At 62.2% G+C, this 55,234-nt stretch carries 65 protein-coding genes and 3 pseudogenes (2 of these 68 only partly in view); 23 read left to right on the forward strand and 45 right to left on the reverse strand.

Annotated elements, in window-relative coordinates; translation table 11 throughout:
• A protein-coding gene (locus tag LXE91_RS42540; protein ID WP_070162852.1) for a DUF932 domain-containing protein crosses the window boundary here: on the reverse strand, positions 1-400 show its 5' portion. Its footprint begins 446 nt before the window's first position; the window shows 400 of its 846 coding nt (coding positions 1-400); the start codon lies at positions 398-400; its stop codon lies off the left edge, out of view.
• 196 nt (positions 401-596) lie between these two features.
• On the reverse strand, positions 597-2,582 hold the full coding sequence (locus LXE91_RS42545; protein ID WP_070162851.1) for a ParB/RepB/Spo0J family partition protein: 1,986 nt from the start codon (positions 2,580-2,582) through the stop codon (positions 597-599).
• Between the two features lie 177 nt (positions 2,583-2,759).
• Here LXE91_RS42545 and LXE91_RS42550 point away from each other — a divergent pair, with 177 nt between their 5' ends.
• The 4 genes from LXE91_RS42550 (at position 2,760) to LXE91_RS42570 (ending at position 5,346) form a co-directional block, all read left to right on the forward strand.
• Positions 2,760-3,173: an antirestriction protein gene (locus LXE91_RS42550; RefSeq protein ID WP_226292501.1), complete on the forward strand. Its 414-nt coding sequence runs from the start codon at positions 2,760-2,762 to the stop codon at positions 3,171-3,173.
• Between the two features lie 478 nt (positions 3,174-3,651).
• Complete coding sequence (locus LXE91_RS42555; protein WP_070162850.1) at positions 3,652-4,176, forward strand: hypothetical protein; 525 nt, start codon at positions 3,652-3,654, stop codon at positions 4,174-4,176.
• 32 nt (positions 4,177-4,208) lie between these two features.
• A complete protein-coding gene (locus LXE91_RS42560; RefSeq protein WP_222150517.1) occupies positions 4,209-4,541 on the forward strand; it encodes a hypothetical protein in 333 nt (110 codons plus the stop codon).
• A 346-nt stretch (positions 4,542-4,887) separates the two neighbouring features.
• On the forward strand, positions 4,888-5,346 hold the full coding sequence (locus LXE91_RS42570) for a hypothetical protein (RefSeq protein WP_070162849.1): 459 nt from the start codon (positions 4,888-4,890) through the stop codon (positions 5,344-5,346).
• A 124-nt stretch (positions 5,347-5,470) separates the two neighbouring features.
• On the opposite strand, the gene LXE91_RS42575 is transcribed toward LXE91_RS42570, so the two are convergent.
• The 3 genes from LXE91_RS42575 to LXE91_RS42585 all read right to left on the reverse strand — a co-directional run bounded on the left by LXE91_RS42575 (position 5,471) and on the right by LXE91_RS42585 (position 8,081).
• Positions 5,471-6,337: a GTPase gene (locus tag LXE91_RS42575; RefSeq protein WP_070162848.1), complete on the reverse strand. Its 867-nt coding sequence runs from the start codon at positions 6,335-6,337 to the stop codon at positions 5,471-5,473.
• 74 nt (positions 6,338-6,411) lie between these two features.
• Positions 6,412-7,503: a hypothetical protein gene (locus LXE91_RS42580; RefSeq protein WP_070162847.1), complete on the reverse strand. Its 1,092-nt coding sequence runs from the start codon at positions 7,501-7,503 to the stop codon at positions 6,412-6,414.
• Positions 7,504-7,598: 95 nt separating this feature from the next.
• A complete protein-coding gene (locus LXE91_RS42585; protein WP_226292502.1) occupies positions 7,599-8,081 on the reverse strand; it encodes a DUF6884 domain-containing protein in 483 nt (160 codons plus the stop codon).
• A gap of 224 nt (positions 8,082-8,305) precedes the next feature.
• On the opposite strand from LXE91_RS42585, the gene LXE91_RS42590 reads away from it, so the two are divergent.
• Together LXE91_RS42590 and LXE91_RS42595 are read left to right on the forward strand one after the other, a co-directional pair.
• Entirely contained in the window at positions 8,306-9,985 is a 1,680-nt protein-coding gene (locus LXE91_RS42590) for a DNA sulfur modification protein DndB (RefSeq protein WP_070162846.1), read from the forward strand.
• Positions 9,986-10,059: 74 nt separating this feature from the next.
• Positions 10,060-10,338: a hypothetical protein gene (locus LXE91_RS42595; protein WP_070162845.1), complete on the forward strand. Its 279-nt coding sequence runs from the start codon at positions 10,060-10,062 to the stop codon at positions 10,336-10,338.
• Between the two features lie 130 nt (positions 10,339-10,468).
• Here the strand turns inward: LXE91_RS42595 and LXE91_RS42600 are convergent, their stop codons facing one another.
• From LXE91_RS42600 to LXE91_RS42695, 20 genes are all read right to left on the reverse strand, one after another.
• On the reverse strand, positions 10,469-10,993 hold the full coding sequence (locus tag LXE91_RS42600) for a nucleoside 2-deoxyribosyltransferase (protein ID WP_070162844.1): 525 nt from the start codon (positions 10,991-10,993) through the stop codon (positions 10,469-10,471).
• Entirely contained in the window at positions 10,990-11,151 is a 162-nt protein-coding gene (locus LXE91_RS42605; protein WP_174990677.1) for a hypothetical protein, read from the reverse strand. Before LXE91_RS42605 ends, LXE91_RS42600 begins: the two co-directional genes overlap by 4 nt.
• A 91-nt stretch (positions 11,152-11,242) precedes the next feature.
• The gene (locus LXE91_RS42610) at positions 11,243-11,542 is read right to left on the reverse strand and encodes an H-NS histone family protein (protein ID WP_070162843.1); all 300 of its coding nucleotides are present in this window, start codon (positions 11,540-11,542) and stop codon (positions 11,243-11,245) included.
• 54 nt (positions 11,543-11,596) lie between these two features.
• Positions 11,597-11,803, reverse strand: a complete 207-nt coding sequence (locus LXE91_RS42615; RefSeq protein WP_070162842.1) for a hypothetical protein — start codon at positions 11,801-11,803, stop codon at positions 11,597-11,599.
• Between the two features lie 105 nt (positions 11,804-11,908).
• A complete protein-coding gene (locus LXE91_RS42620) occupies positions 11,909-12,226 on the reverse strand; it encodes a hypothetical protein (protein WP_069301965.1) in 318 nt (105 codons plus the stop codon).
• A gap of 397 nt (positions 12,227-12,623) precedes the next feature.
• Positions 12,624-12,806 (reverse strand): hypothetical protein, encoded by a 183-nt coding sequence (locus LXE91_RS42625; RefSeq protein ID WP_141716975.1) that lies wholly within the window; start codon positions 12,804-12,806, stop codon positions 12,624-12,626.
• 372 nt (positions 12,807-13,178) lie between these two features.
• Positions 13,179-13,565, reverse strand: a complete 387-nt coding sequence (locus LXE91_RS42630; RefSeq protein WP_069301963.1) for a hypothetical protein — start codon at positions 13,563-13,565, stop codon at positions 13,179-13,181.
• Between the two features lie 145 nt (positions 13,566-13,710).
• Positions 13,711-13,926, reverse strand: coding sequence for a transcriptional regulator (locus tag LXE91_RS42635; protein ID WP_226292008.1), 216 nt, complete (start codon positions 13,924-13,926; stop codon positions 13,711-13,713).
• 236 nt (positions 13,927-14,162) lie between these two features.
• Positions 14,163-14,753, reverse strand: coding sequence for a hypothetical protein (locus tag LXE91_RS42640; protein WP_141716974.1), 591 nt, complete (start codon positions 14,751-14,753; stop codon positions 14,163-14,165).
• Complete coding sequence (locus tag LXE91_RS42645) at positions 14,728-15,729, reverse strand: hypothetical protein (protein ID WP_069301961.1); 1,002 nt, start codon at positions 15,727-15,729, stop codon at positions 14,728-14,730. The genes LXE91_RS42640 and LXE91_RS42645 overlap by 26 nt, the downstream gene beginning before the upstream one ends.
• Positions 15,704-18,415: a type VI secretion system Vgr family protein gene (locus LXE91_RS42650; protein WP_069301960.1), complete on the reverse strand. Its 2,712-nt coding sequence runs from the start codon at positions 18,413-18,415 to the stop codon at positions 15,704-15,706. Before LXE91_RS42650 ends, LXE91_RS42645 begins: the two co-directional genes overlap by 26 nt.
• Before the next feature lie 94 nt (positions 18,416-18,509).
• Positions 18,510-18,683 carry a hypothetical protein gene (locus LXE91_RS42655; protein ID WP_174990676.1) on the reverse strand — a complete coding sequence of 58 codons (174 nt, stop codon included), beginning with the start codon at positions 18,681-18,683 and terminating at the stop codon, positions 18,510-18,512.
• A gap of 145 nt (positions 18,684-18,828) precedes the next feature.
• Positions 18,829-19,203 carry a hypothetical protein gene (locus LXE91_RS42660; protein ID WP_069301959.1) on the reverse strand — a complete coding sequence of 125 codons (375 nt, stop codon included), beginning with the start codon at positions 19,201-19,203 and terminating at the stop codon, positions 18,829-18,831.
• On the reverse strand, positions 19,200-19,940 hold the full coding sequence (locus LXE91_RS42665) for a hypothetical protein (RefSeq protein WP_069301958.1): 741 nt from the start codon (positions 19,938-19,940) through the stop codon (positions 19,200-19,202). The genes LXE91_RS42660 and LXE91_RS42665 overlap by 4 nt, the downstream gene beginning before the upstream one ends.
• A 14-nt stretch (positions 19,941-19,954) precedes the next feature.
• Positions 19,955-21,040: a hypothetical protein gene (locus tag LXE91_RS42670; protein ID WP_069301957.1), complete on the reverse strand. Its 1,086-nt coding sequence runs from the start codon at positions 21,038-21,040 to the stop codon at positions 19,955-19,957.
• A gap of 47 nt (positions 21,041-21,087) precedes the next feature.
• Complete coding sequence (locus LXE91_RS42675; RefSeq protein ID WP_174990675.1) at positions 21,088-21,261, reverse strand: hypothetical protein; 174 nt, start codon at positions 21,259-21,261, stop codon at positions 21,088-21,090.
• Positions 21,262-21,274: 13 nt separating this feature from the next.
• Positions 21,275-21,985 carry a helix-turn-helix domain-containing protein gene (locus LXE91_RS42680; protein WP_083264182.1) on the reverse strand — a complete coding sequence of 237 codons (711 nt, stop codon included), beginning with the start codon at positions 21,983-21,985 and terminating at the stop codon, positions 21,275-21,277.
• Positions 21,986-22,080: 95 nt separating this feature from the next.
• Complete coding sequence (locus tag LXE91_RS42685; RefSeq protein ID WP_141716973.1) at positions 22,081-22,407, reverse strand: hypothetical protein; 327 nt, start codon at positions 22,405-22,407, stop codon at positions 22,081-22,083.
• Between the two features lie 21 nt (positions 22,408-22,428).
• On the reverse strand, positions 22,429-22,860 hold the full coding sequence (locus LXE91_RS42690) for a TA system VapC family ribonuclease toxin (protein ID WP_069301955.1): 432 nt from the start codon (positions 22,858-22,860) through the stop codon (positions 22,429-22,431).
• Positions 22,860-23,087, reverse strand: a complete 228-nt coding sequence (locus LXE91_RS42695) for a CopG family transcriptional regulator (protein WP_069301954.1) — start codon at positions 23,085-23,087, stop codon at positions 22,860-22,862. The genes LXE91_RS42690 and LXE91_RS42695 overlap by 1 nt, the downstream gene beginning before the upstream one ends.
• A 358-nt stretch (positions 23,088-23,445) precedes the next feature.
• Between LXE91_RS42695 and LXE91_RS42700 the strand changes: the two genes are divergently transcribed.
• The 5 genes from LXE91_RS42700 to LXE91_RS42720 all read left to right on the forward strand — a co-directional run bounded on the left by LXE91_RS42700 (position 23,446) and on the right by LXE91_RS42720 (position 26,560).
• Positions 23,446-24,654, forward strand: coding sequence for a hypothetical protein (locus tag LXE91_RS42700; RefSeq protein ID WP_070162840.1), 1,209 nt, complete (start codon positions 23,446-23,448; stop codon positions 24,652-24,654).
• Between the two features lie 89 nt (positions 24,655-24,743).
• Positions 24,744-24,986 carry a hypothetical protein gene (locus LXE91_RS42705; RefSeq protein ID WP_069301913.1) on the forward strand — a complete coding sequence of 81 codons (243 nt, stop codon included), beginning with the start codon at positions 24,744-24,746 and terminating at the stop codon, positions 24,984-24,986.
• A 125-nt stretch (positions 24,987-25,111) separates the two neighbouring features.
• A complete protein-coding gene (locus LXE91_RS42710; RefSeq protein WP_141716963.1) occupies positions 25,112-25,516 on the forward strand; it encodes a hypothetical protein in 405 nt (134 codons plus the stop codon).
• Between the two features lie 40 nt (positions 25,517-25,556).
• The gene (locus LXE91_RS42715; protein ID WP_141716964.1) at positions 25,557-26,126 is read left to right on the forward strand and encodes a hypothetical protein; all 570 of its coding nucleotides are present in this window, start codon (positions 25,557-25,559) and stop codon (positions 26,124-26,126) included.
• Positions 26,123-26,560 (forward strand): hypothetical protein, encoded by a 438-nt coding sequence (locus LXE91_RS42720; RefSeq protein WP_069301916.1) that lies wholly within the window; start codon positions 26,123-26,125, stop codon positions 26,558-26,560. The genes LXE91_RS42715 and LXE91_RS42720 overlap by 4 nt, the downstream gene beginning before the upstream one ends.
• A gap of 46 nt (positions 26,561-26,606) precedes the next feature.
• Here LXE91_RS42720 and LXE91_RS42725 read toward each other — a convergent pair whose 3' ends face one another.
• The 18 genes from LXE91_RS42725 to LXE91_RS42810 form a co-directional block, all read right to left on the reverse strand.
• A complete protein-coding gene (locus LXE91_RS42725) occupies positions 26,607-26,747 on the reverse strand; it encodes a hypothetical protein (protein WP_174990674.1) in 141 nt (46 codons plus the stop codon).
• A 108-nt stretch (positions 26,748-26,855) separates the two neighbouring features.
• A complete protein-coding gene (locus LXE91_RS42730) occupies positions 26,856-27,776 on the reverse strand; it encodes a hypothetical protein (RefSeq protein ID WP_069301917.1) in 921 nt (306 codons plus the stop codon).
• The gene (locus LXE91_RS42735; RefSeq protein ID WP_069301918.1) at positions 27,773-28,054 is read right to left on the reverse strand and encodes a hypothetical protein; all 282 of its coding nucleotides are present in this window, start codon (positions 28,052-28,054) and stop codon (positions 27,773-27,775) included. The genes LXE91_RS42730 and LXE91_RS42735 overlap by 4 nt, the downstream gene beginning before the upstream one ends.
• Before the next feature lie 89 nt (positions 28,055-28,143).
• Entirely contained in the window at positions 28,144-28,500 is a 357-nt protein-coding gene (locus LXE91_RS42740) for a hypothetical protein (protein WP_141716965.1), read from the reverse strand.
• 14 nt (positions 28,501-28,514) lie between these two features.
• Positions 28,515-28,787, reverse strand: a complete 273-nt coding sequence (locus LXE91_RS42745) for a hypothetical protein (protein WP_069301920.1) — start codon at positions 28,785-28,787, stop codon at positions 28,515-28,517.
• Positions 28,788-28,895: 108 nt separating this feature from the next.
• Entirely contained in the window at positions 28,896-30,956 is a 2,061-nt protein-coding gene (locus tag LXE91_RS42750) for a phage integrase family protein (RefSeq protein WP_278068200.1), read from the reverse strand.
• A gap of 285 nt (positions 30,957-31,241) precedes the next feature.
• On the reverse strand, positions 31,242-31,895 hold the full coding sequence (locus tag LXE91_RS42755) for a hypothetical protein (protein ID WP_226292009.1): 654 nt from the start codon (positions 31,893-31,895) through the stop codon (positions 31,242-31,244).
• 62 nt (positions 31,896-31,957) lie between these two features.
• Positions 31,958-32,266, reverse strand: a complete 309-nt coding sequence (locus LXE91_RS42760) for a hypothetical protein (protein WP_069301923.1) — start codon at positions 32,264-32,266, stop codon at positions 31,958-31,960.
• Positions 32,267-32,282: 16 nt separating this feature from the next.
• Positions 32,283-32,573: a hypothetical protein gene (locus LXE91_RS42765; RefSeq protein ID WP_069301924.1), complete on the reverse strand. Its 291-nt coding sequence runs from the start codon at positions 32,571-32,573 to the stop codon at positions 32,283-32,285.
• 20 nt (positions 32,574-32,593) lie between these two features.
• Positions 32,594-33,493 (reverse strand): hypothetical protein, encoded by a 900-nt coding sequence (locus LXE91_RS42770; protein WP_069301925.1) that lies wholly within the window; start codon positions 33,491-33,493, stop codon positions 32,594-32,596.
• A complete protein-coding gene (locus LXE91_RS42775; RefSeq protein WP_226292010.1) occupies positions 33,490-34,098 on the reverse strand; it encodes a hypothetical protein in 609 nt (202 codons plus the stop codon). The genes LXE91_RS42770 and LXE91_RS42775 overlap by 4 nt, the downstream gene beginning before the upstream one ends.
• 34 nt (positions 34,099-34,132) lie before the next feature.
• Positions 34,133-34,444 (reverse strand): hypothetical protein, encoded by a 312-nt coding sequence (locus LXE91_RS42780; protein ID WP_069301926.1) that lies wholly within the window; start codon positions 34,442-34,444, stop codon positions 34,133-34,135.
• 343 nt (positions 34,445-34,787) lie between these two features.
• Positions 34,788-35,318: a hypothetical protein gene (locus LXE91_RS42785; protein WP_141716966.1), complete on the reverse strand. Its 531-nt coding sequence runs from the start codon at positions 35,316-35,318 to the stop codon at positions 34,788-34,790.
• 142 nt (positions 35,319-35,460) lie between these two features.
• On the reverse strand, positions 35,461-35,868 hold the full coding sequence (locus tag LXE91_RS42790; protein WP_009692912.1) for a type II toxin-antitoxin system VapC family toxin: 408 nt from the start codon (positions 35,866-35,868) through the stop codon (positions 35,461-35,463).
• Positions 35,865-36,107, reverse strand: a complete 243-nt coding sequence (locus LXE91_RS42795; protein WP_009692911.1) for an AbrB/MazE/SpoVT family DNA-binding domain-containing protein — start codon at positions 36,105-36,107, stop codon at positions 35,865-35,867. The genes LXE91_RS42790 and LXE91_RS42795 overlap by 4 nt, the downstream gene beginning before the upstream one ends.
• On the reverse strand, positions 36,094-36,342 hold the full coding sequence (locus LXE91_RS43880; RefSeq protein WP_252447792.1) for a hypothetical protein: 249 nt from the start codon (positions 36,340-36,342) through the stop codon (positions 36,094-36,096). The genes LXE91_RS42795 and LXE91_RS43880 overlap by 14 nt, the downstream gene beginning before the upstream one ends.
• 46 nt (positions 36,343-36,388) lie before the next feature.
• The gene (locus tag LXE91_RS42805; RefSeq protein ID WP_009692910.1) at positions 36,389-36,715 is read right to left on the reverse strand and encodes an ATP dependent DNA ligase; all 327 of its coding nucleotides are present in this window, start codon (positions 36,713-36,715) and stop codon (positions 36,389-36,391) included.
• A 25-nt stretch (positions 36,716-36,740) separates the two neighbouring features.
• A complete protein-coding gene (locus LXE91_RS42810) occupies positions 36,741-36,983 on the reverse strand; it encodes a hypothetical protein (RefSeq protein WP_226292011.1) in 243 nt (80 codons plus the stop codon).
• Positions 36,984-37,895: 912 nt separating this feature from the next.
• On the opposite strand from LXE91_RS42810, the gene parA reads away from it, so the two are divergent.
• The 7 genes and pseudogenes from parA to LXE91_RS42845 all read left to right on the forward strand — a co-directional run.
• Positions 37,896-38,582 (forward strand): ParA family partition ATPase, encoded by a 687-nt coding sequence (parA, locus tag LXE91_RS42815; RefSeq protein WP_009692909.1) that lies wholly within the window; start codon positions 37,896-37,898, stop codon positions 38,580-38,582.
• Entirely contained in the window at positions 38,579-39,622 is a 1,044-nt protein-coding gene (locus LXE91_RS42820; RefSeq protein WP_069301928.1) for a ParB/RepB/Spo0J family partition protein, read from the forward strand. Before parA ends, LXE91_RS42820 begins: the two co-directional genes overlap by 4 nt.
• Positions 39,623-40,534: 912 nt before the next feature.
• Entirely contained in the window at positions 40,535-41,509 is a 975-nt protein-coding gene (locus LXE91_RS42825) for a replication protein RepA (protein ID WP_069301929.1), read from the forward strand.
• Between the two features lie 351 nt (positions 41,510-41,860).
• Positions 41,861-44,857 (forward strand): Tn3 family transposase, encoded by a 2,997-nt coding sequence (locus LXE91_RS42830; RefSeq protein ID WP_011875589.1) that lies wholly within the window; start codon positions 41,861-41,863, stop codon positions 44,855-44,857.
• A complete protein-coding gene (tnpC, locus tag LXE91_RS42835; RefSeq protein WP_009693043.1) occupies positions 44,854-45,219 on the forward strand; it encodes a Tn3 family transposase post-transcriptional regulator TnpC in 366 nt (121 codons plus the stop codon). Before LXE91_RS42830 ends, tnpC begins: the two co-directional genes overlap by 4 nt.
• Before the next feature lie 358 nt (positions 45,220-45,577).
• The gene (locus tag LXE91_RS42840) at positions 45,578-45,946 is read left to right on the forward strand and encodes a hypothetical protein (protein WP_011875590.1); all 369 of its coding nucleotides are present in this window, start codon (positions 45,578-45,580) and stop codon (positions 45,944-45,946) included.
• Between the two features lie 91 nt (positions 45,947-46,037).
• Positions 46,038-46,934: pseudogene (locus LXE91_RS42845) on the forward strand (TolC family protein); the annotation flags it as partial.
• Positions 46,935-47,029: 95 nt separating this feature from the next.
• On the opposite strand, the gene istB reads toward LXE91_RS42845, so the two are convergent.
• Both istB and istA read right to left on the reverse strand, forming a co-directional pair.
• Positions 47,030-47,779 carry an IS21-like element helper ATPase IstB gene (gene istB, locus LXE91_RS42850; RefSeq protein WP_046543512.1) on the reverse strand — a complete coding sequence of 250 codons (750 nt, stop codon included), beginning with the start codon at positions 47,777-47,779 and terminating at the stop codon, positions 47,030-47,032.
• Between the two features lie 15 nt (positions 47,780-47,794).
• Positions 47,795-49,347 (reverse strand): annotated as a pseudogene (istA, locus tag LXE91_RS42855) (IS21 family transposase).
• A 300-nt stretch (positions 49,348-49,647) separates the two neighbouring features.
• On the opposite strand from istA, the pseudogene LXE91_RS42860 reads away from it, so the two are divergent.
• From LXE91_RS42860 to dsbD, 5 genes and pseudogenes are all read left to right on the forward strand, one after another.
• A pseudogene (locus LXE91_RS42860) lies at positions 49,648-50,055 on the forward strand (TolC family protein); the annotation flags it as partial.
• An 11-nt stretch (positions 50,056-50,066) separates the two neighbouring features.
• A complete protein-coding gene (locus LXE91_RS42865; protein ID WP_011875592.1) occupies positions 50,067-51,596 on the forward strand; it encodes an efflux RND transporter periplasmic adaptor subunit in 1,530 nt (509 codons plus the stop codon).
• Complete coding sequence (locus LXE91_RS42870; protein WP_021157489.1) at positions 51,593-54,799, forward strand: efflux RND transporter permease subunit; 3,207 nt, start codon at positions 51,593-51,595, stop codon at positions 54,797-54,799. The genes LXE91_RS42865 and LXE91_RS42870 overlap by 4 nt, the downstream gene beginning before the upstream one ends.
• On the forward strand, positions 54,796-55,146 hold the full coding sequence (locus LXE91_RS42875) for a copper-binding protein (protein ID WP_011875594.1): 351 nt from the start codon (positions 54,796-54,798) through the stop codon (positions 55,144-55,146). The genes LXE91_RS42870 and LXE91_RS42875 overlap by 4 nt, the downstream gene beginning before the upstream one ends.
• Before the next feature lie 73 nt (positions 55,147-55,219).
• Positions 55,220-55,234: the 5' portion of a protein-disulfide reductase DsbD gene (dsbD, locus tag LXE91_RS42880; protein ID WP_042973489.1), read on the forward strand. 1,857 nt of this gene lie beyond the right edge of the window; only the first 15 of its 1,872 coding nucleotides appear in the window; it begins with the start codon at positions 55,220-55,222; the stop codon falls past the right edge of the window.

Raw genomic sequence — 55,234 nt, forward strand, 5'->3', positions numbered from 1 at the left:
ACACCATGCCGTTTTTGCAGACGAAGCGGAACATCCCGGCGATCATCTGGTAGCTGCTCGAGCCGTCATGGCTGTTCAACATGATGATCTCGTCGGCTTCCGCACCGTTGATCTGCGTCGCATGGCGCAGACGAATCATGTGCTTCGTGTGCTCGCGCTTGCTGTCGTCGCGCACACGCGTCTGGCAAACAAAGAACGGCTCGAAACCCTCCTTGCGCAGGCCGTCGAGCACCTTGATAGTCGGGATGTACGTGTAGCGATTCGAGCGGCTTTCGTGCGCCTCGGTCGCGAGGATCGACGGGGCGACGCGCGCGATCTGATCATTCGACAGCGGCGTGTCTGCGCGCAGCGACGGGGAGTGGGCGGCGAACGTGCGCGAAAGGCGGGTAATTTGAGTCACGGCTTTTTCTCCGGATAAGGACCGCTGCGATATGCTGCGGCCATATCGATATAATAGGTCTTTAAGACCTATTAAGCAAGTGACATTTTTGTTTCAATGAGGAAGTCGCCCGATGTCTAATCGACAATGGGCGAGGGCGTATGAGTCAAAAGAGACGCCCCGTCAGGGCGCCACTGTTGCTTATCGGATCATGGCGTCAATGCGGAATGTCAGGATCAACCTCCGGGTCGGCTTCGTCTGCGTCCGGTTCATCGTCCTCCCATACCGTGTCCGTCTGCCGGTTCGCCAGCACCTCTGGCAACCAGCCACTTTCTGCAAGCCGCAGTTCGGCGGCCGCCGCCGCTTCGCCCTTCTTCATACCCACGAGCTGCGCCGCCGCGTCGGCCGATACCGCCTGTGTTACCACGTCGATGATGCGCTGCTTCGAAACGTGGTTCAGGTAACTCGCGCGGGTGGGCTTCCAGTACGCGGCCATGTCGAGGCCAAGGGTGTCGGCCAACGTGTTGACATCGTGCGGCCGGTCCCATCGACTCAGGCCGTTGACGGTCGAAGCCACACAGAAAGCGAACAGATTGGCAAGCATGTCCTCGGAGCACGACAGAAGCCACGGCAACAGATCGCGAACCTTGCAAGGCAGCACCGCGCGCCACTTCTGCCGCTCCCCGTCGATGAACAGCCACGCCGGACTGTCGGCCATGTCGTCGGCCGCGCGCAACAGGCGTTCATGGGTCGGCGTGAACTGCGCATCCAGTGCATCCATCGCGCCTGCCTCGTAATGCTCGGCGAACACGCGCGGCACCATCGCGAACATCTGATAGGCGAGGGCGACGGTCGGCCGCTTCATCAGTTCCACCTGGACGGCAGCGGTACGATGCGCCGTCAGACGTTCGCACAGCGTTTCACCATGCAGCGGTTTTGCCTTCTCAGGCGTGATTTGCTCGGTCCCGACGACACCCGACTCCTTTACTGCGGCCTTCTCGCTTGGCTTGACGAGTCCTCGCTCGATCTGCAGGGTGCCGGAATAGTCGATCCAGATGTAAGCGCCCGCGCGTGCTTTCTGCTCGTCCGTCCAAGCGTTGCGTCGCTCGGCAAGTTCGGCTAAAGCCGCTTCCGCCTCTTGCGCGACCTCTTCCAGTGCTTCGCCTTTCGCGTCGTCGTCCTCCGCTGCATCCGAGTCTTGGTGCGCAAAAAACGCTTGGCGAGCGTCATCACGGGCCTTCTCAAGCTTCCGAAACTCGGCCTTTTCCTTGCGGGTAAAGTCCCGCGTCTCCGGGCGCAACCGGCCATATCGTGCGAGTAGCGTCGAATCACGTTGGACAGCCGTTTCCACCCACGACCAGCCTTCCGCGCCGGTGTCCACGGCTACCGCCGTCAGCCTTTCTACTGCCAGTCGGCTGAGCAATTCCAGATCGTTGATGTATCCGCTATTCTTCGCATCGCTGAACAAATCCCGGCGCACGTATCCGCCTGCCGCCTCGTAAGCGTCCAGCCCGACAAAAGCAACAAGCGGGTTGTCGCGCGCGCATGTCTCCTCTTGCGTGATCACACTTCGGATTGCGTTGGGCCGCTTCTGCCAATCCTGTTTAGCGTCGAACCAAATCCGCTCTTGCTGTTCGTGACTGTCACTCAATGCGAGCGCGCACACCTGCTCGTACGACATCCCGTCATCGCGAAACACGTCGATCAGCTTTGGCGAGACACTCGCCAGCTTTAACGCTCGGCGCACGTCCCGCTCTGCCACGTTGAGACGGCCGGCGATGTCGGCGATGGAGCGCCCCTCTGCGGCCATTCGGCCGAACGCCACGCATTGGTCGGCAATATGCATGCCTTCACGCTCCGCGTTTTCGATCAGGGAGATCGCCAATGCTTCCCCTTCCGACACGATGCGAATCGGAATCAGGTCGCTGTCGCGTGCGCGTCCCTCACTTTTGAGCAGGTCCATCGCGGCGAGCCTGCGCTGTCCCGCGCACACGCCATGCTGGCCGGGTTCGCCATCGATCACGTGAGCGACAAGGTTTTGCAGCAGGCCCGAAACGGCGATGTCCTCCGCCATCTCGCGGATACGAGTGGGCGGCTTCTTACGTGCGTTGTGCGGCGACACGCGCAAGGTGCCGAGGGGTACGTACTGGAGCGGGGCAAGGCCGTCGATGGCAGGGGTCGCATTCGTTGCAATTTCAGACACGGGTTTTCTCCGGTTACGGACCTCAGCACCACGCCGAGGCCACAACCATATAATAAGGTCTTAAAGACCTAACAGCAACGAATTATTCAAATAAATTCATTGCCTATTAGGTCTTTATGTCCTAATATATCGATATGGCCGCAGCACATCGCAGCGGTCCTTAACCGGAGTAAAACCGTGGAAGAAAACGTCATTGAAATTCGTTCGGAGCTGGTCGTCGAGGAACAGCGTATGCACTTTTTGCCGCATTACTTCGGCGCGCGATACCTGCATGGCGAAGCGTTTGTGTACGATTGGGCGCGCCGTCTCTGCTCGACGTACAACGGCGGCATGTGGCATTTTTTCCGCCTCTCGAACGGCGCGTTCTATCTCGCCCCGGAGATCGCAGCGCCGGTGTCGGTACGCTGGAACCTGAACAGCTACGAGGGATCGATGGGTGCCGAGGCGTTCGGCATCGTCGTTACGTTGTACGCGCTGTGCCACATGGCCGAGACCTTCGGCGACGAGCGGTTCATCGATCACTACCATGCACTGCGAGCGTTCGCGGTTCAACATCCGGAACAGCGGGAGATCTTCCGGGCAATTGACTAATTGATACGGGGCGCTCGGTCATGCGACCGGGCGTCCATGCGGCGCGACGAAGAAGCGGACGATCCCCCCTTCTTGTAAGCTCGGGGGCGACGTCGCGAAGACGTTGCGCGCGCGCCTGCGCGCCCGAATCGAGGGCCACGGGGACCCACGCCATGCGTGGGGAGAGGCCCGGCCCGGAGCGAAGCGCAGGGACGATTCGGTGGGGCCTGCGCAGACCACTACGGGGTCGTCAAGCTTGGTCCGCGATCGCGAAGTGATCGCGGGGCAAGCGTGTTTCCTCCGCGGCACAAGCCGCGGGGGCTGGATCGGAAGGTCTCGTTGTGCAGGGCGCCGGTATGGACCCGACTGGGGTCGTCAAGTACGATCCGTGATCGCGACGCGATCTCGGATCGTACGTGTTCCCCCCGCGGCGTAAGCCGTGGGGGCTAAATTGAACAGTCCCAGCCCCGCCGCTGGGAGTTCAAAAAAGGAGAGGGGTGTGAACAAGGAATACATCGCGAAGGGGATCGAGGTTACGGGCGCCGCGCTTGGGTTGGTCGTCGCGTATCAAGCCGTTCGCTTCTGCCAAGGCGCGATTGGCGTGCCGATCGTCGACCAGGCCATCCAGTACATCGGCCGGCCCTTCGCTACCGCCTTCGAGCATCAACTGGGCGTCCGTCTGGTGTATTCGGACACCGGCTCGCAAGATCTCAGCGTAGCGGTACCGGCATGGATCCAAAGAGGGGCCTACTACGTGGTCGGAATTGCGACGTGGCTCCAGCTTTGCCTCCTTGTACAGTCGTCCGCTCGAGCCGCTGCACGCATCTATCAAGTCGGTTTCGATCAATATTGCGACGAAGTGCGAGCGGCGAGGGCGGCAGCGGAGCGCCAGGAGCGAATCCTGGCGGAGCGTGAGCGTCGACGCGAACTCCGGCGCAAGCAACAGGAGGCGCTGCAGCCCCGATCTGGCTTCAGCCTCGGCACCCTGGTTGCCGGCATCATCATCGGCTCGTTCTTTTTTTGACTCGAACACTACACCCGTCCACGGAGGGCAAAGTGAACTACGCGAAATCGTTCTTCAGTTGGAGACTGACCAACACTGAGTTGGCAGCGTTCGCGCTGGGCCTCGTGGTTGGCGCAGCGGGCGCAATCACCGGCTCTCTCTCATACTGGCACTCGCGCGACGTCGAATCGAGTAATCTCGCGCGAGCCGAGCTCGCGTCGGCAAGGATCCAGCAGGCTCAGTTCCTCGAGATGGTATGCCTCGAGGCTGCGTCGGTGCGGCCGGTCGGAGCGCCGGCGCCAGATCTTCCTACCGAGTGTTCTCCGGTCCTCGCAAAATTGCGTGCCGCGATAGACACCCAATCACCGAATCAACGAGGTAAATGATGAGTAGCTCTGTCCAAATGGAAATCCGACCGGAATGCCTGCAGCCGGCCATCCACTGGGCGTCACCAACCGGCTCTGAAGTTCAGGAGGTCGTTCGTCGGACCGGTATGAGCGCACGAGCTGCCACCCGATACCTCGGTCTTGCGGATCCGACCGGCCGCCAGATTCGGCGGTGGATTGCCAACCAGGCGGCCATTCCGTATTCGGCGTGGGCACTCCTTTGCGACGCTGCCGGATTAGGCCCGATCTGGCGTATTGATCCCGAGTCGCTGTGACATCACACCGTAGCCCGTGACACAGTCGTGCGCTATCCTGCCCACGTCTCCATCACGAGGTCGACAAACCCATGCTCATCCGCGAACAGGGTCGCCAGGTGAAGCTGTTGCGTGTTCAACGCTCCACGGAAACGGGGCGCAACCGTCAGCTGCTTATTGGGGCATTTCGCGCAGGAGATGAGGTTCCGAGAGCATTGCTTGAGCTGCTATCGGTCGAAGAGCACACATCGCTCAATCGGTGGCTTGCGGTCTATCACGCGAGTTCAGAGCTGGCTCGTGCCCGGCCCACGCTTGCAAGTGCATCGGCGCAGCTCGAGGGGATCGTCACCGCAATCGATACAGCGGCTGATACGCTGACGCCGGCGGCGGCCGACCAATTGTGGGCGCAATTGCAAGGCGTCGCGGCAGCGTTGCGACGCGGCGGCCATCCTCGGCTGCGGCGGGCGCCGACAGTTCACGCGCCGCAGCCCGGCCAGCGAGATCTCGTCGACGAGCTCGCCGTTGTCGACAGCGAATTCCGAACGCCGTAGCCGGACTCGTCGCGATCGCGATTCGGGTCGGTCGGACAGCGCACTGGATCGGTCCTTGCGACACGCAAACCCTGCAGCGGAGAGCTGCCTCGAGCTGCTGGAGGCCGAGCCGCGGGGAACCGTTCTACGTTCCGTCGCGCTTTGCAGAGCGGGCGGCGATGGCAGCCACCAGCGCGGCAAATGCGGCCATACCCACCGCTAACCCAATCTCCTTCAGCAACGTTGTCACTGCCCCTTTGGCCCCATGTTGCCTGGCACTCTCCGAAACGTGCTCTTCCCTGGTTCCCCGGACGAATCCGTACCTCGCATGTTCCGGTAACGCGAGGACCATTCGGTCGACCAGTTCGGTCAGTTGCCAGCGGCGTGTCGCGGAGGCGGCGCAGATCTCGGCGGTCGGAAGGTTGAAGAGGGCGCCAACGTCCGATCGCTTCTGCTCGATGTTCGCGAGCTGCTCGGCGCCTGGCCGGCGCTCGTCCCGGATCCAGGCGTCTGTCGGCTCCAGCTTGTCGCATTGATTGACCACCACCAGGAATTTCGTCGCGCTGCGCCCGATTTCCGGCTCCACGATCGTCTGATAGTAGGCTTTGTCGGCCGCCAGGGCGCGGTCGTCGGCTTTGACAACCCACAACACCAGGTCTAATTCCGGGAGGAGGTTGCGGTAGAGTGCTGCGTACTCCACGTCGCGTTCGGCGCTTTCGCCCAAGCCGGGCAGGTCGACCAGGAGCACGCCGGCAAGATCGCCCTGCATGTCGAGGAGGGCCTGCTGCGGTGCACGTGTGCATGCGGACACGTCGTTGACTTCAGCGACGTCGTGTCCGAACAGTGCGTTGAAGAGCGCGGACTTTCCCACCCCGGTCTTGCCGAGCACCCCGACCCTCGGCACGTAGCCCAAGGTTTCTCTGATCTTCTCGATGGTGTCCTTCGTGACCTCGACGCCATGCCTGCGCAGCACGTCGCCGAACGCCTTCACCAGGTGAGGGTCGATGGCCATAATATTGCACGCTCCTTCGAGTGGATGTTGGTGGTAGGGCACCGGCTCTCCGCGGCTACCCCTTGTGTCGTGTGTCAAGCGTCGAACGCTTCGATCATGCGACGCTGGGCCTCGACGATCGCCAAGGTGTTGCCAGGATGCCAGTCGGCGATCGAAAAAGGCATGTTGAAATATGGATAGCAGCTGAAGGCGAACCGGGCGAGCGGCGGCAGCGGACGCGGCGCCCACGGGTTCTCGAGAAGCACTACGTCCTCATGGAACACGAACAGAATGGCCGACAGGCGACTCTTCTTCTTGCCCTCGAGGCGGAAGCGCCCGTCGTGTCCCATACGCTTCGGGCCTGACTGATCCTCGAACACGGGCGCATCCCTCCAGCCGTAGACCCCGTACCACATCCCACCACTGCACAACTCCCGACCAGCGGATCCACGAATGAGCGGCGACGTCTGGTGCGGCTTGACCAGTTGCGAGGCTATGGCGCCGCCAAAGTTGGTGAAATCGGCAACGAGCACGCACGGCCGGTCGGGGTCCACCTGGCCCTCGTCCGGCTTCATCCCGCAGACCCTGCTAATCAGGTTGGCCTGGACGCTGTCCCCTTCCTTCTTCGGATCCGGCCGCCCGCCCGGGGTCAACACGGTCACTGTCGTACGCACCGTCCTATCACCCTCCGTTATCTCCGAGCGTTCGATCCCGTAAGGGTGCTGACCGTTCGGCGTGTTCGCGGCCGCCACGAGGTTGTCCTGCTCCTTGTCCTGGTGCTTCTGAAACACCTCGACCGTCACCGGCCCGTCGCCGGCGTCCACCGAGAAATCCGGCGTGGCGTCGCTGCGTCTGATGATCGGCGTCACCTTGAATCCCGCTTCAAGCAGACCGCCGTATGCGCGGATCTCCGCCAGGGCCGACGAGGCTCCGCTCTCGTCTTGGAGATTGAGAAGGCGATCGACGAGATCTTCCAACCACGCTTCGCCACCAGTCTCCTGGGCAATGCGCGGCACCGATTCGTGGACCAAGATATCGACCACGCGCAGCTTCTCCCGCGCACACAGCGGGAACCACGACGGGTGGCGTACACCGGAGGGTAGTAGCGGTGCATTGTCGAGCTCCTCGAGCTGCTCTGGGGTGAACAGGTCGAACAAGCGGGTGACGGTACGTGTGGAGGTACTCATGCGATGCTCCCTTCCTCGGGCAGGTGGATACGCGATCGGTCGATTGTACGGCGACCACGTGACGATCGCCCTGCAATTGACACGCGAGCGGCCGCCTACAGGCGCTCGCCGCGCAGAAATGCCCCCAGTTGCTGGCGCTGATAGCCGATACTGCCGCCTGTCTCCAGCACAAGCGCACCCGCCGGTATGTGCCCGAGTTCGACCTGGCGTGCTAGACCGGCGTTCATCACGCGCCTGTAGTTCCGGCCGCCAGCGAGCAGGATCGAGCGTGCCGACGCCGGCCACGCCGTCGGCATGAAGCGGTCGAGCTCGCCGAGCATGAGGTCGGCACGGGCGGGCGTCATCAGTTGATCGTAGGGCTCAATGATCGTGTCCGGCGCAATGAAGCCGTGCAGAGCGGACAGGATCATCACCGCCGGCGCCGACGTTGCCCGGACGTTCACGCGGAACGTGCTGTACATCACACCTCGGTACAGATCGATTGCTCGTGCCGCATGCTCCAGCTTGGTCGCGGAGCACGCCATGATCACGAGGGTCGGCGAAAGCTGATTCAAGGGAGGCATGCGGATCTCCTTCAAGCAGCGAGCTCGAATTGAGCGAGTCGACTCGGGACGCTGAGTGGCTCGATTTTCCATGGCTGCCTCGTTTGCGTTGGAGACTCCATTATTGTCGATAATCGAGAAAACGAGCAATAGATATCTATTGCTTAATCTCGTATGCATAACGTAGTATTCAGTCATGGCGTTACCGTCATCGCGCCTCTCCAATAGCCGGCGCGAAACTCAATCGAGGACCTTGGACCATGGCTCGCAACAACTTCTACGTCATCACCCTGAAGGCGATGTTTCTCTCCGACGTCGGCGACGCAGCATTCGGAACAGTGGTCTCATCGCATGCGGAGTCGCACAAAGCGTCCGAGCGCGCGCGCAAGCTCAACCGCGACAGGGAGTGCTCCACCCGAACGCCTGGCTTTGGCTTCATTGATCACGACACGCCGCTGGTCAAAGGGCAGGCATATCCGGAGTTGGCGCAACGCTATCTGCAGATGAAGTTCGATGCTGACGCGATCTATGCGATGAAAGGGGTGCTCGACCCCTACTGGCAGAGCAGCAAGCCCGTGACGGAGGAAGACACCGCGTGGATGCTCGAGCATCTGCAGCTGTCGCTGGGCGAGCTGCGCGAGCGATACGAGGACAAGGCGCGGGCCGAGCTGGATGCCGCACAGATCGATCGCCTAGCGAATGCCGAGCGACGCGCGCGCGTCGAGGCGGTGACCAACGAGCTCGCAACGGAGCGCAGTGAATTCACCTACACGTTTCCCGCCGTCGCCGGCACGCAAGCGGGCCGAAGTTACTATGCCGCTCAGGTGCCGTATAGCGCCCTGGTCAAGCTCTTCGCATTCGACGAGGAGGACACCGTGCCCGCGCGTCTGCGTGCGCAGCGCCAACTCAACGAGCGCCGCGCCGCGGACATTGGCGAGTATCTGGTCGACAACCCCGATAGCTACGTGCTGCCGGCGATCACCGCGAGCGTGTCGGCCGAAATGTCTTTCGAGCCGCTACCCGTGGCGGGTGCTGGTGGACGCATCGGTCTGTTACATGTGCCGATGGGTGCCACGCTGTTGATCAACGACGGTCAGCATCGCCGCAAAGGCATCGAACTCGCGATCGCTCGCCGGCCGGCACTGCGTGAGGAGTCGATCGTCGTGACGATGTTTTTCGATCAGGGCCTCGAGCGCTCGCAACAGATGTTTGCCGACATCAACGGCCGCCAGGTCAAGCCGTCATCCGCCATCAACGCGTTGTACGACCGGCGCGATCCGTTCAATGCCTGGGCGCTGTCGGTCATCGACATGCTGCCGGGGATCGACCGGCGGATCGATGTCGAGAACTCGGCGGTAGCGGCCAAGTCCTCGAAACTCTGGAGCCTGGTCGCGTTCAAGAAGTTCCTCTCGCTGCTCACCGGGGTCACCCAGAAAAACGTCGTCGAGCTGGAACCCAAGCAGTTGGCCCAGATCGACGCGTTTCTGAAGACGTTCTTCGAAGCGTGCGCACGGCACGTTCCGCATTGGGCCGCGATGATCAACGGCGATCTCCCTGCCTTCGAGGTGCGCGAAGAATTTGTGATCGGCCACGCCGTGTGGCTCGAAGCGCTGGGCATATTCGCGCGACGCGCGCTCTTTACCGGCTACATGTTGGATCACGGTCGCCCAGAGGAGGGCGTGATTCATCCAGAGCTCGCGCGGTGGGATCAGATGGCCGCCCTCGCGAAGGTTGATCCGCGGCGCGCCTCGCTGATGTGGGATAACCGCTGCGTCGTTCTCGGTAAAATGCAGAAGACGTCGGACGGCGTGAAGGCGACGGCCTCAAGGCTGCTGCTGTTGGCGCATGTTTCACTGCCGCCCGAGATGGCGGAGCTCGAGATGCGCCTGGATGGCGAGTTCCAATCAAAGCTCACATCGAAGACCGCTGTGGCCGCATGACGTGGTGCGGAGCGGCAGCCACACCGGCGCCGCTCTGCCCGAACGAAGACAACGAAAGGTAATGCACCCACCCGATGAAAGTCCCGGACTACCCCCTCACTGCAGAGACTCTGGCCGCCATGCTCGCGCTTTCACGGATCGAGAACGAGAGCATGCTCAGCGCGCTACGTGATCATCTGGTGCAGGGTGTGCCCTTGTCCGAGGCAGCGGAACGCTATGGATACAAGCGACAGCAGCTTGCGGTCCATGTGAAGGCAATCCAGGAGAAATTTAAGCCGGCGTTCGACTTATACGCGGCGCTGGTCCAGCGTGGACTCGCGAAGTCCCATCGGCCACCCAAGCCCGCGAAGTAGCGCAAGTTCGCCCGAATCAAGCTACCGGCCGCCGCCGGCACGCGTGCAATCCGATTCTCGCTAGGGATTCCTGGGATGAGCGCGCCTGGTCGCGCCAAGCGTCGGAAACGACACTTGCCGGAGCTGAGTATCAAGCCGGTAGGGGCCGGACATTCAGCGATACTGCGATCTCCTGCAGGCAGTCGCGTGGCCCACCACTGACGATCGTCGCCGAGCAGGCGAGCATCAAGTTGACCGGTAGGCCAAAATCCTCAATAAGGTAGCCGCGCATGCATTCTGGCCGACGACCTGCGCTGGGATGGCGGGGCACCCGGTCGATCAACGGCGCGACGTCGCTCGTGTAGGCGAAGACCGGTTTGCCATGTGCTACTGCAAAACCGACCTCGAACGCGGTGCCCGAGTCCGGCTCGCCGGCGCCACGGAAGTCGGCCAGATTTGCCATCACGACGTCGCAGCATTGGATCGACGCGATGTTGCTTTCGTAGATCTGACGCGCCTGGTGCGCAGGCGCTAAGCCCGGGCCGATCTCTGCATCGAGTGGAAAGACCCCTCGGAAACCGAGCTCGTCGCATAGCACTTTTAAAGTAGCGCCGTAGGCGGCCGCATCCGGACGAAACACATCGAAGCCCGCGAGATAAACAATCGGGCGTGTCATACGGCATGGCCAGTCAGCGCGCGGACAATCGCGCGAATCCCGAGCTCGACGGAGCCAAGGACGCCGGCAGCAACCACCGTGCCGACCATGAGAATCAGCCACCAGCGGATGGCCCAGTCGCGGAGCCGGATTAGCGGTTCAATGTATGGCGAGAACATGATGCTCCTCACGTAAATTTGGAGTCTAGTTAAACCATAGTCACTAAACACAACCGGCCCGTACCAAGCTCCGGTTAGTGTGCTCGCCGATTTACTCGGCGTCGGCAATCAGGAAGCGGGCACGATTCTTCCCTGCAATCCATCGCGGCGCCTTACCGCGGCCACTCCAGGTGGCACCCGTCTTCGGATCACGATACTTCGGCGCGATCGGCGCGCGCTCGCTCGCCGCACCAGCGCGACGTCGGCCGAAAAGCTGATCGGGAGTGATGCCGAATTCAGCGATCTGCTCACGCATCGTCGTGATGATGCCATCCAGCTCTGCAAGTCGCGCTTCTTCGGCCTGCTGTGCGAGGGCTTCTGCTTGCGCTTTCAGTTCGAGATAGGTAGCCATGAATGTGAAAGACTTTCCTCTATAAGGTTGCTGGATCAATAAATATACACAGATTCAATAAACGTCGTTCGGCGTAAACCCCTCGGCTGCCGACCGTGTCTCTCCGCAGTATTTGCACTTCCACTCTCGGGTACCGTCGCTGCGCGTGTCATCTTGGATCTCCAGCGTGTGCTTACCGCGCTCTTTGCAAAACGCTCGCTTTTCCTCGATGGTTGTGCGACCGATGCCCGTTACCACCTTGATATCCGAAATCAGACTCATTAGGAATCCTCGTGATTTTACATAATGGAATACATCGCCGTCAGAGGTGCATTTCTGAGTGTTGCACTTTTCGATGACACGTCGACCGTGATTCAAGAGCAAAAATCACCGATCACCGAGATAGTTCGAGACGTCAAATTCGTACTTGCACACGCTACCATCCGATTCGAAGCACCCTATCCATTTCAACGAGCCTGATTCAAAGTAGAGCATGTACTCGCGACGTTCAACGTTGCCAATCGTCATAGCGTCGTCGTAGTGAAGATCGCCGTCTTCGTCGCAGAGCAGTCGCCCGGCCGCAGTCACCTTGCAAAACCGCATTCTGAACTCCGACGGCAGGATGTCCTTGGTGTCGTAGGAATCGACCGCCTCGAAGCCGTCCGGCATTCTGTACGGAAATTTCACAAAACTTAGGAGGGACATGGCTTTCCTTTTCGTCAATCCCGTCGTCGCGTGACTATGACTTCTATGACACCGCTACCGAGAGCAATTCCTCCGCTTATGCACATCGCCGTAAGCCACCCAGTCACATTGAGAGGGAATGACCAAAGAACGCCAACGCAGAAAAATGACACGCAAAGAGCAAGTATCGTGGTGCCCGTCAATACAGAATTCGCGCGTATTTGATACGGGTTTTTCGGATTCGCCAACACAACGAAACCTTGGTGTTCGCCGTACTGAGCCAAGACACGACGGGCCTCCGCTATAGCCGGGGTCGTTGCCATAGGCTCTGCGTTGTCGATAAGGCAACTGAGCGCCGAACCCATCGCGTTCCGAGCTGCCACAAGCTGTTGATAATCACGATCGCTAAGTTCGACGGTCATGCCTCGTCCTTCGAGTGACGTTGCGCTTCATCGCCAAAAAATGTCCTGCGGAACCCGAAAATGTTGAAAGTGTAGAGAGCCCCGAACCACAAAAGTGATGTCAGGAGCACATACAGCACTTGGTCAAGCGCCCCCAGGCTGAGGTACCAAGTCCACCATTGATTAACGACGATCTTCACGTGCGAGATCCTCCCAACGCCCGTTTCTACACCAAACGACACTTCGGGCTTCACGCGAGCGCGTTATATAGCCCTCCGTTTGACACGGCTTTTCTCGATCGACTAGGCCATAACGGGCTGCATTTTCGTCCGCGACTGCTCGGGCCACAATGAACGGGGCGTCGTTTGGTAGTGCTTGTGCGAACAGTGCACGCGGCTCTAGTAAGAAGACCGCGAATGGGACAACCAGGGTTCCTTTCATTGCGTGCCTCACACCATGTGCTCCTGGGCACCTCCGCCCGATCTGTCCACCTGCTCCGACGTCGCAGCATTGGCCTTTCTCGCACGCGCCGCGTCAACTATCAAGTCAAGCTTCGTTGCATGAAATGTGGCTCACATTTTCTGTAGCTCAACGGGGGAAAACATCAGGATCGCGAAATAGCCCGTCCTGGTCGTGAAAGGCCCATCGGTCCATCCCTTCGGTACCTGGATCAGGGCGAAAGAGTTGGTTTGGATACCATCGACCGGCACGTCCACCTTGTGCTTGGTCAGCGTCTCGAGATCCTTCTGCGTAAACGGCTTAACCACACCCTTCACCGGCACCCACTTCCCGGCGCGGAATTCGGAGAGCGAATACGTGTCACCTGCCGATTCGACCTTGACGAGCGGATTCACCTTGCCATGCTCTTCAACTCCGTACGTTCCCGCTACGCCCTCGGTACCGTTATGGCACGCAGCCAAAAACAGACTCAGGATTCCCGCACACACGATCTTTATCATTTTCTGCTCGTCTGTCTACATTTTGCACGGCGGCCGGCCGGCACGGAACGTCGACACATACCACGTTAGATACGCACGGGAGTGTTGACGCTGATCCCGATTCCTCATTGAGTATATCTACATACTATATACTCAATGAGTGCTGTCAAGGACAGTGTTTGTCGCGGCCCAGGATCTCGCGGATGAACTTCCACGCCATGTCCGGCATGGAGCGATACTCTGCAGAACTGGATGGGAGTAGCCAGTTGTCGAGTGCGCGCTTCTTCGCACCAATGCGTTCCGCGAACTCTTCACGCGTCATGCCTAGAACACTCATGGCGTGTCGCAGGAAATCCTGTTGTGTGTGCGGAAGCTTCTTCACGCGCCCTCCCCTTATATACTCATCGAGTATCTTAGGCGACCGAGGACACTACGTCGATCATATTCGCTGGTTATCGGCAAGATGCAGCGTATTCTTAAATCGAAGCGACATGGATCGCCAGACCATTCAGCTTCGATGCGATCTGTAGTCTGCAGCGGCACGGGTCCTGGACGTCGCGCGCAAGCTCGTGGACCGGACCGAGCTACTCGGCGCCCTGCCGACGAGCGAGCGCGCTACTACTTGCGCTGCACGAATGTGCTGCCGTTGTAACGATATTCGCGCGTCGCATTACCGGCGTCGTCGATATTGGTCCAGGTGATCTTGAATCCGAATGGGTTCTCGACCCACTCAATCGCGAGCCACGGCGACCGATAGCCTCCATTGTCATCGAGAGACACGCTGTGCAAACAGCTTTGTACCGGCATCGAATAGACCGGGACCGCGGCGTTGCCGTTGACCTGCAGCGCATACAGCGTGCTCTCGTCGCCGGCTCCGCAAAAGCCCATCGGCTTGTTGCTCGACGATTGGCTCACGACCACCAGCACCAACTCCTTTCCGTCGACGACCTTTGATGTCGCCGATGGAAATCCGATGCCCGACGATGAAGCGACGGTCCGACGAAATGCCGTGGGCAACTTCACCGTGATTGTGCGGTGATGGGCGGCGTCTACTTCGATCAGCCGCTTTCCATCTTCAGTCGGTTGGAACCGAAGTCCATTCGAAAGCTGAACCGAGGCGGGCGCCTGTTCGTCCGCGAACGCGTTCACCGCACCGGCCACAGCAACAGCAACGACGCAACACTTAATTACCGAAGATATGATCGACATAGCAGATTCCGGAATACTTCCATGGATGATCTTTGGTTTGACCACCCTTCATTTTCGGGTACTCATCCTTGTCGCGCGCGCGAAGCTCTGCTTCACTCTTGCCTGCGTTCGAAGGGTTAGTCATGTCCCATCCTATGTTACCCGCTTGCGTGTCGCACAACACGTCGTTACGCTCGATCGTCCCCGCCGCCTTATCGACCTTGTAGTAGCTGCCACCGTTCCATCTCGAAAACGTCTCACGTCGAAGCTGCTCCTCGGTGTAGGGAAGGCCCTCAAAGTGCTTAATGGCATCGTTTTGCTTCTGCTGCCACAACGCAACACCAGCCTTGATGTTCTCCTTCCAGCTCCAGACCTGTTCATACGTTGGTGCGGGATGCGTCATTTGCGTCATGCCGAACCCCTTGTCGCCCGCGACCACGGGCTCCTCGTCAGAATTCCTGAAGTTTTTGAAGTGGCTCTCCTGATCGAGAACGAGATCAAAGCCGACCGTCTTTGGAATCGGTTTGAGAAAGGCGAGCACGTCGTCTTTCGATGGATTTTTCCCGAGAATGATCACGGTACGTCGGAAGTCCGTTGTGCCCGCCTTGACCTCGACGGACAGCTTCCCGCCGAGGATCTTGTCGTTCAGTTTCGCGTCCCACACCTTGTCATTACTGGTAAAAGACCCGGTCTCCGAAAACGACCGGACTTTCTTACCGCGGTTTCGCTTCTCGTTCAGCGGGCTCACCTGCGCATCCCATACGATCGTCCACTTCCATTGGTAGGGGGGAGGATCGTCCGACTTAAACTCGAACGTAATCGACGGAAACTTCGCGGTTTCGTCGATGTAGAACTTGTCTCCTGTCGCGGGGCGCACCCATTCACCGGCGTCGTTCTGAATGACAGCCTTCACCAGCGAATTTTGATCAGTGCCGGTCGTCGACGCGTGCCTCACGTGCCGCTTCACCGTCTTACGCTTCTTCTTCGTCGCCGTCATCATCGACCTCCTTGTAGACCGTCAGCGAAAGAGACTCTGGTTGATCGGTATAAATATGCTGAGTAAAGCCGTTTGCATCGCTGAAGCCGCTCCACTTCTTGCCGGATTCGCTTTCGATCTCGTACTTTGTGTGTGGCAGAACGGTCGTGCCATCGTCGTCGACCAGGTGGAACTGTTCGTGATATCGGGGGGTGTCCCCCGCATGGGGTAGCCCAGGAAGGACATAGCCTTGCGCGGTCGGTCCGTCCAGACTGTGCGACGCGCCCTTGATATCGATCTTGCCAGGCGCGTGGATCTGGATGTCACCGTTTGCGATGCGGATGTAGGCGCCGCCGGAAGTTAGGTAGATCTCTTGATCAGCAGCAACCTCGATTTTCGCGGTCGTCGAAAGGACTTTGACCGATTTCTGGGCGGTCAGCTCGATGTTGTCCGAGTGCGCTTGCACCTCGATCTTGCCGCGGCCGGCGAACAATTTCATGCCGGCACTCTGAACGAAAATGCTCAGCTTGTTGGCGACGCTCGCGATCAGCGACTTCCCGACCGCCACGTGCGTGCTCTGACCGCTGACGATGTTGACGTGTTGCGCAGCCGACAGGTGGGCGGAGTCGTTCGTCGAGATCGCGATGCCCGACGGACTTCCCAAAAGCATGATCGGTTCTTTGAAGGTATTCGCAGAACCCGTACCACCGCCTGCTGTGCGTCCCCCAGACGCGGAACCGGGGGCCGACTCTTGCGACGCGTCGGTCAGCTGCTTCAATGCGTCGTATCCGGCCTGCAAGCCCTCGGCGTCGTGTGCGGTGCTTGCGTCGGAAAGTGATTCGAGCAAGCTCTCGGCCCGCACCAGTTGCTGTTGTGTCTCGCGTGCGTCGAGTGGCTGGCTGTCGACCGGCTTCGGATACGTGGTAACGTATAGCCCACGATTCGCGCGAACTGCACCGTAGCTGTCGGTTCGGAGATCGAAGCCGGTCCCTAGGTAATCACCGCGCGCATTGCCGGTCTGCTGGATCAGGTAGCCGAGATGCAGCGCGGAATTTCCTTGGCTGCTGAACAACTGCACACGGTTTTGCCCGGTCGAGTCGTCCATCACCATCTGGTTGTACCCTGCCCCGGCGAACTCCTTCGACCGATAGCCCGATAGCAGACCATTCGTATGCCACTGGGGCTTCGTCGCGCCGTTATAGACGCGTGCAATTGCGATTGGGCGGTCACAGTCCCCACCGACGTAATCGATCAAGACCTCTTCGCCGACTCGCGGTGGATGGACGGCACCGTACCCGCTGCCGGTATCGGACTGCGCAACGCGGACCCAGCACGATGCGCTCTCGTTCCCGTCGTTAACACGATCCCAAATGAATCGCACCTTGATGCGGTTCAACTCGTCGGTGTAGACCTCTTCGTTCTGCGGGCCGACCACGACCGCGGTCTCGAGATGTGTGGTCGGCTTGGCATGATCAAACGGGCTTCGGAACGGAACCGTCGTCCGCTGTGCTTCGATCTCCACCTGATACGCACCCGTGGATCCGTCCGCAGCCGGCGAGGTATGCGCACCGCTGCCCAGGTCGTCAACCCCAGACTCGGCGATCAGCCGGTCGAGGCTATGTGGCATCCGGGTCGACGTTTGCGAGATCGGCAAGTTGTTCCGCACGATCCAGCGCACCGCGATCGCAGCGAATTCGCGCTGCTCGGTCGAGTCGCTGTCGTGATCGGGGTGGCCGTTCAAGGTGAAACGTTTGCCTGCGTCTGCTGCTCGCCAACCGCCGACACCGAAAAAACGCTTTGACCGTGATTCCCATTCTTCGAGGCGGGTTTTGGACAGCGCGTCGCCTCGCTCCTGCGCCATGAACGTATAGGCACCGGTGTACTGATAGACCTCGGCTTGCTCCGGAAGATCGCCCTGATTCGGCATCGTCGGCAACGACGTTCCCTTCGCGTTGAACGCGCTCGCCGGATTCTTGTAGTCGAAGGTGCGCGTGGTCAGCGACGTGCTTTGCAGCGTGCGCGTGCCGCTCCACTGCGTGAGCGCGTCCGAAACGATGGTCGTGCCTGCACGGGAAAACGTGAGCGGCAGTGCTTCATCGAGAGCCGTCAGGCGATCGGTGATGACAAGGCGGTGCGCTTTGCCGTCGCTGTCCTGCTTCCAGTAGCCGTACAGCCCTTCCGATTCCAGGAGCCGGTGGACGAAATTCCAATCTGTCTCGTTCTGGCGGCAGAACGAGAGCGATGGCAAGGTGCGCGACAGATGAAACTCGAAGAAGCCGCGTGCTTGGGGATGCGCGTTGAAAATGTCTGTGACGATCGAGTCGACCGACCTGTCCTGCCAGATCTTCTGGTCGCGGCGAAATCGAAGAAAGTGCATCCACGAGGCGATAGTCAACTGGTGAAACGTCAGTCCGCCGTCGGCACCCAGACGTCTCGCCGTATGCACGTAGCCGTTGTGTGGCGCGTAGGCGCCACTGCTCTGCTGGATCCAGACTGTCGCAGGCTGCGCGATGAGTTTTTTCAGCTCGACGCTCGACGTCGTCGAGACGACGTCGACGACAAACTCGAAATCGCGGCCGAGTCGTGATTCCCCGACCATCTGGTGGGGAAGCAAAACGTCGCTTCCCAACGACGTATCCAACTTGAGAAGACGGTCTTGCTGAATCAGTCCGCCTCGAATAAGCTGCATAAGATTACGCGAATCCATCTGCACACCTTTCTTTTTTATTACGCACACTTGCAAGGTGTAATGACACTTTGCCCTCGCGTCCGATTGTACAGAATGGAAAATCTCGCGAATCTCAAAGATGGTTAATGTTGGTAAAGGCGGTTATATCGCATTCCTTGATATCTGTCGGCTCGATAGAAAATAAAATCCGCTCGATTGAATGGCTGATATCGGCCCCGGCAATACCCCACTCACATCGGAGAATTTTTCTCACGAACTCGCCCGCACCGTTCGCACTGGTACGCATGCGTCCCGGTATCGTTCAGGATGTAGTGGTAGTGGCCGTGCCGGACCCAACGGTGGATCCCAAACAAGCACGCAATGCGCGTCGCCCAAGCACCAAGCATAACGTTCTCCTATTGGATCAAATGGGCGGGTCGCACGCTTTGTCGCTATGACGTTGCTGCGAGCGATACGATCGGCCCGGTGTTCCACGCCCGCCACACATTGGCGTAGGTGATCGCTTGAATTCGGTCGAATGCCCCACCGAACTGGCCGCCCATTGCCTCGATCGTACGGGCCGCCTTGACCACCGTCGCATGCCATACGAGTCGTGCCGTGTCAGTGTCGTACTCGTTCCACTTTCCGTCATCATGCAGGTCGTCCAGAAGTCCCTGCACTTCGTGCTCCAGTGCATCGAGCGCCGAACTCGGCAACTGCCGATCTCGGTCGAACCTACGGGCGACCCGAATCTCAGCCAGCCCGCGCCAGAGCCAAACCTGGGCATCGGTTCGATCCTGCTCGCTATTCCACGGGTCACGGGTCATCGCGGGTTGGCTCCCAGGCCGAATACTCTCCGCAGACGCGCAATCCATTTACGCCGTGCAGCATGAAGGTGGATCCGCAACGGCACTTGTGCGCACCGGCTCTTGGCCAGCGCGAAGCGCATCAAGGCCCAAGGTCGCCAGATCGGTGGCCGTGCCCGGCCGGCGATCGCTCTGTCATGGATATGCCGCTCGATATCGCGCTCGTATCGACTGAGTTGTCGACGCGGCAGGCCGAACTGCTTCCGGAGCGCCGCAGCGAGTGCGAGCGCGCGATCCGCGACGTCGTACGCGCGGCGGGCAAGGAGCTCAAGCGCGCCGCTGGGACCATAGAACTCCGAGTCGTACCACTCGCCGACCTGCCGGCTCGCTGCCGCGATCTCGCGCTGCAGATCGCGGTAGCTTGCTTCGAACCTCAAGTGACGCGCCCCCTGCCCGGTCGTCGCCGCATCGGCCAGGTCGGGCAGCGCGAACTCGAAGCACTCAGGCTGGCTCCACGGCGGGATCTCCTCTGCCGTATAGGCATTCTCGTTGATCAGCTTCCGGCAGCGATTCGCGTACGTTTCGAGCCGTTCGGCATTGTCGAGCGCGCGGCGGCCGCTGTCGGTCAATGCGATCACGCGGGCCCGACGTGCGTCGAGCGCCCACTTCCAGACCGCACCGATCATACCGAGCACGGCCACCACGGTTGCTCCGGTGATCAGATTGCCGTGATCCGACTTTTCGGGTTCGCTGGCCATCGCAGAGATCTCCGTCAAAACCCATACGGGTCGTCGCCCCAGCTCCGCAGCACCTGATAATCCAGTTCGGGCAGCATGATCAAGCCGGCCTCGGCGGCCTCGAGCACGCGTGTCATCTGCCCTTCCAGGATCAGGTTGCCGTGCAGACCGTAGAAATACCATGCGAACGGATGGCCGATGCGCTCGTCGAACTGGGTGAGCTTGCCGAACAGGCTGTATGCGTCGAGCTTGGCGGTGTTCCGCAGCTGCGCCACCTTGCGCGTATGCGTCCAGGCCGGCACAAAGTCCATCTGCCGCCCGCTGCGCCCATCGTCGTAGTCCTCGATCTTGAACACCCAGCGCAAGCACGCGCGCGCGCCGGCATGGCCCGCGCTCGACGCGGCCCAGTCGTCAAAAAACCGTCGGCCGCGCCATCGGCGCCGGTCGTAGCCGGGCGTGAGGTCACGCACGGCCACGACACGTTGCTCGCCAGTCGTCCGGTTGGTTTCGACGAACTGCCGAGCGCCGTCGCGCTGCCGGCGCACCCGATACACCGCCTCGGCGAGCTCGATGAAGTGCTGCATGTCGGTGGCCGCCTGCAGGCGATAGCGCGGTGCACCCAACTGGCGTTGCTCGAACTGTTCGTCCGGCGCGCTGCTCCAGCCGTTGCGCAGGTCATCCTCGCCCGGAGCCCCCGAGGATGCATCGCGCGGAAACACTTCGCGCTCGACGAATTCCTGCTCTTCCCAGACCTCGAGCTGCACGAAGTTGTCCTGGTCGCCGCCGCGATCGTGGACAAAGTAATGCAGCACGGACTCGATCTCGACCAGCTGGTAGCCGGCTTCCCTGTACGCGTGCCACACCGCACGTGCCGAGCCGTCATGCGCGTCGAGCTGCGCGTCGATCCACGCGCGGTAGTCGGGGGCGATCTCGCGGCCGTTCGCGTCGATCACGCGCGCCGGCCGCGCACCGAACTCGTCGCGCGATTTCACATGCCGCGCGCCACGAAACTCGGTGCGCGTCGCGAAGGCCGTCAGCAAGTCGGCGTGTTTTGGGGTGACGGGCGTGGTCGCGACGATCGTCGCCAGCACGTCGGTCTGCAGGTCGTATTCCTTGCGCATCGCAGGGCTCCGTTTACGTTGTGGTCACCGCCGGGACACCGGCCAGGTCATTTAGTTGATGCTGCCTCGAATGCCCAAGCGGCGACGCCTGCAATGCCGCAGCCGATCATGGCCACGGCCCACCCAATCGCCGCAGTTGAGGGAAGCGAACCGACTCTCACAAAGAACGCAGGGAGGCCGATGAGCCCGCCCGCAAGAAACAGCGCATTGCTGAGTTTCATCGCCTGCCTCCCGTCATTGCGTCGATCGCGCGGCGGCCGGCGGCACGCGCTGCTCGAGGTGGATCACGTTCGACCGCGCGAAGCTCACGCGCTCGCCGAGGGTAAAGGTTTCGAGCGGAGCACCTGCGGGATACGACGCGACGATGCCCGTCACGATCCCGCCATACGTGTGCTCGTCGGCCAGCCCATCGTGGACCCGGTCGACACACACGGTGGCCTGGATCAGCGGCCCGGCGATCGCCTGCAGCTGCACGACGTCGCCGCGCTCGATGGTGCTGCGCTGGACGTCGCGCTGCGCGTCCCAGCCCCAGCTCGGTGCCGGCGCTGTCGTGAAATCCCCCCGGAACCGCGTGCCCCATTCGCGACACAGCAGCTGCCAGGACGCGACCGGCATCGTGCCCTGCCCGGCTTCCCAGCGCTGCACCTGGCGCGGGGTCACGCCCACGCGCTCGGCGACGGCCGCCTGGGTCCGGCCGTGCTGCGTGCGCAGGTGGACGAGCTCGGCCGCGGTCGGCGGGTGGGCCACACGCACGCGCGGCGTCGCCTCCAGCGTGACCCCGCCGTCCCATTCGAGCGTGACCGGGCCGTAGCACTTCGCGCAGGTCGTGGCCGCACCGTCGTAGCTGTCGTCGGCGTGGCGCACCTCGCCGCGATGCCCGCAGGCGGTGCAGCGATACACGTACAACACGCCCTCGACGAGCGCCCCCTCAATGACCTTTTCCATCGTGGTCCTCCGACCAGAACCCGACATAACGTCGTGTAGCATCAGCGCAGCACGACATTTTGTCGTGTCAAGCAAATCAGTCGGCCCCTCCCCGGTCAGAACAATGACAGCTGCCGCGGATCGCGTTCTCGCACCGCGAGTGGACGCGTACCCGCCCCGACTCGACGCAGCCGCACGATCAGCGGCACGACCGTGTTGCTGACGGTGAGCGTGACTTCATACGCCGTCAAATCTGGCGTATCGAACGTCGGCACCCGCTTCCAAATCGGCCGCCAGTCGAGCTTGCGCATACGCGCGTGCAACTGCTCCTTGCTCGGTCCCGGCACGGATGCCGCGACAAACTGCGCAAGCGGCGCTGGCACCCGCTCCGGCGGGAACGAGTCGGGAAGTCCGAACGAAACCAGTTCAAGCGAAGCTGTCACGACTCGTGCTCCCATCGACGGTCAGGAAATCAGTTCGAGATGCTTGGCGCCATTCGGCACGGCGTCGACAACCAGGCGCCGATCGAAGGTCGCCAGCTTGCCCTTGTGTACGCGCGCCAGCGCCAGCAAGTACGTATCGGTCAACTGAGCCGACGACAGTAAGCGCGTGGCGTCGACGTGCTTCTCGTCCAGCAAGCTCACATCATCCGGCCAGAACGTGTGCCCGGCGTGCGCCCGCAGTTGCGCGACGAGCGGGGCGACGGAGGCCGGCGACCCCATCGTGTTCGGATACTTCGGATTGCCGATAATCCGCAACACGCCGTTCTCAGTCAGAGGGCAAGTCGACCATGCGGCATACCCTACCCGGCCAAACCATGCATGCGCCGGTTCGTGCTGAACATGAGCAGGATCCAGCAAGGCGATAAGGACGTTGACGTCGAGCAGGTAGGTCATCAAAGTGAATCGTCGCGAAGTTGATTGACGGTGTCGAGCGTGACCGACCGGGCCGTCGCGGAGGTCGGCATCAACGGCAGTCCGTTACGGCTCGTCTGGTTGGTCGTCGTGCGTTGCAATGCGGCGCGCGCGAGCTCGGAAATGACCTTGCCGATACTCGTGCCGGGCTTCGCACGCGCCCGTGCGAGGGCGAGGATGTCGTCATCGATGTCGATAGTGGTACGCATAGGGCTCTCCTGGTGAGCATCAAACATCAAGCATCACCCATTGTACCCCACTCACATCAAACATCAAGCATCGCGCATCATTTCTGTTGTAAACCCCGTTGGCGGGCGGTATACTGGCTGCGTACCTGAAACAACAGGTGCCGGGTTTGGCGACCCGAACGGTTAATGCGCACAGCCGCGCTCAGCGGCTTTTTTGTGCGAAGTGCCTGTGCACGTCGGTTTCTATGGGCGGGCCTGGGTGGGGAGACCTTCGGGTCTGCCGGTGTTCATTAGCCGCCGGTTCGCCAACCCCGCTCTGCGCCCGCTCACCCCGTTTGGCGACGGGGATCGGGTTGACTCCCAGCTAATGAGGCCGCACATGCACAGCCACCCTTCCGACCGGCGTATCGCGTCGCGCTCTACCCTTCCCCGTCTCATCGCGTTGATCCTCGCACTCGGCGCCACGGGCACGTCCGCGTGGATCTCGATCGTCGCCGGCATTGAACGCGGCGGCACCTCGGCCGAACGCGCCGCATGGGCCGCTGTCGCGCTCGTGGTGCTACTGGCCGCTCACCTGCTTCCCGCGCTGACGCGCGGCGAGCCGTTGCTGATCAAGCTTCCGGCCTTGGCGCTTTGGGGGGTGTGCCTCGTCGGCACCGGTTACGGTCACGCAACGTTCTTCCTGGCCGCCCAGCAACATGCTGGTGCGCAACGTGCAGGCGCCGTCGAGCCCGTACAACCCGGTGCACTGCCGCCAGTTGGGTCGGGGCGTGCGCGTGATGTCGTCGCGCGTGACCAAGCACGCGTCACGGAGTTACTCGCCAATGCGCGCGCCGAACAGTGCGTGTCGCGCTGCGCCCCGTTGCGTGCTCGGCGCGAAGCGCTCGCGGCCCAGCTGGCTGCGCTCGGCGTCGAGGCTGATATGGCACATCGACGCGAACAGGTAGCCGATCGCGCAGAAGCCGTGCGGCAACTCGTCCGTGCACGCCAGGACAAGGCCCGCATCGACCCCGTCACGTCTCGGGTCGCACAAATATTCGCCCTCTCGCGCGATGGTGTCGATCTGGCGATCGCCCTGCTGTTCGGCCTGCTGCTCGAATGCGTCGCCTGCCTGGGTTGGTTGCAAGGTCTTCCGCGGCGTGCCGCTACCCCGGTCATCGAGAGTCACGACGACAAAGTCACGCGTGACTCATCGGTCATGCCGAGTCACATCGCAGTCGTAAGCGGTCACGAACGCGCTGAATCGCCCGCCACCGTTGAAGTCGCCAGTCACGACGCTCCGGCGCTCAGTTCGATCAGCGCGCCGGCGGCCGACGATCTGCCAGTCCCGGAATCGCTCGTGACCGTGATTGAATCAGAGGCGTTGGCGTTGGCGAATGCCATCGCGGCAGGGCAGGTCCGTCTGACCGTTGCGGATATTCGCCGCCACGTGCGCTGCTCGCAGGCGAAAGCGGCGCAGCTGCGCCGCGCAGTGCTCGCGATGCTGGATCCGATCCCGCACCGAGACAGCGCACCATCGTCCGCACTCCGTACTACGCCATCCCGGCCGAGACTCGTCCACTCGGCATCACCGAGTCGCGCCGCGTAGCGCGTCGCGAATTCAACAAGACTTTCAGATGACACGTCGATGTTCCGACGTGTCGAATCGACTTCAAATGCGTGAAGGGAAAGCGAACGATGGGCTACGAGAATCCGCTTCTGAAACTGCCGGCAGGGCAGGCGCTTCAACGCCTGCCGGCCGAACTGCGCGCTCCGTTGGAGGCCGTATTGCGCGAGCTGCGCGACCAGGCAAACGCCGAGGCCGAGAATGCCTGGCGCCGCCGCAAAGGACCGATGGCCGCGTACTGGCGGGCGGTATCGACCTATGCGCGGCATACTGCACACGCACTCCGTCAGGGGCGACCGAAGGCCGAGGACTGAGCATCAGCGTCTCGAAATTCGCCACGACGTTCCGTCCGCGCCGAGCAACACCACCTGCGCCGATTACGGAGTCGCGTGGATGCGCTACAGTCTTGAACAATCGAACAATGACTGCGAGCATCGTCATGGACTTCCGACAATTGGTGTGGGTTCAGCACCCCATCGGCTCCGGCTGGACCGATGCGCCCGATCCGGTCATTTGGGCCGCCGTCGACAGGCTCGACGCGGTGTGGCGGGACACGCCCGAGTATGTCGGCGTGAACGGCTCCGGTTCCGACCAGGAAGGCAAATACGAAGCGGTCGGCACGTTTCTGCGATGCGCAATCGGGACGCGCTCAATATTCATCCCAACCGTTTCCATCGAGAACGGTACGGCCATTTTCACGGATGGACGCCATCGATTTGCCTGGCTGCGCGATCACGGCCTGCGAGCGTTGCCGGTCGAGGTCGACGAGGACTCCGTCGAGACCTGCAGGACTTGCTTTGGGACCACCGAGCGCGTCGGGCGATTCGATCCCGTCGCGCGATAGAGCGCATTCGATCGAACCGAGGAAAGACGGAGGCTTTGCCATGTCACTCGCATCACTGGATCCAAGGTTCGTGCGACGGGTCTGTTTGCTCTGTTGCCACTGCGTGCGCAACATCGCTTACTACCGCATGGGCTTCGTAAACGAGGACGGCACCGGTGTTCTGAAACAACACATGGAATTCGGCAAGACGGTCAACAGCAACATGCTCGATATCGCGGTTCTTGAGTGGTGCAAGCTATTCGCCGATCGCAACGCAGTTCATCACTGGAAGCGCGTCATTCGAGATGACACTGAGCAGCAACGCTTTCTTGGCGACATGTTGCTGGATGCAGCGACGAGTCTGAACGACTGGAAGCGCTATCTGGACACGGTGCGCGTCTACCGTGACAAGTTCGTCGCTCATCTGGACGACCTCGACGAGATGCACACTCCGTCGTTGGCGGTCGCATTGAAATGCGTCCTCTTTCTGTACGCGCACATCCGCGCGAACTACCCTGTGTCAAGTCTCGCGATGCCGCGTCGCGCACGGCTGCCAGAAAGCCTCTCGGTCTACTACGAGGCCTGCCGTGACGAAGCCCGGCAGGCCTACGACGCGGGGAGAGGTGTATGAACGATCACTCCTGGTCACTCGTGATCGCCGGATGGGGCGCGGTCCTCTCGACGATTCTCGCGGTAATCAAGTGCTGCGAACTGTGGCGAGACCGGCATCGTATCGACATCGGATATTCGTTTTGTAGCGACGAGCAGGAGGGAAACACGATCACGATACGCAACGTTTCAGGACGCCCCCTCATCCTGTGCTATTGGGAGCTTCAGCTTCGTGAGGGGCGCTGGCCATGCGCGCGATACAACACATTTCTGACCCCCGAGCCCGACGAGGTGAGCGACTGTCGGATCGAACCGTATTCGAGCTACCCCTTGGTTTTTTCCGACGAGAGTCACTTCGACAAGGACAAGGTTGCACCTTCCGGCAGCCCCTTGTATATCCGCTTGCATTTCGCTGGCCATCGGCCGGCGAGATGGGTGGCCTACCCGGGATCCTAGCTCTCTGCGCGAAAACGCCGTTGCCGCCAATCGGTGCCAACCAGACTCACCAGCGCCACCGTTCACCCGCGACCTCGGCCCACGCCTCGGTTTCCGACGTACAACGATGCTGCTCGGCGGTGAGCGCGATCGCGACCAGCAAGTCGTCGACGCGCCGGTCGAACGCGTCGTCGTCATCGATCGGCACCTGCTACACCGTCACGCCGTCGCGGGTCGCGCGTTAGACGCATCCGACCGAACTGAACAAAAGAAAAAGGGGCTTGCTATTTCTCTCGCATCCCTCAATCCGAGCGCCTTAGGTCGTACCCAAGCCCGCAAGGTAAGCCTCAAATTGAGCAACCTCGGCCGGCTCCGAGACGAGCGTCGCGAGTGGAGCGAGATTCTCGGGCGTGAGCAATGCGCGACCCATCCGGATCGCTTCGCCGGCGCGCTCCAATGAGAGTTCGACACCGCCGCACCACTTTGACCAATGACTCAGTTGCGATGGCGACAAATTGTCGATGTCGAGCCCGGCGAACGCCTTGAGGTTCGTCTCCAAATCCACGATCAAGATCTCACGCAGATCGTTTTCAGACCGCAGTGCGTCCAGGTGCTCAACGCGACCGACGACTGCCTCAACGTAATGCGGCCGCTTCACCGCGCGGCCCGACATCGCTTCTTCGCGTTCGATCTCCTCGCGAGTCGCTTCGCGAACCCCCATCACCTCATCGCCGCCTGTGCGCAGCAATTGAACAACGCGGCGCACGATCGGGGCGGGGCAGCCGGCGTTGAGCAAGAGCAGAGGACGAGTTTTTTTGTGCACCCAATCGGCGCCCGGCGCGCCGGCGCCACCTTTGCGCATCCTCGCGACCGAGGCGTTGATTTCGTCGAGGCGAAACGAGAAGCTCCAAAGCCTTTCGCGATGTTCCTTGGCTGCAATATCCCGCGTGAATTGGCTCAACATCGTTTCGAAGTCAACTCCAAAATACACGCGGCCGCAATCCTTCCCAATGTTGGTTGTGCGCCCATCTTTGGTCGCAACGAGGTAACCGCGGCCATGTAGTGTGCGGCAATTCGATAGACCGCACGGGATTTTGTCTCGCAAGGCATAGCTGCCAATGATCGCCTCGAGCTCATGAGCGTTCGGATCTAGTTGCCCATCAAAGTCCGGCCTCGCCTGGATGTCGGCCCAATCGTGTATGCGGGTAAGTTCCTTTTCGCCATTGAGCGTAATCATGCCGTGCCACCTCCTGCGTCTTTGGTCTTCCGTCGTTCATACGCTGGCTTATGCGCCTTCGTCTTGTAGTTGTTGTCGATCCACCCTCTCGCCCATTCGATACCGCGTTCGTAGGCTTGGGCACGATAGACACGATTGCCGAGGTCGGTGAATATGAACCGCTCGTCACCCCGCGAGACGATCACACCCGAGACGAAGAGTCGCTGCTTCGCCAAAATGGTCGGTGACGCCTCGATCTTCCACCCTTCGTACTCCGCGAACCGGTTCACGCGTTTCATCGCAACCTCCGGTGACTGCTTCGTTCCTGCTTTCCTATCGGCCGCCCATTGCATGCGACGCTGCGCATGCGTGACTAACTCACGAGTCGTCACGCGGCGCCCTTCGGTCCATCCACGACACTTTTCAACACGTCCATCGTTCTACTCTGAAGGCGTTCCATATGCTTCGGTTCAGGGCGCCACATACCGATCGCATTGCGCGTGACGTCAAAGCCGATTTGAAAGATGATCGCCAACGCCTCATCCGCGGTAGGAAACGTCGCCGCGCCGTCATCGCTTGCGTCGACGTCCTTCCGCTTCACCGCGACCAGAGAATCCGTGCGCCCCGTCTCGACGAGTAACACACACCAGCCGCCGGCGATGCGTTGAAGCATGAAGTCCGAAATGAGGCCCCCCGCGCGCTGGGCGCTCGCGGCCTCGACAGAGATGGTACGAACTTTCGTCACTCGATTCACCAATCCTAGTTTTCGTTAGCGTACTCGTGAACCAGTTGATTCATGTCGGCGATCTGCGCCAGCGTATCAGCGATGCAATCCGCGATGACGGCCTCACGTTCCCGCTCATTCAAACCGGTAATTTTCGCGCGGAGTCCTGCCTCCAGCACATCGGCCAAACTGAAATCCTGATCGTGGCCGGTGGCGCACTGGGTGCCCTTGACGATCCACAATCGGACCTCGGTGGGACCGAGGCTCACACATCCCGCCCAGCCAGCTTGGGCGTTTGGATCCAGCATCTCTTTCGGAACTCCTCTCATCGCTATCCTATTTCGAGTTACCCTGTTTGCGCCCCGCATTCAGCACGCCCCACGAAGCCATCGTTGCCCGGGCCGATCATGTATCGCTCACCATCGCCACCGCTCGCCGGCGACCTCCGCCCACGCCTCGCTTTCTGACGTACAGCGGTGCTGCTCGGCGGTCAGCGCGATCGCGACCAGCAGATCGTCGACGCGCCGGTCGAACGCGTCGTCGTCATCGAACGGCACCTGCAGCACCGTTACGCCGTCGCGGGTCGGCGTGCGCGCGACGCCAGCCAGCACCTCCCGCTCGACGCGCTCGAGCACCCGGGCCCGGCCGCGGCCACTGGCGCGCTTCGGCTCGACCTTCAGCGTCACGTGCACGGCGACCATCCGCGCTGCGCTGGCTGGATCCGCGGCGACCGGGTGCGACGCCAGGCTCGGCGCAACGCGCGGGACGGCCACAGGCGTCGTGGTCACGCCCGCGCCGTCGGCCCCGTCGAGCGCCGCGTTGAAAAACGTCTCGACCGACTGGAACTGGCGCACCGCATCGGCCTTGGTGTAGAGCGTGGTGGTGCCCAGGCTTGCATGGCCGAGCAGCTCCTGCATGTCGCGGATGTCGGCGCCGGCGTCCAGGCCGTGGTTCGCGAAAGTATGGCGCAGCCAGTGCGTGCTGGCCCGGCGCAGGTCCGCGGCCGCGTTCGGATACGTGATCGCCAACTGGTCGGCGGCCCGCGCAAAAATCCGCTTGAACAGCCAGCCGAGCCCGTCCGGGTGCAGCGCCTCGCCGGTCACGAGATGGGCGATCAGCGGCGTGTCGGCCGGCGCGGTCTCGAGCTCGAGCGGCACCGGTCGGTGGCGCAGCTGCGCGCGCAGCGCGTCGATCAGCCGCCGTGGCATCGGCACGGTACGCGCACGCCGACCCTTGCCCATCACACGCAAGCTCCATGCGTCATCCAGCGCGCCGTCGAGCGCGGTGCGCGACAGTGCGCCGATCGTCGCCGCGGCGAGCTCGGCGCGGCGCAGACCCGTCGCATAGGCAAACAGCAGCAGGAACGCGTCGCGTGCATGGGCCGCCTGGTTCGTCGCATGTTCGCCCGAGCGGTCGAACGCCGAGACGGGCCGCAGCACGGTCTGGAGCACGTATTGCCACTGCGCGCGGGTCAGCGTGCGGCCGGTCGCGTCGATCGGCACCGACGGCGCGGCCGGCAGTCCGGCGAACGGATTCACGCGCAGGTACTGCTGGCCGACCAGCCATGCGCCCATCGCGTTGAGGATCCGCCGTGCGGTATCGCGGCTGCGCTCCGACAGCGGGCCGACGAACGGCCGCCAGGCCGGATCGAACCGCTCGACGCGACCGCGCCCGATCCAGCGCGCGGCGGGTTGCGGATCGCGCAGAAAATGGTCGAGGTATTCGGCGCAGTCCATCGTGTTCAGCGACGACAGCGGCTTGCCCTTGGCGACGATCGCCCACAGCAGCAGCCGCTCGGCTTCGCGCCGGTACGCGCGGCGGGTCGCCTCGCTACGCGCGCCCCGCGTCGCGATCCACGCGTGGACCGCCTGCAGGTCGGTGTTGAGCTCCGCCTGGTGCGCGGGCACCGGCGCGCGGTTCAGGCCGGCCGAGCCGTCGAGCGCGGCCGGCACGCGCAGCGCCTCGAGCGGCACCACGTCGCCGCCCGATCCAACCCCCGCGCCCGGCACCGGCTGCAGCGCCGGGTGACCGGCGGCCAGCTGCCGGCGCGGCGTGACCGCGAGCGGCGACAGGTAGCCCAGCGTGTCCGGGTGCTGCGCGATGAAGTCGGTGAGGCGCTGCGCGCCCACCTTGCCCAGGCGCGGCACCGCGTTGTACCAGCGCTGGCGTCGCGCACGCATCAGCGCAAGCAGCTGCGCGAAGGTAGTGACGCCGGCGGCCGCCAGGCGCTCCACCAGCCGGGCGTCGAACCAGCCCTCGAGCGTGTGCTCCAGCTGCGGCGCCTCGACGAGACTCGCCTCCATGCGCGCAAGCGCCGCGTCCTGCCGTTCGCGCAGGCGGCGATTGCGCGCGACCTTGCGCTCGAGCGCGGGCGACGACGCCGGCGGATAGGTTTCGACGTACAGCGCGACGAGCTCGCGCTCGCTGTAGAACGCGTCCGGGTCCACCGTGGCGCGGAACGCCTCGAGCGTCGGCACCTCGACCGCCCGCCCCTCGGCGCCCCCCGCGTGCGCGTCGCGCGGCAAGCTGCCGGGTTTGAGGCGCAGCAGGTGCGCGGCGTCGACGTCGCGCGCAGACGCGCGGCGATCGTGAACGTGTCGCGCAGCGTCGCCAGGGTGCGGCGGGTGACGCGCACGTCGGTGCCCGGCACGCCGTAGTGCGCGTGCAAAGTCGCCTCGTCGAGCCCTTCCAGATACGCGCGATACAGCGCGAAGTGGGCGGGCGTCAGGCGCAACATCGTGCGGCTGGTGGAGGCTCGCACGTCAGCGGGCTCCGATCGGCGCGGGATGCAGCCAGGCGGTCCGCCGTGCCGCCCAACCGAATGCCCAACTGGCCGCGACCAGGCCGGCGAGCCCGAGCCCCAGTTGCAAGGCGACCGTCTCGGCTGTCACCTGCGCGTGGGGTGCGTGATAGACCTTCCACAGGCCGTCGCCCACCAGCCAGAATACCGCGCCCACTGCACCGGTGACCCGTGCCGGGGCCGCAAGCGCCGCGCGGCTCGCATGGTTCGGCCACGCCAATGGGACAGTCAGGCTCACCGCGATGAGCAGCCCGGTCAGCACGCGCGTGTTGGGGTACATCTGCGATGCCATCCCGCAGCTGACGCCCGCGATCCCGATCGCGAAGAACACCCATTGCCACGGCTGCCACGGCTCAACGGGGCGCCCGCGTGCCGAAACGATCACGCCGTAGCCGACTTGCAGAGCCGCGAACGCGAACAGGGCGCAGCCGGCACCCGTGGCCCCATGCTCAAGCAAAGAGACCGCGTCGCGAGAGCCAACCTGGGTGCGCACCCATTCGCGCCCGGCATGCGCAAGGGGATGCCCTTGCTGCGCCGCCGCGCGCCACGCTGAACCGGCTGCCTCGAAAGCCGCCGCGAGCAAGGTCAGCAGACCGCCGAGCACCAGGTGGTACATCACTCGGCGACCGGTCGGCCAGTGCTCGATCGCGCGCCAGCCGCGTCGTGGCGTTCCCCCGTTCATACCGCGGGCCCGTCAGAGGTGCGCGGCTCGCCGTCGACGACGAGCGCCATCATGTGCGCCAGCACGTCGCGCACGAACGCGGGCGCCGCGCGCCGCGCGTCGGCCAGGTGGAAGATCCGTTCGGACCGAAAGCCGAGGTAGTACAGGCGCCACGCGCCATCGGTCTCGAACTGCAGGTGCGCGGGGTGGCCGGCAAACAGCGCGGTGTAGCTGTGCGTGTCGTGCGCCGCGTGCTGGTCGGCGATCCAGTGCTGTTGCGCGAACGCGAGAAATCGCGCGCGCTCGTCGGTGGTGGTCAGGAGCATCGGCAGTCCATCAGGGTTACGCGCGCGCGGGTCGCGCGAGCGCCGCGCGCAGGTTCGATTCGCAGTTCGCGAGGCGGCGCTGCAACTCGCGCTTCTGCTCGACGAGCTCGGCGAACGCTTCTTCGCTCGCCTCGAGCTCGGCCGCAGCATCGAGCAGCGCCTGCGCGACGTCGGCCGGCAAGGTGCCACCGTGCCGCCGCACGCAGTCCCGCAGGTGTGCTGGGGTCGGCGAGCGGTATGCCGGCGGACTGGGCGGATGCGTGCCCCGGTCGTCGCGCGTCGGCGGTAGGGTATCGGCGGTCGTCATGGATTGTTTCGTCGGCCCCGTCAAACAGCGTCCAGCACCGGGGCATCGGCCGACAGCCCGAGCCGGGCCAGCAAGGCGGTCTCGGCCTCATAGCACGCGGTCATCGCATCGATGTACGAGTCGTCCTCGACCGGTTCGTCCGGGATTTCGCAACCGGGCGGCACCGGGCCGATGTCCTGGCGGCGGCGAACCGTGTCGATCAGCTGCTGGAAGTCCCGTTCCGACGTCAGGAACCGACAGTGGTCGACGCCGTATGCATTGGTCAGCGACCAGCCGCCGTGGTCGGGCTCGTGCCACAACGTGTAGCCCTGGAAGTCGAACGACGTCCCCTCGCCGTTCGCTTCGGCCGCCACCGCACGCATGAGCTCGGTCGCGGACGGGAGCGACGCTTCCCACTCCGCTTGACGCGCCACTGCTGCTGCGCGGGCCGCATCGTGCGCGTCGGTGGCCGTCCGCCACGCGACCGCCGCGCGGCGCAGATCCTCGACTTCCGGAACGTCGTCAAAAAACGCCACGATGCCGCCCGGATACTTGGTTGCAATCCTGAAAATCGTATCCATCACCACCTGCACGGCATCCGCATCGGCTTCGTGGACCGCTTGATCGAATGCCGCGCGGGCCTGCAGGCAAGCGTCCAGGCCGGCCGCATCGAGCCCGTCCGCCCCGCTGAACTTGATCGCAAAGCGTGCGTTTTCGCCGTCAAAGTAGCCGGCCTCATGGTCGTCATGGAGCGGTGGATTCTCCGTGATGTGCGGCGAGGCATCCTCGCGCTTGTAACCGGCCACGGCCAGCTGCCGGCCGGCCTGCTTCGCGTGTGCGCGCGCGGCGGCCGCGTGCCGGCCGTGCGGATCGATCCCGAGCCGTTCCATCGCATGGTGGCCGGCCGCCTCGAGCGCGTGGTTGACGTTGGCTGCGCTCATGCGGCCGACCCCGCCGGCTGGGTCGCGTCGGCCGGCACGCGCATCAGTTCCATCACGTAGTCCGGCATCGTCAGCGCGATCGCCGACGCTTGCTCGAAGCTGACGATGTTTTTCGGCGTCTCGCGATAGGCCAGATCCGTGATCGAGAACTCGACGGATTGCGTGCCGAATTTCAGCCGCCGCTTGACGGCGTAGCTGGGGCTGCCGCCCCGCTCGTAGCTGACGATTTCCGCGACGCTGGCGCCGATCACCGCGTGCCACTGGGGCGCATTCGGCGCCAGGGCGTACCAGGTCAGGCTCCCGACCTGACGGGTCGCAAACTCGAACCCGGTCGCCCAAGCGACCGCCGCTTCCGCCGTGGCGAAATCGTCCCGGCGTGCAGCCAACTCGCAGAGGGCGGTCGCCCGGACGGTGGCCTGGTAGGTCGAAGCAGCGTTGTTCGCATCAGGGTGTTCCTCGATCGTGACGTCGGGCAGCCGCGGCTCGCCGGTTCGACTGAGTTCCACAGCGCCGTCGCCGCGGCGCGAGACCATCCAGAGATAGCCAGCGACGGAGACCAGCGAGTTGTCATCCAGCGCGGCAAACAATGGGGATGCTGGGGTCATGACGGTTCCTTGTCGTGGATCGAAGATAGAGGAGCTACTTCCAGAAGCGCTCGGGTGCCGCCAGGGTCGCGGCCAGCGCCTGGTCGTCCGTGAGGCCCTGCACGATCACCTTGCCGTCCCGCTTGACCGTGTCGAGCACAAAAAACTCGCGGGTCTGCAGGCCGTCCGGCGTGCTGCGCGTGAGCGCCCGGCGCGAGTATTCGACGTAGTGCGAGGGTTCGTCCGCCACCTGGTCGGCGGTGCGATAGGTCAGGCCGGCCGAGATCCCGTGACCGGGAAAGGCGTAGCCATGGAGCGGGCCGCCGACGGCCCGGCACTGGGCGTAGTCGTTGGTGGTGGTGTTCATGCTGGTGTTCCCCGGAATAAGTGGTGAAGGCGCGCCGCGCGCGTCGTAGTGATTGTGACGGAAACCGTAGCGCCGACCATGGTGCGGGATCGGCACCCCACCCGGGCGGGGGCGAGCCGCCGGCGCCGCGCGCCCGGCCCGGCCTTGCCCGGCGGGGTCTGGACAAGTATAGGGGAAAATCCGCCCGATCTGACAGACAAAAGTGTCACACCTGATAAGAGTAGTTATCAGATGTAGCAGTTTTGCCGCCTGCCCTACTGCACGCTGCCGCCGACCATGAAAAAACCCGGCCGGAGCCGGGTTACGGGACTGTCGTTGTACTGCTCTGGCAGACGCTTTGCCCTTATGCCTCTCGCGCGTCCTCGTGGAGCATCGAAACTTGCAGCGAAATTCGAACCGCGTCCATCCAGAACCCCTTGGCCTCGTCGTGGGAAATCGGCGCGTTATCCGGTGACAAGCTGGTGGCGTACTTCTGCGCGTGTGCGTCGATTTCCTTGAGGTGCTGGTCAGCAGCGGCCGCGATCACCTCCAGACGCTGAATTCGTTGCGCCGCAAGCCGTTGCTCGCCCTCACGGCCCCGCACGCCTTCGAGCTTGGCTTTGGCCTCGGCCAAGACAGAATCGATGTCGGCCTTCGCCTGCCGGGCCCGGTCGGTGGCCGCCTTGATATGCCAATTGACACGCGTGAAGTAGTCCGCCTGATCCGCCTGCGCCGCGGCAGCTGTGAGATTCCGGGTGGTCATCGTGTGGTGGGTGTTTCGAATGGTTGGTGGATGGCTGACACGCCAAGCGCAAGCGTTGTTTTGCCACGCCGCGTGCTTGGCGAGACGGTGCTGGCAATCGTGTGACGAAAACCGTTCCGTAGAATACTTCATCTGGCACCTCGATTGAACGATGGCCGGTAACCTCACGGCAGCCGAGCAGTCCCCGCTGCACCAGCGATTGGTACGCGCCCCAAAACCCGGCCGGAGCCGGGTGTTGCTGCCGAAGCAGATCGACGTGCCCGCTTGCATTTCGCTACGCAGGCCGCAGCCAGTTTTCGACGGCGAGCCCTGCAACGCGGGTGAATTCGGCCGTATTGTCCGTGACCAAGACGGCGTCGACGGCCAGCGCATGGGCAGCGATCAGCATGTCGTTCGCCCCGATCAACTGACCCTGCCTCTCGAGATCGGCTCGGAGCCGCCCGTAGCATTGATCCGCGTCCGACTGCAGCGGCAATACGGTCAAGCTCGCGAGCAGCTGCTCGACACGCTGCGCGAGCGCTGAGGAGCCGCGCTTACAGACGCCGTACCGTAGCTCGGCCGCGACGACGATCGAGGTGCACACTTGCTCGGGCGGCGTTTCCCCGATGCGCGAAGCGCACGCGCCCCGAGGGTCCCGGATTACGTTCGACAAAATATTGGTGTCGAGCAGATAGAGGCTCATTCAATATCGACCGGTTCAGCCGGGAGGTTTTCGATGTCAGGGAAAGTTTCGTCCAAGGGCGCCCATTGCGCGAATAGCTCGCGTAGAGACGGCGCTTCGACCGGTTCGATGATTAGGCGCCGGCCTTCACGATGAATAGTGACTTCCGAGACCGGCAGCTCGAACTCGCGCGGGATCCGCACGGCCTGGCTACGTCCGTTGCGAAATAGGCGTGCATGGCGGGTGTCATGGGTTGGCATAGGGACGGCTCCAGTTCAATTGCGACGGCATATGCCACAGCATATACACGTTACAGAAAGTTCGCAAATATCCGCCGACATGCGGGCCGGCCTGCGTCCATTTATTGGCGGTTGCCTGCGCCCTTCGGGCTGGCCGGATCTTCGCGGGCAACTGTGCGTGCCGGCTTGTCGGCGCGCAGCCCGCAAAAGACGGATGCCTTAACCGGCCGGCCGGCGTCCACTCGAGAAACGCCACTTCGGCGACGAGGTCGGGCTTCAGCCAGCAAAACTAACGATCGAACTCAGGCTCGGGGGGGGCTGGCAAACGGCGAGCGTTTGCGACCCAACGCCGAGAGCCGACTCTCGAATTCCCGAGCCTGTCGCGGCGTAAAGCTCGGCGCGACGTGGCCGACATAGCGCAGGCGACCGCCCTCCTCGTACACGCCCAACAGCATCGCCCGCACCCCTGCTGTCGCCCCTTTCCGGCGGGAAAACCCGCCGATCACGAACGCCTGGCGTTCGACACATTTCAGTTTGATCCACCGATCCGACCGTCCGGAGCGATACGCCGCATCGATTTGCTTGCCAATGATGCCTTCGAGACCGAGCTCACATGCGGATGCCAGCATTACTTCGGGTGCTGCGTCTATCGCTTCAGAAAACTGGATTTCGTCCGTTGTCCAGCCACATCAAGTCGAACACGACTAGCGAAATGCCCGACGTGCGCCGTCGATCGAACGCATTTTGCAGGCCGCTGAAGCTCGGCCGCCCCGCGGCGTCGAGCCACACTGCCTCTGCATCAAGCCATGCGTTTTGTAACGATAGGCGCTCGAGCGCGCCGCGAAGATGCGGCACACGGTCGGTCCAGTCATGTCCGTTCCTGGTGAAGATTCGCACGTCTCAGCCTTCAATTCGGGCGAGCATCCGGTAGCCATCGAATTTGATTTCGTACGCCCATGTGCCTGTCATTGGGGGACGTGCGCGAGGACTGCCAGTGCAGGCTCAATGAATTTCGGCATGCCATCGCCCATAGGCTGCCCATCTCGATGCCGCCCGCCCCCCCGACCTTGTCCACCTGCCCATGCGCGCCTCCTTTGTTCGTCGTCCCTGCCGCAACCTATGTTCCTTCCAAACCTACCCACGCCAGACGGCGCGTCGACACTCCTCGGCCTCTCCCGCTCCGCGGTTCGCAAGTGACCTCCGCACCGCAGCGGGACCTCGTGACCCGGGATCGCGCAGCATGGCGAGACACAAGTGGCCTGCATTCGGTATCGAGTTGATTTCATTGAGAGTAATCGCGTTACCGCCCGTGACCGGAGTCGCGTCATGACTTGTCGTAACGACGCATCCTCGATCTCCACGTGGAGATTGGACATGGCCGTGCCGCGAAACGCGATCTCCACGTGGAGATTTGTCGATGCGTCCCCAAATTCTTCCAGCATCGACGGTCGACTCACTGTCCGCGCGGAGCCACGTCCATTAGGCCGACAATCTCCACGTGGAGATCCAGACACGGAACAGTACATGACCTGCAATCTCCACGTGGAGATTCCAGACGTGGCACTGCGCAAGAGCTGCGATCTCCACGTGGAGATTGAAGAAGCGGTCGTTGGCGATCGTGTGGATTCCGTTAATTCTCTGCGTCTCCGCGGCCGCGCCACGTCCAATCGGAGTTGGTGCGTAATCAATTTCATCGAAATATTGCAATTTTAATTCGTGATGTACTAGACTCCGGTCGAGGGAAAATCTCCACGTGGAGATTTTGGAGAACGGTCCGCCCCCTAGCGGATAGACCAAGGAGGTTCGAAGATGGGCTTGGTGTTTTCGGTCGCAAACCAGAAAGGTGGGGTAGGAAAAACCACCACTACGATGAATCTTGCCGGTGCTTGCCACGAGCAGGGTTACAACGTCCTCGTAGCAGATACCGACGACCAGCAATCCTGCTTGAGCTGGGCTGCGTCGGCTGCAGAGGATCAACCGTTGCCTTTTCCGGTCATTGGCCTCTCCGGGCTAGGGAAAATGATTGGCAACCAGATAACGAAGCTGGCGGACGAGTACGACATCGTGATCGTCGACTGTCCGCCAAACATATCGGATCTCACCACCGGCCGCGTCCTGGCCGTCGCGGACGTCACATTAGTGCCAACCGACGTTTCTCCTCTCGAAATGTGGAGCAACCAGGGAATGATCAAACTCATCGAACAGACTCAAACGATCAATCCAAACGGAAAAGTCGCAATTTTTCTAAATAAATTCCAGCCACGCTCCATGCTCAGCGAACAGATGGTGCAGCTGCTTGAGGAAAGCGGGGTTGCTTTACTTGACCAAAAGGTTCCGTACCGCGAGGTCTACCGGCAAGCCGCAGCCCTCGGCCGGACGGTGTTCGATGCGAAGGGCCTCCGAAACACCAAGGCAGCGAAGGCAGATTTCACTGCGCTGTTCGAGGCAGTCGTTGACTTACATCAGGGGAACGCTAGCGGGGAGGGTGAGGAATGAGCGGCAAAGGAAGGCTTGATTTGACCAGCCGGGTACGTGCGGGGATGGAGGAGCAGACGAGATCTGCGACTGCACGGCTTGATGCGGCGAAGGTCGTTCAAACAGCACATCTCGAAGTAGCTGATCAGTTGCCTAGCGAAGTAGCAAGACGGATCCCGGGCGCAATTTCACGCGAAGGCACCGCGATGTCAGACCGGCGCCCGGTCCGGATACGCGTCGCAGACACAATTCCGAACCCTTACAATCCTCGAGTCTTTTACGACTCCACAACCATTAGCAACCTCGCCGAGTCGTTTGGATCGCAAGGGCAGCTCGAAGCAATCAAGGTGACCCGCCTACCGGAATTTCCCGACAAATGGGTAATTATTGACGGGGGCCGACGAACTCGAGCCGCAGCTCTTCGAAAAGACGAGTTCATCGAAGCAGAGATCATCGAAGAGGAACTGGAGCCGAAGAGCCTGTATCTGCGCGCCTATCATGCAAACAAGGATAGGGACGAGCAGACCGACTTCGACGACGCATATGCATGGAAAAAGTTACTCGATGCCGGGGTGTATCGTGACCAAATGGAGCTCGCAGCCGCTGTCGGCCGCGATCCCAAGCACGTCAGCAAAGTGCTCCAGCTGACGACACTTCCGACTACGCTCCTCGAGGCTATGGCGAAGCGCGCCGACGTCGTTCGACTTTCGCACGCCTACAATCTGAAGTTGATATACGACCGCGCCGGCGAGGCTGTCGCCGCACGGTGGTTGAAAGAGGTAATAGAGGGGACAGCAAGTGTCCGGAAGCTTGAACAGGTCGCGTCCGAGCAAAGCAAAGGAACGGACAGCAAGCGGAGCAAAATTCACTACCAATCGAAGTTCCCATTTCGGACGAGCAACGGCGATGAAATCGGCATGCTGAAGCAATTCGCAGACGGAAGAACCGAGTTGACGTTGAAGGGCGTCACTGGCCCTGCTCAAGAAGAACTCGGCGAGAAACTGAAGGAGCTTGTCCTTCAGTGGGTTGCAAATGCTGATCACGATCGACCGCGGGATTAGCGGAAAAGGCTTGGCGTGAGCGCATAAGTCGGGGCGAAAATGCCCCTAGGCTCGCGCATATTTTGGGGCGGCTAGCTGTTGCACCGCGCATATCTTGGGGCGAAGCGGCGTACTGATTCACGCATAAGTTGGGGCGACGACTGCGTAACAGTTTCTGGTGGATCAGAGCCCCATAACGCACCGTGGCCGATTCGGCCGAGAGTGAGTACTGACTGGGGCGGCCCATGCGCATAAATTGGGGCGTTCGTCGAACCATCGCGCGCATAGGATGGGGCGGCGGAGCGGTCTGGCTACGCATAACTTGGGGCCATGCTGCCGAAAGCTGCTTCCGCGCATAACTTGGGGCGGGTTTTGATCTCGCTGTATGAAGCTCGTCATGCCCTACGGAGACTCGCAACGCGCATAACTCGGGGCAAAGCCTCGGCTGCTGCAACCCTGTTTCGCGGGCAGAAAGCCGCTCGCATATGTTGGGGCAGAGGCTATTAGCCTTGAACGGCTGGTGGCCACGCGCTGTGGCGTCGGTTTTGACGTTCGCTATCTTCGCGTGGTGGTCGAGGGGTCGCTGAGCGTGGGCAACCGAAGGTTGTCCACTGAAGCGAGCCCTTCTACAAGCAACATAGAAGTAAACGTACTTCTAAAAGCAAAACCTAGATCGCGATGTTTCGCCTTTGGAATCATGACGTTGGAGAGCTTTCCGCCCCCACTTATGCGGCCTGCGCCCCAAGATATGCGAAATTGGCCCCGATTTATGCGCGCCTTGCGCCCCCATTTATGCGAAATCTGGCCCCGAATTATGCGTGGATAAGTAGCGTTATCCACAGGGTTTATCAACATCCAGCTACTTCGCCCCGAGATATGCGTGACTGCGCATAAGCCCTATGCTTTAATCCGCCAAACTGAGCGAGCACCATCATGCCTGAAGCCGCGAAATTGAAGACCTCAACGCGAAAGTCGCCGGAACCCAAGTCGACCGCGATCCGGCCAAATGTTGCGACTCGTCTATTTGAAGAATCGTTGGCCATAGAACGCGAGGACGCGTTCCGTGCCGGCATGGCGGGATTCATGGGCCGTGCCCTCGTCCAGGCGACACTGCCATATCGCGAGCCAGATCGAAACTTGCCTGTCTGGGGCCGCGCGTCGGGTGACATGAGCTTGATTATCAAGCCTGGCTACTATCTCGAGCAGAAGACCAACCAGCTCGAAAGCATGGGCTATCCGTACGGCACAATTCCGCGGCTACTCCTTGCGTGGCTAGGCACAGAGGCGGTTCGCACGAAAGAGCGGCAGCTTGTCCTAGGTAAGTCTCTCTCGGCTTTTATGGATGCACTCGGCATCTCGTCGCACACGGGTGGAAAAAACGGGTCGATCACACGCGTGCGGGAAATGATGAAGCGCTTGTTCGCCTCAGATATGGCGATCGTTCATGGGGGAGGGTCCGCACCCGGCGCAGACTTCGCCACACGCAAGTTCAGCATAGCGGAAGAGACGTGCCTATGGTGGGACCCACAAACGCCTGAACAAGCCGGGCTTTGGCAATCGACGGTGACCTTGTCCGAGAAATTTTTCAAGGAGATCCTCGAAGCTCCGGTGCCGATCGATCTGCGAGCGTTGAAGGCGCTTCGCCAGTCCCCCATGGCTATCGACCTCTATTGCTGGCTGACGTATCGAAACTTTTCGCTGCGCGCCCCGACAACGGTTCCATGGGAAGCGCTGAAGCTGCAATTCGGATCCGGTGCTGCAGAAGACAAGAAATTCCGCGAAACGGTGCGACGAGCTCTACTGCAAGTTCTTGAGGTCTACCCAGCTGCGAACGTAAATCCAACGAAAGCGGGGTTGTACCTTGAGCCGTCTAGGACGAGTGTTCCTAGGCTGGTCAAGACCGCATAAGGCTGAGTGCGTCGTGCTGATCATTCGCATATGTTGGGGCAGAGTGACATCCGGCTAAGTATCACGGACATTCGTTGCAAGCGGTATGTTGAAATCGAAGCGGGCCCAAAGGGCTCGCTTTTTTATTGCCCTCACTACCGATAGTTGCGAGACAGGAGCCGGCCTTTTCTTGAATGCTTGGGGCGGTTGGATGGTGGTGGAGGGTAATTGGGGCATGGACAAGGTAAGCGCGAATTCCTATCATAAGCCTTGTAGTTATGAACTCCGCCTTGCTTATTACTATTTTGCGCAGTAACGCCAGATTTTTATTGCGCTAATCTAAGCGGCCCTCTGCGATCCGGACGATCCGCAATGGCTACCCTCGAACGTACCGCGTACCCGCGCTTTCCCGAGGTTCTGGCACCCCGGGAACTGCAAGCCTGTTACACCCCACTGCCCGACGAGCTCGAATGGGCGCGCCGCTCAACACGCGGTGAGCGACCTCGACTGGGCCTGCTGGTGCTGCTGAAGGTCTTTCAGCAACTGCACTATTTCCCGCCGGCCGACACCATTCCGGCCGCCGTTGTCGAGCATATTCGGGCAGCCGCGGATATCGGCGACTCCGTACAGTTCGGCTACGACACAGAGACCTCCCCAACGCTGTTCCGGCATTACGCGGCGGTTCGCACCTACCTGGACGTGAAGCCGTATTACGGCACCGACGCCAACGCGATCGCGACACGGGCGGCGCACACGGCGTCGCTGACGATGGACCAACCGGTCGACATCATCAACGCGACGATCGACGAACTCATCGCGCGCGATATCGAACTGCCGGCGTTCTCGACGCTCGATCGGCTGACCGAACAGATTCACGCGCGGGCGCAGTCCCGGCTCTTCAAGCGCGTCACGCGACGCCTGACCGATGAGCAGAAACTCGCGCTCGACCGGTTGCTCGCGCGTGATCTGTCAAGCCGGCAGACTGCCTACAACCGGATCAAGCGTCACGCGAAACGCCCATCGCGCCAGCATCTGGACCTGCTGATTGAGCAGGTCTCCTGGCTCGACGAGCTCGGCGATTTCTCACTGGCCGTCGCCGGGATTCCAGCCTCAAAGTTGCGCTCGCTCGCCAATCAGGCGATGGCGCTCGACGCGTCGGCGCTCAGGAACGACACTTCGCCCGAGAAGCGCTACACGCTGATCGTCGCGCTGCTCAACCGTATGCGCGTGCGCGCCCGCGACGATCTCGCCGACATGTTCGTCCGGCGCATGGGCGCGATCCACAAGCGCGCGAGCGACGAACTGGACGCCATTCAGCGAAAACAGCGTGATCAGGTCGAGGATCTCGTCGGCTTGCTGGACGGTGTGGTCGACATTCTCGCCGATGAATCCGACGAGACGGCCATCGCCCGAGCGGTCAGGAAGCTGCTTGCGCCGAAAGGCGATCTCGAGCCGTTGCGCGAGAGTTGTGCGGCGATCCGCGCGTTCAGCGGCCGCAACTATCTGCCGCTGCTCTGGAAGCACTTCAAGGCCCACCGTTCGGTCATGATGCGTGTCGCCCGTACGCTCGAATGGGATTCGACCAGCCCGGTCCGCACGCTGCTCGATGCGCTCGACGTCGTGCTGGAAAACGAGTCGCGGCATCGCGAGTGGATCGATGCTGATGTTGACCTGGGCTTTGCGGCGCCACGGTGGCGCAAGCTCGCACGTCGCACCCACGGCGACGGATTGCCGACCAATCGACGGTATCTCGAACTCTGCGTGTTCTCGTACATGGCCGAAGAGCTACGGGTCGGCGATCTGTGCGTGTCCGGCTCCGACGCCTACGCCGACTATCGCGATCACCTCCTGCCATGGCGGCAATGCGAGCAGCAGTTGCCAGACTATTGCGACAAGCTCGGCATGCCCACGACCAGCAGTGACTTCGTGTGCCACCTGCGTCAATGGCTGACCGACGCTTCCCACAAGCTCGACGACGAATTGCCGCGCAAGCGCGAGCACGTCGTGATCGATCGTCACGGCGAACCTATCCTGCGCAAAACCGTCGCGAAAGAGATCCCGGCGAGCGCGATCGCATTGCAGGAGCGGCTGAACGCCCGCCTGCCGACGCGAAACATGCTGGACATCCTCGCGAACATCGAACACTGGACGCATTTCACGCGGCACTTCGGGCCGCTGTCCGGGAGCGATCCCCAGATTCGCAAGGCGGCCGAGCGCTACCTGCTCACGATTTTCGCGATGGGCTGCAATCTCGGCCCGACCCAGGCGGCCCGCCATCTCGACTCGGATGTCACCGCGCACATGCTGTCGTTCGTCAACCGTCGGCACGTGAGCCTGGACAAGCTCGAGACTGCACAGCGCGAGCTGATCGAACTGTACCTGCGGCTGGACCTGCCAAAACACTGGGGCGATGGCAAGACGGTGGCGGCCGACGGCACGCAGTACGACTTCTACGACAACAACCTGCTGGCCGGCTATCACTTCCGCTACCGAAAAATGGGCGCGGTCGCGTACCGGCACGTTGCCGACAACTATATCGCGGTGTTCCAGCACTTCATTCCGCCGGGCGTCTGGGAGGCGATCTATGTGATCGAGGGCCTGCTGAAAGCGGGCCTGTCGATCAAGGCCGATACGGTCCATGCCGACACGCAGGGGCAGTCGGCCGCCGTTTTTGCGTTCACGTACCTGCTCGGCATCAACCTGATGCCGCGGATTCGCAACTGGAAGGATCTCGTCCTGTACCGCCCAGACAGCAAGGCCAAATACAAGCACGTCGACAAGCTGTTCAAGGCGACCATCGACTGGGTGCTGATCGAGCAGCACTGGCAGGAGCTGATGCAGGTCGCGCTGTCGATTCAGGCAGGCACGATCTCGTCGCCGCTGCTGCTGCGCCGGCTCGGCTCCGAAAGCCGCAAGAACCGGCTGTACCTGGCCGCGCGCGAGCTCGGCAACGTTGTTCGCACGGTGTTTCTGCTCGAGTGGATCGGCAGCCTCGAATTGCGGCAGGAGGTCACCGCGAACACGAACAAGATCGAGTCTTACAACGGCTTCTCCAAATGGCTGTCGTTCGGCGGTGACGTGATCGCCGAGAACGAGCCGGAGGAACAGCAGAAACGGCTACGCTACAATGACCTGGTCGCATCGGCCGTGATCTTGCAGAACACGGTGGACATGATGCAGGCGCTGCGCGAGATGGCGGCTAACAGCGAGAAAGTGCGCGCCGAAGACATCGAGTTTCTGAGCCCGTACCCGACCCACAACATCCGCCGCTTCGGCCACTATAAACTGCACCTGGACCGTCGGCCGGAAGCCTGGATCAAGGATCCGCTGTTCGGCCATGCTGCCCGTACCTATGCACCCCGACCATGACTGCACGCCCGGCCATCACGACGACCTATTTCGGCGATATCGACACCGCCGCGCTCGAGCGGCTCGAATCGAGCTACGATACCACCCGCCTGCTGGCCGCCGTCGATATTGTCGATCGCATACGCATCCAGCTTCATGATCCCGAGGGGCTACGCGACGATCTGCTTGAGATCCACAGCATGGCGCACTCAGTATTGAATGGCGCACCGTCGGTTCCGTCGCGCCGCGAAGGTACCTTGCCCGAGCAGGTGCTGGGCGCGCTTGATCTGATTGACGAATTTGTGATGGAACTCACGCGGGTGAGGACGATGCTCGAACCGCTCGAAGCGCTGCACCCGGACGACGGGTTTGGCGAGGGTTGAAGGCGCCCGCCCACCGATCGAGACAGTATGTGGTGGCCCGATCATTGTCAGTCATAGTTGACACGGTCGAAAAGTGTCAGCCATAGTTGACACATGATCGAACTCATCAAGACCGCCGTATTCGAACGCTGGTTGACCGACCTTCGCGACATTCGAGTGCGAGCACGCATCGAAGCCCGCATCCGCCGACTGAGTTGCATAATGAAATCAGCTACTTCCTGATTGGTCTCCTCCGCACCCCGCAGTCGCCATTGGCGTTCGCATTGCAAGCTGCCCGTCTGGTTCAGATCGTGGTCCGACAAAAAGTAGTGCAATTATCCACCGCGATCGCGCCAGGCTGCAGGCTATAATTTCCGCCATGAAACTGCTCCGGACCGTCATCCTGTTGCTGCTCTGCGCGGTGCTGCCCATCAGTGGGCTGGCAGCCAGTGGCTTGACCGGTGAATGTCCGATGCAGCAAACCATGTCCATGGATGCGGACGCCAGCGTATCCGCTGACATGCCGGGCTGCGATTCGATGAAGCCCGCATCCGTCGACAAGGCCAAGGTCAAGGGCATGTTTTGCAAAGTAACCGCCCAATGCCAGTTCGGCAGCCTCTATCACCCGGCCGCCAGGGCTGAAATCGGCCGCCCGGCTGCGGTCGGCACGCCTGTCATCTTCCATTACACCCAGTCTCTTCCGGTCCGTGACCCGAACGGGTTATGGCGACCGCCGCGTCTCGTCTAATCCCTCGCTGACAGGTTCACCGCAGTTGCGGTGAGGTTCGTCGTATGCCGGACGCGGAATCCCTATGGGATTTCGCCTTTGGGGTTAGAACATGCCATTCATTTTCGGCACGCCGCTGCGCCGGCGTGTACCTTGGCGCGTGCACACGCTTTTTGCCGCGCTTCTCGTCGCGGGCGTCGTTCACGCCCAGCAGGCGCCTTTCACGCTGGACGCCGCGCTACAGTCGGCGACCGATCGCTCTGCATCGATGCAGGCCGCGCAGTCGTCCGTCCGCGCCAGCTCCGAGGCGGCCGTCAAGGCCGGACAACTGCCGGACCCGATGCTCAAGGCCGGCATCGATAACCTGCCGGTCAACGGTCCGCAACGCTTCACCATCGGCCAGGACTTCATGACGATGCGCCGCATCGGCATCGAACAGGAGTGGGTATCTGGCGAGAAGCGGCAGCTGCGTTCCGCGTTGGCCGATGAGGTGGTCGGGCGCGAGCGCGCCGACTATCTGGTGCAACTCGCCAACGTTCGCCAGCAAACTTCCACAGCCTGGCTGAACGCCGTGTATGCGAAACAGGCGCTGGCGCTGCAGCAGGCGCTCCGCGACCACATGCACCACGAGCTGGAGGCGACGAAGGCGTCGTATCGCGGCGCCAAGGCAAGCACCGCCGACGTGGTACAGGCGCAGGTGATGCTCGCGCAGACTCAGGACCAGGTGCTCAAGGCGCAACAGACTTATCAGACCGCGCTTATTGGGTTGTCACGCTGGACGGCCGTTCCCGTCTCCGATGTGACCGGTGAACCGCCGGCGCCCGAGTCGTTCGTGTCGTCGCTCCCACCTGACGAACTGCGTCTGTCGCAGCCGACGCTCGTCGCCGCCGCGGATGACATCGCGGTCGCTGATGCCGATACGGCAGTCGCCGACAGCGAGCGCAGCCCGAACTGGACATGGGAGGTCGCGTACCAGCAACGCGGCGGTGCGTACTCGAATATGGTTGCGTATTTCGGGGAAGTTGAACGCCCGTTTCGGTGAAGTCGAACAGGCCAGGAGGGAGGTGCTGCGTTGTGCTTAGATTGTACTGCAGGTGTTCGAGATCAGGCTACTTTTTGATCAGGTGCGTTCTTCTTGCGCATCGAGTCGCCCTTCAATGCAAGCTTGTGAGCCTGATGGACGAGGCGGTCGAGGATTGCGTCGGCGAGAGTCGGGTCTTGCAGCCAGGCGTGCCAGTGTTCAAGGGGCAATTGCGATGTGATGATCGTGGATCGCGTGCCGACGCGATCGTCGAGCACTTCGAGCAAGTCGTTGCGCGCGCCCTGGTCGACGTCCTGCAGTCCCCAGTCGTCGAGCAACAGGACGTCCATCTTGGCGAGCTGCGCGAGCCGACGTGTGAAGCTGCCGTCGCCATGGGCGATCTTCAATTCCTCGAACAGCCGGGCGACGCGCACGTACAGCACGGAGAATCCCTGTCGGCAGGCCTGCTGGCCGAAGGCGCAGGCGACCCATGTTTTTCCGGCGCCAGTCGGCCCTGTCAGGATGAGGTTCTGTGCATTGCGGATCCAGTCACAGCCGGCGAGCGTAGCGACGATACCCTTGTCGAGCCCACGGCTCTGCCGGTACTCGATGTCCTCAACGCAGGCCTGGGGATTCTTGAGCTTCGCAGACTTGAGCAATCGCTCGAGCCGCCGGGTATCGCGCCAGGCGATCTCACGATCCACGACCATGCCGAAGCGTTCCTCGAACGACAGGCTCGTGCTGGCCGTCAGCGCCGCCTGTTCCTCGAACGCGCGAGCCATGCCGTCCAGCTTGAGGGCCTTGAGCTGGGAGAGGGTTTGCTGCATCAACATCGCGACCTCCTTGGGTCAGTGGTAATACTTGGGCCCTCGCACGTTCTCGTGCAGGGGCGACTGCCATTCGGTGGCCCCGCTTTGTGGCAGTGGATGCTTGTCGGCGCCGGTTTGCAGGATGGTGCGCACGGACCGCTGGGTCGGCGCGCCAATCACGAGTGCGCGCTGACACGCCGCTTCCAGCCGCTCCTTGCCGTACTTGCGCGACAGCGACAGCAGACCCAGGCAGGCCCGGTATCCCATTTCCGGGTGCGGACGGTTCGTCAGCAAATGCCTGACGATCGCCTCAGCGCTGACGCCGATCGATGTACCCCAGTGCAGCAGCCGGCTCGGGGTCCATTCCATGTGGGCGCGGTAAGCCGCAGGCATATGCTCGGCCACGGTGGTGTACTTCCCCTGAGCCGACTGCGAGCGTGGGCGGCAACGCGCTTGCCGCCGTGCAGGACTTCTACACCGTAACGCGTCACGCGCGCGTGGACTTCCTGACGCACAAGACTGTGCGGTGCGCTGTAGTAGTGACCGTCTACCTCAATGTGCGCGTCAATGTTGACGCGGCACTTCTGGAAGGTGGCGATTTCGTAGCGACGCGTCGGCAACGGGCGCAGCGCCGGTTTGTCGAGCCGCTCGAACCACTCGCGTCGAGTGCCATCGAGCTTCTTGAACGGCCGCGTATTCAGGTCATTGATCAACCCGGCGATCGCCTTGTTCAGTTCGGCCAGACTGTAGAACCGGTAATTCCGGAGGCGGGCGAGAATCCATCGTTCGACGATCTGTACGCCGACCTCAACTTTCGCCTTATCCTTCGGCTTGCGCGGGCGCGCGGGCAGCATCGCGGTACCGTAATGGTTCACGAAGTCCTGCGTGGTCAGGCCGAGCGTGGGTTCGTAGCGGTCGGCGTTCGAGATCAGTGCCCTCGGGTTGTCGGGCACAAGCAGAGCGGGCACGCCGCCGCAGAACTCCATCGCGTCAATGAGGCCACCGATCCAGTCGGGTGTCGCTTCCGATCGCGTAGCGCACGCATACGTGTAATTCGATGCGCCGAGCACGGCGACGAAGATGTGCGCCTTGAACGCAATGCCGCCGGTGCGATCGAGAATCGGCACCGTTTGCCCGGCGTAGTCGGCGAACAACTTCTCGCCGGCGTAATGTTGCTGGGGCATCGAGCGCTTCAACGTCTGGGCCCAGTCCTTGTATCGCTGACAGAACTGCGTGTAGCGCAAGGTCTTCTGGCCGGGGTTCGCGCCGACGTACTCCTCCCACAGCAGTTGCAAGGTTACGCCTTTGCGGCGCAACTCCCGATGAATCCAGGCGCAGTCAGGCTCCATGCGCTTGCCTGCGGCCGTCGTCGGAACGGCGCCGTTGACGAGCAACTGCTCCAGCTCTGCCTCGGACAGCGGCTCGATCTTCGCCCAGTCCAGGCCGGCCGAGGCGGCAAGCTGCAAATATTGGGTAATGGTACCGAGCCCGACGCCGAGCGCGCCGCTCACTTGCCGGTGAGACAGATTACAGGTCCATTTCAGGCGAAGCACATCTTTTATTTTGCGCATGGTCGTCCGGTGAGCCGGCATAGTCGGTTTCTCCCAAAAGGAGCAACCTTAACCGCCGGCCGATTGAGCCATCCGCAGTACCGCCAACCGAAACCGCGCCTTTCGTTTCGGCACGCCGAACACACATTTCGGCGCAGTGAACAGCCGTTTCGGCGGGCTGAACACCGATTTCGGGAAGATGAACACGCGTTTCGGAACGCCGAACACCAATTTCGGAATACCCCGAAACTGTTCGACTTCAAGCGAAACGGCTGTTCACCTTCCTCCGGAAACCCTGTTCGACTTCAACCGAAATCCGTGTTCGGCTTCGCCGAAATACGCAATATGGTGTCCGTCGGCGTCACCATTCCATTGCCGTTGAACCGGAAAAACAACCAGGACCGCGACGTCGCCGAGAAAGCCGAACTCGCCACGAAGGCGCGGCTGATGTACGAAGACGCGCTGCGACAGGTGCAAGCCGACATCCGCGCACAATCCGCGACCCTGGCGAGCGGGCGCGAGCGCATCGCCAATCTGAGCCAGTCGTTGCTGCCCGCCGCGGACCAGCGCGTGCAACTCGCGAATGCTGCCTATCGCGCTGGTAGCGGCTCGCTCGCGGACACGTTCGCTGCCCGCCGTGCCCAACTGGAAGCGCAGTTGCAGGTGCTCGACCTCAAACGAGAGGTGTCGCAGACCTGGGCGCAGCTCGAATATCAAGTCGTGCCACCGACGATGGCCGCCGCGCAATGACGGAGAACAGCATGAACAGGAAACCTTTGGCACGCGCGGTGTTGACGGTATTTGCCGGCGCGGCGCTGCTCGGCGCGGGCTATTTCGCGGGAACGCGTCACGCGGCGACCGGCACCGCAGTTGCCTCGACTGGCGCCGCCTCGCCGGGCGGCAAGATCGACCCGAAGACCGGGCGGAAGGTGCTGTACTGGCACGACCCGATGGTGCCGAACCAGCATTTCGACAAGCCGGGTAAATCGCCATTCATGGACATGCAACTTGAGCCTGTCTACGCGGATGAAGGCGAGAGCTCTTCAGGCATCAAGATCGACCCGGGGCTTGAGCAGAATCTTGGCATTCGCTATGCGACCGTGCGTCGGCAGGAAACGACCGGCGGATTCGATGCCATCGGCACGACGCAGTTCGATGAATCGCACTCGGATGTCGTGCAGTCGCGCGTCACCGGCTACATCGACCGGCTCTATGCGAACGCGCCGATGCAACGCATCGCAAAAGGCGCACCAGTCGCATCGCTGTTCGTCCCGGAATGGCTCGCGCCGCAGGAGGAATATCTCGCACTCAAGCGCGGCGGCATGGACGCCACTTTGCTCGAAGCGTCGCGAGCGCGGATGCGCGCCTTGTCGATTCCTGATGGAATCATCGCGAGCCTTGACCGAACCGGCAAGGCCCAGACGCACGTCTTGCTGACGTCGCCCGAGTCCGGTGTCGTCAGCGAACTGAACGTCCGCGACGGCGCGATGGTCGCGCCCGGCCAGACACTCGCGAAGATTGCCGGCCTGTCGAAGCTGTGGCTCATCGTCGAGATTCCCGAGGCGCTCGCGCTGGGCGTACAACCCGGTATGACCGTCGATGCGACGTTCGCAGGCGACCCGACACAACACTTCAACGGTCGCATCCGCGAAATCCTGCCGGGCATCAGCACCACCAGCCGCACGCTCCAGGCGCGTCTGGAAATCGACAACGCCGGATTCAAGCTGACGCCGGGCATGCTGATGCGCGTGCGCGTTGCCGGCCAGAAGGCTGTCTCGCGACTGCTGGTGCCCTCCGAAGCCGTGATCACAACGGGCAAGCGCTCGGTCGTCATCGTAAAGAACGGCGACGGGCGCCTTCAGCCGGCGACGGTTACCGTGGGCAATGACATTGGCAACGAAACCGAGGTGCTGAGCGGCCTGAACGACGGCGACACCGTTGTCGCGTCCGGCCAGTTCCTGATCGATTCCGAAGCGAGCCTGAAGTCCGTTCTGCCGAGGCTGGAGGGCAGCACGGGGGCAAGCGCAAGCGCACCGGCGTCCGCACCCGCCGTCGCAGCACAAACGTACGAGACCACCGGCAAGGTCGAAAAAGTGACCGCTGCGGACATCACGTTCTCCCATCAACCCGTGCCGGCGCTCGGCTGGGGCGCGATGACGATGGCGTTCAACAAGCCCGCTCCCGATGCCTTCCCCGACGTCAAGGCCGGACAGACGGTGCACTTCGTCTTCAAGCAGTCGGATGAGGGCTACCAGTTGACGAAGGTCGAACCGGTCGGAGGCGTGCAATGATTGCCCGGCTCATCCGATGGTCCATCCACAACCGTTTCCTGGTGCTGCTCGCGACTGTACTCATGACCGGTTGGGGCCTCTACTCGGTCGCCGAGACGCCGCTCGACGCACTGCCCGACCTGTCCGATACACAGGTCATCATCAAGGCATCGTATCCGGGCAAGGCGCCGCAGGTTATCGAGGACCAGGTCACCTACCCGCTCACGACGACGCTGCTCGGCGTGCCGGGCGCAAAGACCATTCGCGCGTACTCGTCGTTCGGCGATGCGTTTGTCTACGTGCTGTTCGACGACAAGACCGACCAGTACTGGGCACGTTCGCGCGTGCTCGAATACCTGAATCAGGTGCAAAGCCGCCTGCCGCAGGGCGCGACCGTCTCGCTCGGGCCGGACGCGACCGGCGTGGGATGGGTGTACGAGTACGCGCTGGTCGACAAGACCGGACAGCACGACCTCGGACAGCTGCGCGCGCTGAACGACTGGTTCCTGAAGTTCGAGCTGAAAGCAGTGCCGGACGTCTCCGAGGTCGCCAGCATCGGCGGCATGGTGCGCCAGTACCAGGTCGTGCTCGACCCGGACAAGCTGCGCGCTTACGGCATCACGCAAGCCGCGGTGACCGATGCGCTCGGCAAGGCAAACCAGGCATCCGGCGGCTCGGTCGTCGAGCTGGCCGAATCGGAGTACATGGTGCGCTCGTCGGGCTATCTGCGCTCGCTCGACGACTTCCGGAATGTCGTATTGCGCACCAACGACGCGGGCACGCCGGTGCTGCTGGGCGACGTCGCACGCATCCAGATCGGCCCCGAGATGCGTCGCGGCATCGCGGAGCTGAACGGTCAGGGCGAAGTCGCCGGCGGCGTCATCGTGATGCGCTCGGGAAAAAATGCGCTGAAGACCATTGACGCGGTGAAGGCGAAGCTCGCCGACCTGAAGCGCTCGCTGCCACCCGGCGTCGAAGTCGTCACGACTTACGACCGCTCGCAACTCATCGAACGCGCGGTGGACAACCTGAAGGACAAGCTCATCGAGGAGTTCATCATCGTTGGGCTCGTCTGTGCGGTGTTCCTGTTTCACCTGCGCAGCGCGTTCGTCGCCATTCTGTCGTTGCCGCTCGGCGTGCTGGCCGCGTTCATCGTGATGCGGTATCAGGGCGTCAACGCGAACCTGATGTCGCTCGGTGGTATCGCGATCGCGATCGGCGCGATGATCGATGCGGCCATCGTGATGATCGAGAACGCGCACAAGCACCTGGAAGCGTTCGAGCATGCGTTCCCCGAGACACGGATGACCGCCGCGCAGCGCTGGGAACTCATCGCAGCTTCGGCAACTGAGGTCGGGCCGGCATTGTTCTTCTCGCTTCTCATCATCACGCTGTCGTTCATTCCGGTGTTCTCGCTGGAAGGCCAGGAGGGCAAGCTGTTCTCTCCGCTGGCGTTCACGAAGACCTACACGATCGCGGCGGCAGCAGGTTTGTCGGTCACGCTCGTGCCTGTCCTGATGGGTTACCTGATCCGCGGCCGTATTCCGCATGAGAACGCGAATCCCATCAATCGCGTGCTGATCTGGCTGTATCGTCCATTGCTTGAGGCGACGCTGCGCTGGCCGTGGGCGGCGATTGGTCTCGCAGTTGTCGCGCTGGTGCTGACGATTCTGCCGATTTCGCGTCTTGGCGGCGAATTCATGCCGCCGCTCGACGAGGGCGATTTGCTGTATATGCCGACCGCTCTTCCGGGCATTTCCGCCGAGAAAGCGAGCGAGCTGCTGCAGCAAACCGACCGGCTCATCAAGACCGTGCCCGAGGTCGCGACAGTGTTCGGCAAGTCGGGCCGGGCGGATACGGCCACAGACCCGGCACCGCTCGAGATGTTCGAGACCACCATCCAGTTCAAGCCGCGCAGCCAGTGGCGGCCGGGCATGACGCCGGAAAAGCTGGTCGATGAGCTGGACCGGACGGTCAAGGTGCCCGGTCTTTCGAACGTATGGGTGCCGCCGATCCGCAATCGCCTCGACATGTTGTCGACCGGCATCAAGACGCCGGTGGGCGTCAAGATTTCCGGGCCGGACCTGACGCAGATCGACCGTATCGCGACGCAGGTTGAAACGGCCGTCAAAGGTGTCCCTGGTGTGACGTCCGCACTCGCGGAACGGCTCAACGGCGGGCGCTATATCGACGTGGACATCGACCGGCTCGCCGCAGCACGCTACGGACTGTCGGTGGCCGATATCCAGTCGGTCGTGTCGTCGGCGGTGGGCGGTGAGAACGTTGGCGAGGTGATTGCCGGCCGCGAGCGCTTCCCCATCAATATCCGCTACCCGCGCGAATTCCGCGATTCGCTTGAGAAGCTGCGGCAACTGCCAATCGTCACGGATCGCGGCGCGCAAATCCAGCTCGGCGACGTCGCCCACATCACGATCGCCGACGGCCCGCCGATGATTCGCAGCGAGAATGCTCGGCTCTCCGGGTACGTCTACGTCGATATCCGCAACACGGATCTCCAATCCGCCGTGAAGGCAATGCAGCAGGTCGTGGCTCGGCAGGTCCAGTTGCCACCCGGCTACTCGATTGCGTGGTCGGGCCAGTTCGAGTACCTGGAGCGCGCGGCGGCCAGGCTCCGGACCGTCATTCCGGTGACGCTGGTTGTCATCTTCGTGCTGTTGTTCCTGACCTTCAACTCCGCCGCCGATGCGCTGCTGCTGATGTCGACCGTGCCGTTCGCGCTGGTCGGCGGCTTCTGGCTCATCTGGATACTCGGCCACGCGGTGTCGGTCGCGACATCGGTCGGATTCATCGCGCTTGCGGGCGTCGCTGCCGAGTTTGGGGTGGTCATGCTGCTGTACCTGAAAGGTGCGCTCAATCGCCGGCTGGAAGATGGCGAGCTGCTCACCGAGGCGTTGCTGTTCGACGCGATTCGCGAAGGCGCCGTGCTGCGCGTACGGCCGAAGGCAATGACGGTGGCCGTCGTGCTCGCCGGCCTCATTCCGATCATGGTCGGGCACGGTGCAGGGTCGGAGGTCATGCAGCGTATCGCCGCGCCGATGGTCGGCGGCATGGTGACCGCGCCACTTCTGTCGATGTTCGTGATTCCCGCAGCGTGGTTCCTGTTGCAGCGTCGTCGCGCACGACAGGCCAGCGCTGTCCATTTTCCCCACACAAACCCTTCCGGCACGAACGTGCCAGTCAACCAAACTGGAGAGATCCAATGAAGAAACTGTTTGTTATGTCCGCTGCCCTTGCAGCCACTTTCGCCACGCCCGCATTTGCCGGCAACGACATGGCCGGCATGGATATGTCGACCAGGGCTTCCGCGATGAAAGTGTCGTCGAACAATGCGCTCACCGACGCAGAGGTCAAGAAAGTCGACGTGGCGACAGGCATGGTCACGCTGAAGCACGGCGCGCTGGAAAACGTCGGCATGCCGCCGATGACGATGGCGTTCAAGGCGAAGGATGCCGCGATGGTCAAGCAGATCAAGGAAGGCGACAAGGTCAAGGTGCGCGTCGAAGAAGTCAACGGCACCCTGACCATCGTAAAACTCGAAAAGCGCTTGTGACGAAGCGTTGATGGCTGGCACGCAGGCTTCTGTCCGCGCGCCGGCAGCCAGGAGTTCGGGCGAGGAGACCACCATGCGAACGACATCA

Source organism: Burkholderia contaminans (assembly GCF_029633825.1).
Taxonomy (GTDB): domain Bacteria; phylum Pseudomonadota; class Gammaproteobacteria; order Burkholderiales; family Burkholderiaceae; genus Burkholderia; species Burkholderia contaminans.

Coding starts and splice junctions, on each gene's coding strand:
- LXE91_RS42570 (WP_070162849.1), top strand. CDS start 4,888: ATGCTCATCCGCGAACAGGGTCGCCAGGTGAAGCTGTTGCGTGTTCAA.
- LXE91_RS42575 (WP_070162848.1), bottom strand. CDS start 6,337: ATGGCCATCGACCCTCACCTGGTGAAGGCGTTCGGCGACGTGCTGCGC.
- LXE91_RS42580 (WP_070162847.1), bottom strand. CDS start 7,503: ATGAGTACCTCCACACGTACCGTCACCCGCTTGTTCGACCTGTTCACC.
- LXE91_RS42590 (WP_070162846.1), top strand. CDS start 8,306: ATGGCTCGCAACAACTTCTACGTCATCACCCTGAAGGCGATGTTTCTC.
- LXE91_RS42595 (WP_070162845.1), top strand. CDS start 10,060: ATGAAAGTCCCGGACTACCCCCTCACTGCAGAGACTCTGGCCGCCATG.
- LXE91_RS42600 (WP_070162844.1), bottom strand. CDS start 10,993: ATGACACGCCCGATTGTTTATCTCGCGGGCTTCGATGTGTTTCGTCCG.
- LXE91_RS42605 (WP_174990677.1), bottom strand. CDS start 11,151: ATGTTCTCGCCATACATTGAACCGCTAATCCGGCTCCGCGACTGGGCC.
- LXE91_RS42610 (WP_070162843.1), bottom strand. CDS start 11,542: ATGGCTACCTATCTCGAACTGAAAGCGCAAGCAGAAGCCCTCGCACAG.
- LXE91_RS42615 (WP_070162842.1), bottom strand. CDS start 11,803: ATGAGTCTGATTTCGGATATCAAGGTGGTAACGGGCATCGGTCGCACA.
- LXE91_RS42620 (WP_069301965.1), bottom strand. CDS start 12,226: ATGTCCCTCCTAAGTTTTGTGAAATTTCCGTACAGAATGCCGGACGGC.
- LXE91_RS42630 (WP_069301963.1), bottom strand. CDS start 13,565: ATGATAAAGATCGTGTGTGCGGGAATCCTGAGTCTGTTTTTGGCTGCG.
- LXE91_RS42640 (WP_141716974.1), bottom strand. CDS start 14,753: ATGTCGATCATATCTTCGGTAATTAAGTGTTGCGTCGTTGCTGTTGCT.
- LXE91_RS42645 (WP_069301961.1), bottom strand. CDS start 15,729: ATGACGGCGACGAAGAAGAAGCGTAAGACGGTGAAGCGGCACGTGAGG.
- LXE91_RS42650 (WP_069301960.1), bottom strand. CDS start 18,415: ATGGATTCGCGTAATCTTATGCAGCTTATTCGAGGCGGACTGATTCAG.
- LXE91_RS42655 (WP_174990676.1), bottom strand. CDS start 18,683: ATGCGTACCAGTGCGAACGGTGCGGGCGAGTTCGTGAGAAAAATTCTC.
- LXE91_RS42660 (WP_069301959.1), bottom strand. CDS start 19,203: ATGACCCGTGACCCGTGGAATAGCGAGCAGGATCGAACCGATGCCCAG.
- LXE91_RS42665 (WP_069301958.1), bottom strand. CDS start 19,940: ATGGCCAGCGAACCCGAAAAGTCGGATCACGGCAATCTGATCACCGGA.
- LXE91_RS42670 (WP_069301957.1), bottom strand. CDS start 21,040: ATGCGCAAGGAATACGACCTGCAGACCGACGTGCTGGCGACGATCGTC.
- LXE91_RS42675 (WP_174990675.1), bottom strand. CDS start 21,261: ATGAAACTCAGCAATGCGCTGTTTCTTGCGGGCGGGCTCATCGGCCTC.
- LXE91_RS42680 (WP_083264182.1), bottom strand. CDS start 21,985: ATGGAAAAGGTCATTGAGGGGGCGCTCGTCGAGGGCGTGTTGTACGTG.
- LXE91_RS42690 (WP_069301955.1), bottom strand. CDS start 22,860: ATGACCTACCTGCTCGACGTCAACGTCCTTATCGCCTTGCTGGATCCT.
- LXE91_RS42695 (WP_069301954.1), bottom strand. CDS start 23,087: ATGCGTACCACTATCGACATCGATGACGACATCCTCGCCCTCGCACGG.
- LXE91_RS42700 (WP_070162840.1), top strand. CDS start 23,446: ATGCACAGCCACCCTTCCGACCGGCGTATCGCGTCGCGCTCTACCCTT.
- LXE91_RS42705 (WP_069301913.1), top strand. CDS start 24,744: ATGGGCTACGAGAATCCGCTTCTGAAACTGCCGGCAGGGCAGGCGCTT.
- LXE91_RS42710 (WP_141716963.1), top strand. CDS start 25,112: ATGGACTTCCGACAATTGGTGTGGGTTCAGCACCCCATCGGCTCCGGC.
- LXE91_RS42715 (WP_141716964.1), top strand. CDS start 25,557: ATGTCACTCGCATCACTGGATCCAAGGTTCGTGCGACGGGTCTGTTTG.
- LXE91_RS42720 (WP_069301916.1), top strand. CDS start 26,123: ATGAACGATCACTCCTGGTCACTCGTGATCGCCGGATGGGGCGCGGTC.
- LXE91_RS42730 (WP_069301917.1), bottom strand. CDS start 27,776: ATGATTACGCTCAATGGCGAAAAGGAACTTACCCGCATACACGATTGG.
- LXE91_RS42735 (WP_069301918.1), bottom strand. CDS start 28,054: ATGAAACGCGTGAACCGGTTCGCGGAGTACGAAGGGTGGAAGATCGAG.
- LXE91_RS42745 (WP_069301920.1), bottom strand. CDS start 28,787: ATGCTGGATCCAAACGCCCAAGCTGGCTGGGCGGGATGTGTGAGCCTC.
- LXE91_RS42755 (WP_226292009.1), bottom strand. CDS start 31,895: ATGTACCACCTGGTGCTCGGCGGTCTGCTGACCTTGCTCGCGGCGGCT.
- LXE91_RS42760 (WP_069301923.1), bottom strand. CDS start 32,266: ATGCTCCTGACCACCACCGACGAGCGCGCGCGATTTCTCGCGTTCGCG.
- LXE91_RS42765 (WP_069301924.1), bottom strand. CDS start 32,573: ATGACGACCGCCGATACCCTACCGCCGACGCGCGACGACCGGGGCACG.
- LXE91_RS42770 (WP_069301925.1), bottom strand. CDS start 33,493: ATGAGCGCAGCCAACGTCAACCACGCGCTCGAGGCGGCCGGCCACCAT.
- LXE91_RS42775 (WP_226292010.1), bottom strand. CDS start 34,098: ATGACCCCAGCATCCCCATTGTTTGCCGCGCTGGATGACAACTCGCTG.
- LXE91_RS42780 (WP_069301926.1), bottom strand. CDS start 34,444: ATGAACACCACCACCAACGACTACGCCCAGTGCCGGGCCGTCGGCGGC.
- LXE91_RS42785 (WP_141716966.1), bottom strand. CDS start 35,318: ATGAAGTATTCTACGGAACGGTTTTCGTCACACGATTGCCAGCACCGT.
- LXE91_RS42790 (WP_009692912.1), bottom strand. CDS start 35,868: ATGAGCCTCTATCTGCTCGACACCAATATTTTGTCGAACGTAATCCGG.
- LXE91_RS42795 (WP_009692911.1), bottom strand. CDS start 36,107: ATGCCAACCCATGACACCCGCCATGCACGCCTATTTCGCAACGGACGT.
- LXE91_RS42805 (WP_009692910.1), bottom strand. CDS start 36,715: ATGCTGGCATCCGCATGTGAGCTCGGTCTCGAAGGCATCATTGGCAAG.
- parA (WP_009692909.1), top strand. CDS start 37,896: ATGGGCTTGGTGTTTTCGGTCGCAAACCAGAAAGGTGGGGTAGGAAAA.
- LXE91_RS42820 (WP_069301928.1), top strand. CDS start 38,579: ATGAGCGGCAAAGGAAGGCTTGATTTGACCAGCCGGGTACGTGCGGGG.
- LXE91_RS42825 (WP_069301929.1), top strand. CDS start 40,535: ATGCCTGAAGCCGCGAAATTGAAGACCTCAACGCGAAAGTCGCCGGAA.
- LXE91_RS42830 (WP_011875589.1), top strand. CDS start 41,861: ATGGCTACCCTCGAACGTACCGCGTACCCGCGCTTTCCCGAGGTTCTG.
- tnpC (WP_009693043.1), top strand. CDS start 44,854: ATGACTGCACGCCCGGCCATCACGACGACCTATTTCGGCGATATCGAC.
- LXE91_RS42840 (WP_011875590.1), top strand. CDS start 45,578: ATGAAACTGCTCCGGACCGTCATCCTGTTGCTGCTCTGCGCGGTGCTG.
- istB (WP_046543512.1), bottom strand. CDS start 47,779: ATGTTGATGCAGCAAACCCTCTCCCAGCTCAAGGCCCTCAAGCTGGAC.
- LXE91_RS42865 (WP_011875592.1), top strand. CDS start 50,067: ATGAACAGGAAACCTTTGGCACGCGCGGTGTTGACGGTATTTGCCGGC.
- LXE91_RS42870 (WP_021157489.1), top strand. CDS start 51,593: ATGATTGCCCGGCTCATCCGATGGTCCATCCACAACCGTTTCCTGGTG.
- LXE91_RS42875 (WP_011875594.1), top strand. CDS start 54,796: ATGAAGAAACTGTTTGTTATGTCCGCTGCCCTTGCAGCCACTTTCGCC.